This window comes from Agromyces agglutinans, from assembly GCF_009647605.1.
GTDB lineage: Bacteria > Actinomycetota > Actinomycetes > Actinomycetales > Microbacteriaceae > Agromyces > Agromyces agglutinans.
The window spans coordinates 506,038-562,742 of the sequence record NZ_WJIF01000002.1; the positions used below are offsets into that span (position 1 = coordinate 506,038).

A 56,705-nucleotide genomic window follows, 5' to 3' on the forward strand; every position below is an offset into this window, starting at 1 on the left:
GCGACTGGCGGGGCCACGCCCGGGGCGAGGGCCTCGGCGAGCCCGCGTACCGTGCGCTCGCCGAACGGGTGCGCCTCCTGGTCATCGACGGGCGCGTCCCGGTCGGCACCAGGCTGCCGGCCGAACGCGATCTCGCCGACCGCCTCGCCCTCAGCCGCACCACGGTCACCGCCGCCTACCGGCGCCTGCGCGAGCAGTCGCTGCTGACGAGCGTGCGCGGCTCGGGCTCGGTCGTGCGGCTGCCGGGCGCGCCCGCGCTGCTGCCCGCGCCCACGGGCGCCGACTCCATCGACTTCTCGAAAGCCGCGCCGCCCGCGTTGCCGTGGCTCGCCGACATCGCCCGCGAGGCCGTCGACGACCTCCCCGCGCACCTGGGTGATCCGGGCTTCGACCCCGTCGGCCTGCCGGTGCTGCGGCAGGCGATCGCCGACCGGTACTCCGCGCGCGGCCTGCCGACCTCGCCCGACCAGATCATGGTGACCATCGGCGCGCAGCACGCCATCGCCCTGCTCTCGCGGGCCCTCATCGGCCGGGGCGACCGTGCCGTGATCGAGGCGCCGACCTACCCGCACGCCTACGAGGCGCTGCGCGTCGCCGGCGCCCGGCTCGTGCCGGTGGCCGTGTCGCCGCACGACGCGGGCGAGTTCGGGGCATCCGACGAGGGCGCGGCGTTCGCCCAGGCCTTCCGTCACGCGAACCCGGTCTCGGCCTACCTCATGCCCGACTTCCAGAACCCGACCGGGCGCTCGATGAGCGAGGACACCCGCGAGCGCGTGCTCGACGCGGCCGCACGGCAGGGCACGGTCGTGATCGCCGACGAGACCATCGCCGAACTCGACATCGACCGCGCCTTCTCGCCGCTGCCGCTGGCGGCCTACGGCCCCGCCGTGCTCGTCGGCTCGACCGGCAAGTCGGTGTGGGGCGGCGTGCGGATCGGCTGGATCCGCGCCGATCGTCCGCTGCTGCGGCGACTCCTCGCGGTGCGGGCGCCGGGCGACCTCGGCACCCCGATCCTCGAGCAGCTGATCGTCGCGCGACTGCTCGCGCGCATGGATGACATCCTCGCGCTGCGCCGCGAGCAACTGCGCGCGGGTCGCGACCTCCTCGAGACCCTGCTCGCCGAGGCCTTCCCGGACTGGCATGTGCCGCACGTCGACGGCGGCATCGTCACGTGGGTCGGGCTCGGCGCCCCCGTGAGCTCGCAGCTCGCCCTCGCGGCGCGCACGCAGGGTCTCGTCGTGGCCGCCGGACCGCGGTTCGGCATCGACGGCGCGTTCGAGCGGTTCCTCCGGCTGCCCATCTGCCACTCGGCGGCCGAGACCGAGGCCGCCGTGCGAGCGCTGCGGCTCGCGTGGGAGTCGCTGCCAGGCATGCCCGTCGCCGAGGTGGGGCTGCTCAGCGAGGTCGTGTAGCGCAGGCCGGCTGAGGCGGGTTCCGGGCGGCGGATGCCAGGGATGGCTCGGTGATGCGGCGGCCCCGAGCCGGATGCCCGGGCCGCCGCATTCCCCCTGTTTCCCCTTGTTTCCCTTGCGCAGGCGGCGGTCGCGACGTCGCGGCCGGTCGCCTGGTCTCGATACGGCGCTGGCGCGCCTACTCGACCGCCGCGGTCAGCGGCGCTGGTGCGCCTACTCGACCGCCGCGGTCAGCCGGCGCAGTGCGAACCGGCGGAACCCGACGAGCAACAGGCCCGCGAGGAGCGCCAGTCCGGCGATCCCGAGGGCCGCGGTGTCGGTGCCGGTCGACGCGAGCGAACCCGAGGTGCCGGCGGCCAGCGTCGTCACCGAGCCGGAGGCGGTGATGGTCATCGATCCGCCGTCGCCGGGAGTGCCCGGGTCACCGGGGTCGCCCGGAGTGCCGGGGTCACCGGGGTCGCCGGGGTCGCCGGGGTCGCCCGGGTCACCGGGGTCACCCGGGTCGCCGGGGTCGCCCGGGTCGCCGGGGTCGCCCGGGTCGACGACCGTCACCGGTCCGTGGGTCTCGCTGTCCCCGATCACCGAGATCGCGTTGCCGCCGACCGTGATCGGCAGCGACAGGCCCGGGAGCAGCTGCGTGCCGCCCAGGATCGAGTCGGTGCCCTCGGTGGGCGTGCCGCCCGTGCCGCCGGTGCCCGGCGTCACCACGGTCTCCGCGCCCGACGACGTGGAGTCGCCGATGCCCGAGATCGCGTTGCCGCCGACGGTGATCGGCAGCGACAGGCCCGGGAGCAGCTGCGTGCCGCCCAGGATCGAGTCGGTGCCATCGGTGGTCGTGCCGCCCGTGCCGCCGGTGCCCGGCGTCACCACGGTCTCCGCGCCCGACGACGTGGAATCGCCGATGCCCGAGATCGCGTTGCCGCCGACGGTGACGGGAGCGCCGATCGCTCCGACGACCTGGGTGCCGCCGAGGATGGAGTCGGTGCCCGACGTCTCGGCGCCCGAGCCGGCCGTGCCGGAGCCCGAACCGCTCGTGCCCGGCGCGACCTCGGTCGAGGCATCCGCGGACTCGCTGTCGCCGATGACGCTGATCGCGTTGCCGCCGACGGTGACGGGAGCGCCGATCGCTCCGACGACCTGGGTGCCGCCGAGGATGGAGTCGGTGCCCGACGTCTCGGCGCCCGAGCCGGCCGTGCCGGAGCCCGAACCGCTCGTGCCCGGCGCGACCTCGGTCGAGGCATCCGCGGACTCGCTGTCGCCGATGACGCTGATCGCGTTGCCGCCGACGGTGACGGGAGCGCCGATCGCTCCGACGACCTGGGTGCCGCCGAGGATGGAGTCGGTGCCCGACGTCTCGGCGCCCGAGCCGGCCGTGCCGGAGCCCGAACCGCTCGTGCCCGGCGCGACCTCGGTCGAGGCATCCGCGGACTCGCTGTCGCCGATGACGCTGATCGCGTTGCCGCCGACGGTGACGGGGATCGAGATACCCGGGATCAGCTGCGTGCCGCCCAGGATCGAGTCGGTGCCCGAGGGCGACGCGCTGCTGTCGCCCTCCGAGGCCGATCCGCGCGCGACGTCACTGGTCGCGCCGTCGCTCGTCGAGTCGCCGATGACGCCGATCGCGTTGCCGCCGACGGTGACGGGGATCGAGATACCCGGGATCAGCTGCGTGCCGCCCAGGATCGAGTCGGTGCCCGAGGTCGACGCGCTGCTGTCGCCCTCCGAGGCCGATCCGCTCGCGACGTCACTGGTCGCGCCGTCGCTCGTCGAGTCGCCGATGACGCCGATCGCGTTGCCGCCGATCGTGATCGGCAGCGACACGTTCACGAGACCCTGCGTGCCGCCGAGCAGCGAGTCGTCGCCGCTCGTCTCGGGCGCCGAAGCGGCAGCGGGCGCCGGGGCGGGCGCCGGTGCCGGGGCGACCTCGGTCGAGGCATCCGCCGACGAGCTGTCGCCGACGACGCTGATCGCGTTGCCGCCGATCGTCACCGGGACGGACACGTCGATGAGCGCCTGGCTGCCGGAACCGATGCCGTCGTCACCCGACGTGACGGCGACCGGCGCGGGCTCCGCGGCCGGGGCGACCTCGGTCGAGGCATCCGACGACGACGAGTCGCCGACGAGCGAGATGCCGTTGCCCGAGATCGTGATGGGCAGGTCGATGGAGATCCCGGCTTGGGTCCCCGAGAGGATTCCGTCGTCGCCGCTCGTCTCCGAGGCGTTGGCGACGCCGGCACCGAGGAGCGTGAGCCCTCCGGTGACGAGGGTCGCGTAGAGCGCCCTCACGGCGAATTGCTTCGCGTTCATGATCAGTCCTCCTGACTGAGATGGGTTGACTCGCTCCCGCGCGGGGAGCATGACCGTGTCCGCCTGCGATCGGGCGCGCTGGAACGCGTCCGGGCAGCCGGGACGGCACCCGTCAGTCAGGGGTGGTGTCGGCCTCGAAGACCGGCGACGACGGCAGCGCGTCGTCGACCGAGTTGAGCGCGAGCGACGCGAGGGCGTCGAGCTGGAAGGCGGCGGATGCCGCGTCGGAGCCGCCGATGCCGCCGGCCGCACCGCCGGACGCCGCCGAGCCGCCGGCGCCCGGCGCGCTCGCCGGAGCAGCGGGGTTCGCCGGACCACCCGGCGCGTGGCCAGCAGGCGCGTCGACGGAGCCGAGGCCGGATGCGTCGGGCGCACTCGACGACGCACTGGAACCCGGCGGCGCCGCCGATGAGGCGGATCTGTCGTGCCCCGGCGGCGCGCCGGAGCCGGGAGCCACGGCCGGGAGCACCGCATCGCCCGATGCGGCGTCGCTCGGCACCGGGCCCGGTTCGCCGACGCCCGGGTCGCCGCCGGGGTCCGTGCCGTCATCGGTTCCCGGCAGCAGCGGAACGCCCGGGATGCCGGGCAGGACGCCGTCGTCGGGAAGCGAGCCGACCGTGCCGACGACCGAGCCGAGCGTGTCGTCGACGGCGCCGGTCACCGGCTTCAGGACACCTCCGAGTGCGCTGCCGCCGAACAGCCCGCCCACGATGGGCATGGCGCCGACGACCTGGTCGAGTGCGTCGACGACGGGGTCCGCGATCGCGCCGACCGTGCCGCCGCCGGCGGTTCCGGAGACCGCGTCGGCAATGCCGCCGACCGCGCCGACCACGACGGCGTCGACCGCGTCGACCGTTCCATCGAGAGCGCCGGTCGTCGTGTCGACGACCTCCGGCACGACCTCGACCACCTCGGCCACGGGTTCGGGCGCCACCTCGACGACCGGTTCGACCACGTGGTTCACGGGCGCGACCACGGCGTCGACGACGCCCCCGAGCAGGTCGCCGACCGCCCCGGTGGTCGAGGAGACACCGCCGAGCAGCCCGCCCACGGCGCCCAGCAGGCCGCTGCCGCCGGATTCGGGCTCGTCGGCCGATGCCGACTGGGCGCCCGAGAAGAGGCTGATCGCGAGCCATCCGGCCGATACGGCCGTGCCCAGCAGGGCATACCGGATGAACGGTCGACGCGGCTGCGCGGTCGCCTCGGTCATCGGATCACCCCCGCCCTTCTTTGCACCATAATCGAACACGTTGCGCAGGGGGACCCCCGTTCGGGGGGTAAATTCGCGCCGAATGCCATTCGCCTTTCAGCTTCCCGTGACCTTTTCGACACTCGCCTGCTGAGAGACTTGAGCCCATGTCCCTGCTTGCCAAGCTCAGCATGAAGAACCGCGCCCTCATCGCGCTCGTCACGATCGTGGTCGCGATCTTCGGGGGCATCTCGCTCACGAGCCTCAAGCAGGAACTGGCTCCCTCGATCGAGTTCCCGCAGTTGATGATCGTCACCAGCTACCCGGGGGCATCGCCCGACATCGTCAACGCGGATGTCTCGACCCCCATCGAAACCTCCATCCAAGGCATCACCGGGCTCGAGTCGACGTCGACGACGAGCTCCACCGGTCTCTCGCGCGTGACCGCGAGCTTCACCTACGGCACCGACCTCGCGTTCGCCGAGCAGAAGCTGCTGTCGTCGGTCAATCGCGTCCAGGGCCAGTTGCCCGACGACGTCGAGCCGCAGGTCGTGGCGTTCAGCCTCGACGACTTCCCGGTGATCTCGATCGCCGTCACCGGTGCCGACGACCTGACGACCCTCTCCGACGAGATCAGCCGCACCACGCTCGGCGAGATCGAGGACATCGACGGCGTGCGCGAGGCCTCCCTCGTCGGCGACGTGGGCCAGCGCGTCACGATCACGCCCGACCCCGCGAAGCTCGCGTCGTTCAGCCTGAGCCAGCAGGCGATCCGCGACGCGCTGCAGCAGAACGGCGTGCTCGTGCCCGCCGGCACCGTCACCGAGGGCGACACCACCTTCGCCGTGCAGACCGGCGCGCGCCTCGGCAGCGTCGAGGACCTCGCCGCCCTGCCGCTCGTCGGCGCGACCCAGCCGCAGGCGCCGGGCGCCGAGGCGGGTGCGGATGCCGGCGCAGACGCGGGTACGGATGCCGGCGCAGACGCGGGTGCGGATGCCGGCGCAGGCGCGGGTGCGGATGCCGGCGCAGGCGCGGGTACGGATGCCGGCGCAGGCGCGGATGCCGCCGCTGGCGCGACCGCCCTGCCCGGCGCCGCGGCGCAGGCCGCCGCCGTTCCGGCAGCGGCGACCATCGCCGACGTGGCATCCGTCGAGCTCACCGAGAACCCGGTGACCAGCATCTCGCGCGTCGACGGCGAGCCCGCGCTGACGATCTCGGTCACCAAGCTGCCCGCCGCGAACACGGTCGAGGTCTCGAACGCGGTCATCGCCCTGCTGCCCGACCTCGAGTCCTCGCTCGACACCACCAACCCCGGGGCATCCTTCACCGTCGTCTTCGACCAGGCGCCCTACATCGAGCAGTCGATCGAGGCGCTCGCGACCGAGGGCCTGCTCGGCCTCGTGTTCGCGGTGATCATCATCCTGATCTTCCTGCTCTCGGTGCGGGCGACGCTCGTCACCGCGATCTCGATCCCGACCTCGGTGCTGATCACGTTCATCGGCCTGCAGGTCGCCGACTACACGCTCAACATCCTGACGCTCGGCGCGCTCACGATCGCGATCGGCCGCGTGGTCGACGACTCGATCGTCGTCATCGAGAACATCAAGCGCCACCTCGTCGTCGGCGTCGACAAGGCCTCGACCATCGTGCACGCGGTGCGCGAGGTGGCCGGCGCGATCACGGCGTCGACCATCACGACGGTCGCGGTGTTCCTGCCGATCGCGCTCGTCGAGGGCGTCACCGGCGAGCTCTTCCGGCCGTTCTCGCTGACGGTCACGATCGCGCTGCTCGCGTCGCTGCTGGTCGCGCTCACGATCGTGCCGGTGCTCGCGTACTGGTTCCTCAAGCCCGCGAAGCCGCACAAGCACGACGAGCAGGCGGCCGCCGCGGCGTTCGTCGACGAGGAGGCCCCCGCGACCGGCGCCGACGAGCTCGAGCACCCGTCGCGCCTCCAGCGCGGCTACCTGCCGATCATCGAGTGGACGCTGAAGCACGGCGTCGTCACGCTCGTCGTCGCGGTGCTGATCCTCGGCGGCACGCTCGCGCTCACGCCGTTCATGAAGACGAACTTCCTCGGCTCCTCGGGCCAGAACACCTTCCAGGTCACGCAGGAGCTGCCGGTCGGCACGAGCCTCGACGCCCTCGACGAGGCGTCGACCTCGGTCGAGCAGGTGCTGCTCGACACCGAGGGCATCGAGACGGTGCAGACCTCGATCGGCTCGGGCGGCGGCCTCGCGTCGATCCTCGGCGGCGCGAGCGCGACGGTGACGTACTCGGTCACCACCGACGAGGGCGCCGACCAGGACGCGCTGCAGGCGGAGGTCCGCGACGAGCTCGACGGCATCGACGACGCCGGCGAGATCACGCTCGCCGCCTCGAGCGGGTTCGGCGCGTCCAGCGACATCGAGGTCGACATCACGGCCTCGAACGCCGAAGATCTGCAGACGGCGACCGACGCCGTCGTCGACGAGCTCGACGGCATCGACTCGCTCGCCCAGGTCTCCTCGAACCTCGACGAGGGCCGCCCCTACGTCGCGGTCGAGGTGAACCGCACGGATGCCGCGGCCGCCGGCTACTCGGAGGTCGCGCTCGGCGCCGTCGTGTCGGCCGCGATGCAGCCGCAGACCGCCGGTTCGATCGTGATCGACGAGCAGACGCTGACGATCTACCTCGCGACCGCCAACCCGCCGACCACGGTCGAGGAACTCCAGGCGCTCGAGATCCCGACCGCGACGGGCCTCGTGCGCCTCGACACGCTCGCAACGGTCGAGGAGGTCGACGGGCCCGCGACGGTCACGACCGTACAGGGCCTGCGCAGCTCGACCGTCGCGGCGACGCCGTCGGGCGACGACCTGGGCACGGCGAGTGCGGCCGTGCAGGTCGCCGTCGACGAGGTCGACCTGCCCGCCGGCACCTCGGCGTCGATCGGCGGCGTCACGGCCGACCAGTCGGAGTCGTTCGGCCAGCTCGGCCTCGCGCTGCTGGCCGCGATCCTCATCGTCTACATCGTGATGGTCGCCACGTTCCGCTCGCTGCTGCAGCCGCTGCTGCTGCTCGTCTCGGTGCCGTTCGCCGCGACCGGCGCCATCGCGCTGCAGGTCGCGACCGGCATCCCGCTGGGCGTCGCGTCGCTGGTCGGCGTGCTGATGCTGGTCGGCATCGTGGTGACGAACGCGATCGTGCTCGTCGACCTCGTGAACCAATACCGCGATCGGGGCATGACCGTGCGCGAGGCGCTGCTGCACGGCGCATCCCGCCGTCTGCGGCCGATCCTGATGACCGCGCTCGCGACGATCTTCGCGCTGCTGCCGATGGCGCTGGGCATCACCGGCCACTCGGGCTTCATCTCGCAGCCGCTCGCGCTCGTCGTCATCGGCGGCCTGCTGTCGTCGACGCTGCTCACGCTCGTCGTGCTGCCGGTGCTGTACGACCTCGTCGAGGGCGGCCGCGAGCGGCGCAAGGCGAAGAAGGCCGAGCAGGCGGCCGGGGCCGAGCCGGGTGAGCCCGTCGCGGTGGCGCAGCCGGTCGGGGCTGCCGCCGTGCCGGCGGCCGGAGCTGCGGCGGCGGCGCCGGCCGAGGACGCGGCGACGCCGGCTGAACCGGCGGCGACCCCCGACGAGCAGGCTCCGGCGGCGGATGCTGCCGCGGCGCCGGCCGAGCCGGCCCCGTCGGCTGATGCTGCGGCGACGCCGCGTGACGCCGACAGCACGGATGCCGCGTCGACGGATCCGGAGGACCGTCCATGACGATCGCACCCGACGGGAGATTCGACCTCGGCCTGACGGGCCTCGGCGGCGGCTCGAGCGCCGCCGGCGGCCAGGCCGGCGGCTGCTGCGGCGGGGGAGGCGCCTGCTCGTGCGGTGGCGGCCATGCCGCCGGCGGCGCGCGGGCTCGTGTGCTCGCGCAGCTGCCCGATCGCGTCGTCGCCGAGTACGACGTGACCGGGCTGACCTGCCAGAACTGCGTGGATCACGTGACCGACGCGTTCGTCGCGCTCGACGGGGTCCAGACCGTCGACGTGTGGCTCGTCGACGGCGGCGTCTCCACGGTCAGGGTCGCGAGCGACGAGCTCCTCGACGGCGCGGCCGTCGCAGCCGCGGCCGAGGCGGCCGGTTACACCGTCGAAGCGGGCTGACCGGGCGGTCGACCGACGATCGGGCGGTCGACCAACGATCGGGCCGAGGTCGGTCGGGATCGGTCGTCGGTCAGGGGGCGATCGTGGGCCGGCGCCCACTCCCTGCCCGAGCTTCGCGGCTCGACGTGGATACCCCACTGGGGTATAGTACAGACGAAGACGCGAACGAAGGGACTGCGCCATGACCACCACACCCGCCGATGCCCGACTGCTGCCGATGGCCGAGGAGGCGAGCGAGGCATCCTGCTCGTGCTGCGCGATCCCGCCCGCCGCGTCGGAGTCCCCCGCCGAGGCATCCGACGCGATCATCGCCGAATTCGCCGTCGCGGGCATGACGTGCGGCAACTGCGTCGCGCATGTCACGGCCGACGTCTCCGCGCTCGAAGGCGTGCGGTCGGTCGAGGTCGACCTCGTCACCGGCGGGGTCTCGACCGTGCGTGTCGCGAGCGAAGCGCCCCTCGACGTCGATGCCGTCGCGGCGGCGGTCGCCGAGGCCGGATACCGGGTGGTCGAAGGATGACCGGGCGCCGTCGGGCGCGGCACCTGCCGCTCGCCGGCGTGCTCGGCATCGCGGGGCTCCTCGCCCTGGCCGGCTGCGCGACCGCCGCGGGCGACGCGACCGGTTCGGGTGACGGGCACGGCGCGCACGGCGGTGCGAGCGAGCCCGCTGATGCGAGCGACGCGAGCGTCGAGGCATCCGATGCCGACGTGATGTTCGCGCAGATGATGATCCCGCATCACGAGCAGGCGCTCGAGATGAGCGCGATCGTGCTCGCGAAGCCCGGACTCGACGCCGAGGTCGCGAACCTCGCCGGGCAGATCGAGGCGGCCCAGGGGCCCGAGATCGCCCAGCTCGAGGGCTGGCTCGAAGAGTGGGGCGCGCCGCGCGAGATGCCGGAGGGCCATGGGCACGAGATGGACGGCATGCTCAGCGCCGAGGATCTCGCCGCGCTCGAGGCGGCCGACTCGGCCGCGGCTTCCACGCGGTTCCTCGAGCAGATGATCGCGCATCACGAGGGTGCAGTCGCGATGGCCGAGGAGCAGCTCGAGTCGGGCACGCACCAGGGCGCGCTCGAGCTCGCACGGTCGATCGTCGATTCCCAGACGGACGAGATCGAACGCATGCGAGGCCTGCTCGAGGGCTGAGGCCCAGGTGGCGCGTGCCGTCCGCGCGCGCCACCTCTCGTTCACGGAGAGTTCACCCGCCTGCCCCGGGGTCGCCACCGCGGCCCCGCTGGCGCGTTCATAGGGTCGAACCATGCCCACCGTCACCGCACCTGTCGCGCAGCGCGTGCGCACCGAGCTCCGGCAGCGCATCGAGAGCGGCGAGTGGGCGCCGGGCATGTCGTTGCCGAGCGAGGCCGCGCTGTGCCGTGAATTCGGCACGTCGCGCGGGCCGGTACGCCGTGCGCTGTCGGCGCTGCGGGCCGAGGGCTTCGTCGTCGGCGGGCGAGGCCGCGCGCCCGTCGTGGGCAAGGTCGTGCCCGCGCAGTCGCTCTCGACGTTCCGCTCGTTCACGGAGTGGGCGCGCGAAGAGGGCAAGACGCCCGGCACGCGCACGCTCGTGCTCGAGCGGCGCCACGCGACCTCGATGATCGCGGGCCTGCTCGAACTCGACGAGGGCGCCGTGGTCGTCGACCTCGTGCGCGTGCGGATGCTCGACGAGGTCCCGATCATGATCGAGCGGGCGTCGTTCGTGCCCGACGTCGGCCGCTACCTCTTCGGGTTCGACCCCGACTCCGGCTCGGTCTCGGCCGAGCTCGCCCGGCACGGATCCCCGCTCGTGAGCGCGCGGCACACGATCGACGCCGTCGCGGCGAACCGGCTCGACGCAGAGGCGCTCGGCATCGCGGCCGGCGCACCGCTGCTTCGCGAACGACGACTGTCGAAGGATGCCTCGGGCCGGGCCGTCGAGCACGCCGAGGCCCGGTACCGCTCGGAGTTCGCGACGTTCCGCGTCGACAACCGCGCCGTCGACGGCAGCCCCATCGAGGTGCGCTCGGGCGTCTGAGTCCGTGCGCACTGTTGTCGTGGTCGGCCCTACCCGCGCGATTCAGGAAGAACGCGAGGACACGCCGGGTCCGGCATCGGCCGACCCGGCGTGTCGGGCGAAGATTCCTGAATCGCGAAGCGGGGGCTGGGCCGGTACCGCGACGGGCGGGCTCGGCGGGGCAACCGCGAAGGGCGGGCTCGTCAGCGGGTGCGGGCGAGTACCGCGCGGGCGGATGACTCGGGCCGCAGGTCGAGCCGGCGCAGCAGCTGCGCGTTGAGCGCCACGATGACGGTCGACAGGCTCATCAGGATCGCGCCGATCGACATCGGCAGCACGAACCCGATCGGCGCGAGCACGCCGGCCGCGAGCGGCACCGACAGCAGGTTGTATCCGGCCGCCCACCACAGGTTCTGCGTCATCTTGCGGTAGGTCGCGCGCGAGAGCTCGATCACCGAGAGCACCGACCGCGGGTCGCTCGACGCGAGCACGACCCCGGCCGACGCGATGGCGACGTCGGTGCCCGCGCCGATCGCGATGCCGACATCGGCCTGCGCGAGCGCGGGGGCGTCGTTCACGCCGTCGCCGACCATCGCCACGGTCCGGCCCTCGCCCTGGAGCTCGCGCACCTTTGCCGACTTGTCCTCGGGTCGCACACCCGCGTACACGCGATCGATGCCGAGCTCGCCGGCGACCGAGCGCGCGACCGGCTCGGCGTCGCCCGTGATCATGACGACCTCGATGCCGAGCGCGTGCAGCGCGTCGACGGCCTCGCGGCTCTCGGGCCGGATCTCGTCGGCGAGCGCGAGCGCACCCGCGAGGTCGCCGTCGATGACGACGTGCAGCACGGTCGAGCCGGCTTCGGCCCACCGGGCGGATGCCTCGAGCCCGGCGAGTCCCTCGCGTTCGATCAGTGCGGGGCCGCCGACCTGCACGGTGCGGCCGCCGACCTCTGCGCGCACGCCGATCGCGGCGGATGCCTCGAAGCCGGATGCGGCGGGCACCGCGAGTTCGCGACGTGCCGCCTCGGCGACGATCGCCTTCGCGAGCGGATGCTCCGAGTCGGCCTCGGCCGCGGCGGCCAGGGCGAGCACCTCGTCGAGGTCGTGCCCGGCGGCCGCCGAGGCATCCGTCACCGCCGGCTCGCCCTTGGTGAGCGTGCCGGTCTTGTCGAAGAGCGCCGCGCCGACCGTGCGCATCGTCTCGAGCGCGAGGCGGTCGGTCACCAGCACGCCGCCGCGCGCGGCGCGCTCGGTCGCGATCTGCACGACGAGCGGGATCGCGAGGCCGAGCGCGTGGGGGCACGCGATCACGAGCACGGTGATGGTGCGGACCACGGCGTCGTCGGGATCGCCGAGCAGCGTCCACGCGATGGCCGTGAGCGCGGCCGCGCCGAGCGCGAACCAGAACAGCCAGCCGGCCGCGCGGTCGGCGAGGCGCTGGGCGCGCGACGTGGATGCCTGCGCCTGGGCGACCAGGCGGCGGATGCCCGCGAGCGCGGTGTCGTCGCCGACCGCGTCGACCCGGACCCGGATCGCGGTGTCGGTCGCGACCGTGCCCGCGACCACGCGGTCGCCGGGACCGCGGCGCACCGGCCTGGATTCGCCGGTGATCATCGACTCGTCGACGTCGGCGGTGCCCTCGACGACCTCGCCGTCGGCGGGCACTCGGCCTCCGGGGCGCACGATCACGAGGTCGCCGACGACGAGCGCGTCGGGGGCGACCCGTTCGATCGCGCCGTCGTGGCCGACCCGTTCGGCCTCGTCGGGCAGCAGGGCGGCCAGCGCGTCGAGCGCGCTCGAGGCCTGCATGACCGACTTCATCTCGATCCAGTGGCCGAGCAGCATGATCACGATGAGCAGCGCCAGCTCCCACCAGAAGTCGAGGTGATGGTCGAGCAGGCCGAGGCTCGCGCCGAGGCTGGCGACGTACGCGACCGTGATGGCGAGGCCGATGAGCAGCATCATGCCGGGCGTGCGGGCCTTCAGTTCCGACCAGGCGCCGGTGAGGAACGGTCGGCCGCCCCACACGAACATGACCGTGCCGAGCACGGGCGAGATCCACGGGATCACGGCGTTCTCGGGCAGCGTATAGCCCAGGATCGACGCGAACATCGGGCTGAAGGCGACCGTCGGGATCGCGATGACGAGCATGATCCAGAACAGGCGGCGGTATTGCGCGACATGGTCGCCGTGGCCGGCGTGGCCGGCGTGGCCGGCGTGGCCGGCGGAGTCGTGGCCCGCGTGCTGGTCATGCCCGACGTGCTGCTCGTGGTCGGCATGCGCCGCGTGCTCGTCGTGGCCGGCATGGTCGTGAGCGGCATGCTCCGCGTGCTCGTGCTCCGCGTGATCGTGCCCGGCGTGCGCGTCGTGGTGCGCCGCGTGTCCGGTGTGCGCGTCGTGGCCCGTGTGATTCGTCATCTGGTCCCTCCGTGGCTGAGCTTATACCCCCTAGGGGTATTACGAAAGGGTCAACCGCGACCTCGTCGGCGGCATTCCCGACCCGAGCGGCTACGCCGGGAGTGAACACCGCTGCAGCGGCATCCCGCGCGCTGGTTGCATGGCGGCATGGACCTGCTCATCCTCGGTGGTACGCAATGGCTCGGACGGACCCTCGCCGCGGAGGCGGTCGCACGCGGACACCGCGTGACCTGCCTCGCCCGCGGCGAAGCCGGCGAACCGGCGCCGGGAACCGAACTCGTCGTGGCCGACCGATCCTTGCCGGGCGCGTACGATGCCGTGGCCGACCGAGACTGGGACGCCGTCATCGACGTCACCCGTGAGCCCGTCTTCGCGCGCGAGGCCGCGGCGGCCCTCGCGTCGCGCGCCGGACGTGCCGTGTTCGTCTCGACGGGGAACGTGTACGCCAGACACGACGTGGCGGGCGCCGACGAGGACGCCGACCTGCGCGAGCCGCTCGACGCCGACCGGTCGACCCCCGAGACCTACGGCGAGGCGAAGGTCGCGTGCGAGGCCGCGTACCGCGCCGCCTTCGGCGATCGCCTGCTCATGGTGCGGTCGGGGCTCATCGGCGGGCCCGGCGACCACTCGGGCCGCACCGGGGCCTACGTCGCGCGCGCCGCGCGCGATCCGCAGGCGCCCATGCTCGTGCCCGCCATCGCCGACGCCGCGGCGCAGGTGATCGACGTCCGCGACCTCGCGGCGTTCATCCTCGACGGCGCCGAGCACGGCCTCGCCGGAACCTTCAACGCGGTCGGCGACCGCTCGACCTTCGGGGCGTTCCTCGAGGCATCCCGGTCGGTCGGCGGTCACGAGGGCGAGGTCGTCGCGGTTCCGGGTGACTGGCTCGAGTCGCACGGCGTCAACGAGTGGTCGGGTCCCGAGTCACTCGCGCTCTGGATCATCGATCCGACCTGGTCGGCGTTCCAGGACCGCAGCAACGCGCGGGCGGTCGCCGCGGGCCTGCGCCTGCGACCGCTCGAGCAGACCCTCGCCGACCTCCTCGCTTGGGAGCGCGAGCAGGGGCTCGAGCGTGAGCGCGGCACTGGCCTGTCGGCCGCTCGCGAGGCTGAGCTGATCGCCGAGTGGCGGCGGGGCGTCGTCATGGCGGAACACGCGACCATGGTCTAACGTTGCAACAAATGGATTGGGAATACCCGGTCGGCGTTGGGCTCTCGGCATTGCCGAGGGCCCTTCGCTTCGTCATGGGTAGATCTTGAGTCCGTACCCTTCGATTCGCCCTTGTCGGGAGCGGACGATCTTCTGCTGCAAGACGTCCCAGGCGTGATTCGACTGTTCCGGGCGAAGGACGTGCAAGCCGATCGGGCGTGCGACCATGTCCGCGACCTGGAGACCGGTGCTGTTCGTCAGCTTGCTGGCGCAACGGAACTCGAGCGTCTCGGGCATGCCCACCATCGTTGTCGTCTCCATCACTCGAGCGAACTGGCGCTCGAGGTCCGCGTCCTCTGTCCTTCCTCGGCTTTCGAAGACCACGTGCGTCTTCCGACCGCGTTGCCCGCGTTGCTGCAGTTGCAGGAATACGCGCTCGAGTCCGAACTCGAGGGCGACTTCGTAGGGGCTGATGTCCAGGCCTCTCCGGTTCCGAAATCGGGCCTTGTCGATGACACAGGCGACGATGCCGAATCGCGAGGTGGTGATGAGTCGATCGAGTCGCTCCAGGAACGGCTTGCGCACGCTTGCGTCCAACAGGATGTCGAACGGCGGCGCAGATTTCCGGATTTCGCGCTCATGGAGGACCACGATGTCGTGACCGAAGAAATCGAACTTGAGCCTGAGGGCCTGCGGGACGACTTCGTCGACGTAGGAAGCGATCGGGAAGATGCAGAACGCCAGGACGAAGACGGGGTACTGCGGGTCGAGATTGACGAGGTTGTGGTCGCCGCTCTCGTCGACGTAGACGATGTAGTCGCTCGAGGCAGGCACGGATGCGAGCATAACGGCGGCGCACGACACCGGAGGACTTGGTGCGGCTGGCCGCGGGTGCCGCCGAGCGTCCGGGATCGCAGACGGCCGACTGACCGGCGGCCGAGCCGGCGAGGCGTCCGCGTCGCTAGCGTGAGGGCATGGCGCTCTCGCACGATCCGAACTGGCCGCGGGCGGGCGGCTGGCCCCCGCCCGAGTCCCTCGGCGCGGGGGAACGCGCCGCGCTCGCGATCGTCGGCGTGCCGACCTGGCGCACCTCGCTCTCGCCGACGGGCGCGCACGCGACGCCCGCCGCGATCCGCGAGGCGCTCGCACGCTACAGCGCCACGCTCGTGCCCGATCGACGGCGCGGCGCGGCCGGCGGCGACGCAGCGACCGCGGGCGCAGCGACCGTCGGCGGCGCGGATGACCCGGGTGCCGGGGCATCCGTCGACCTCGGCGACCGGCTCGCGATCGTCGACGCCGGCGACGTCGCCGATCCCGACGGTACCGACGGCGAAGCCCGCACGCGCGACCGGGTCGCGCGCCTCCGCGAGGGCGCCGACACGGTGCTCGCGCTCGGCGGCGACAACTCGGCGACGTTCGCCACTGCGCTCGGCGCCTTCGGCGACGACCTCCCGCGCGCCGGCCTCGTGACCATCGATGCGCACTACGACCTGCGCGACGGCGTGTCGAACGGGTCGCCCGTGCGGCGCCTCGTCGAGGCGGGCCTCGATCCCGCGCGCATCGTGCAGATCGGCATCGCCGACTTCGCGAACTCCGCCTTCTATGCGAGCCGCGCGGCCGACCTCGGCATCACCGTCATCCATCGAGACGAACTGCACGGCCGCGCGCCGGCCGACGTCATGGCCGAGGCCCTCGCCGTCGCGGGTTCCGCAGGCGGACCCGTGCACCTGGACGTCGACGTGGACGCGTGCGACCGGGCCGTCGTTCCGGCCTGCCCCGCCTCGGTGCCCGGCGGACTCGCCGCGTGGGAACTGCGCGCGCTGGTGCGAGCGGCGGCGCGCGATGCACGGGTCGGATCGGCCGACCTCGTCGAGATCGACGCCACCGCCGACACCGACGACGGACGCACCGTGCGGCTGGCCGCGCTGTGCGTGCTGGAGTTCGCCGCGGGGGTCGCGCTGCGCTGACGCCGGTGGAAGGCTGGGCGGATGAAGACGCTCTACCTCGTGCGGCACGCCAAGTCCGACTGGGACGATCCGGCGCTCGACGACCACGAGCGGCCGCTGAACGAACGCGGGCGGCGGGATGCCCCGGCCATGGGCCGGAGGCTCGCCGAGCGCGGCGCGGCTCCCGCGCTGATCGTGACCAGCACGGCCATTCGCGCGCGCACCACGGCCGACGCGCTCGCGGCCGAGCTCGGCATCCCCGACGACCGGTTCCTCGTCGAACCCCGGCTCTACGCGGCGTCGGGGCGATCCATCCTCGCGATCGCCGCCGACCTGCCGCGCAGCGTCGATAGCGCGATGCTCGTCGGGCACAACCCGGGCATGAGCGATGCCCTCGTCGAGCTCATCGGCGGTTCCGGCGACGGCGGAGAAGCGGGCGATGCCGGTGACCTGCCGACGTGCGCCGTCGCCGAGTGCACGGTCGACGTCGACGACTGGTCGGAGCTCATCGAGGGATCGGGCCGGCTCGTGCGGCTCGACACCCCGCGCCGGGGGGAGTGAGCGGGCCGCCCATGTGGATCGGCTGGATCGAGTTCGACCTGCTGCTCGGCGACGTGCACTCGCTGAAGCAGAAGCGCGCCGTGCTGCGCCCGGTCGTCGCCGAACTGCGTCACGCGACCGAGGCGAGCGTCGCCGAGGTCGGCGACCACGACCTGCACCGGCGCGCCGCGATCGGCCTGGCGGTGGTCGGGTCGTCGCCCGGCTGGGTGACCGACGTGCTCGACCGGGCCGAACGCCTCGTCGCCGAACGGCCCGAGCTCACGCTGCTGTCGGCCGGCCGCCGGCTGCGCCGCGGCGACGACGAGTGAGCCGCAGCCACGGCGAGTGAGTACGCTCGCCGCTCACGCGACGGGCGTGCCGTCCTTCCACACCCGGCGCACGATCGGCACGCCCGGCCGGTAGGCGAGGTGCACGTGGGTCGGCGCGTCGAGCTCGACGAGGTCGGCTCGCGCGCCCGCACGGATGACGCCCACGTCGTCGCGGCGCAGCGCCCTCGCCCCGCCGGCCGTCGCCGACCACACGGCCTCGGCGGGAGTCATCCGCATGTCGCGAACCGCGACCGCGATGCAGAACGGCATCGAACTCGTGAAGCTCGACCCCGGATTGCAGTCGCTCGCCAGCGCGACGGTCGCGCCCGCGTCGATCAGCCGGCGCGCGTCGGGGTAGGGCTGACGCGTCGAGAACTCGACGCCCGGCAGCAGCGTGGCGACCGTGTCGGATGCCGCGAGCGCCGCGACCTCCGCATCGTCGAGGTAGGTGCAGTGGTCGACGGATGCCGCGCCGAGCGCGATCGCCAGACGCACGCCGTCGCCCGGGCCGAGCTGGTTGCCGTGCACGCGGACGCCGAGGCCCGCTGCCGCGCCGGCCTGGAGCACGCGGCGCGACTGCTCGGCGGTGAAGGCCCCGCGCTCGCAGAACGCGTCGATCCAGCGCGCGTGCGGTGCGCACGCCGCGAGCATCTCGCCGATCACGAGGTCGACGTACGCGTCCGCGGCGCGCGGGTCGGCGGCATCCGCGTACTCGGCCGGCACGACGTGCGCCCCGAGGAAGGTGACCTCGTCGGTGACCTCGCGGGCGAGCCGCACGAGCCGCTCCTCGTCGGCGACCGAGAGGCCGTAGCCCGACTTGACCTCGAAGGTCGTCGTGCCCTGCGCGTGCAGCTCGGCGACGAATCCCGCGAGTCGCGCGCGCAGCTCGTCGTCGGATGCCGCCCGCGTCGCGGCCACGGTCGATCGGATGCCGCCGGCCTCGTACGGCCGGCCCGCCATGCGTGCGGCGAACTCGCCGGCCCGGTCGCCGCCGAACACGAGGTGGGTGTGGCTGTCGACGAAGCCGGGGATGACCGCGCGGCCGCCGAGGTCGACGGTGTCGGACTCGTGGTCGAGGGTCGCGAGACGCTCCTGCGTCGCTCCTCGACCGGCGGCACCGACCCAGACGATGCGACCGTCCTCGACGAGCACGGCCGCGTCACGCACGATGCCGAGCGGTCCGCCGTCGCGATCGGGTGATGGGTCGTTCGTCACGAGCTCGCCGATGTTCGTGAACAGCGTGGCTCGGGGCATCCGTCAGTCCTCCTGCATCGGCACGCGCAGGCCGCGCTCACGCGCGACTTCGACCGCCCGCTCGTAGCCGGCGTCGACATGGCGCATGACGCCGGTGCCGGGGTCGTTCACCAGGACGCGCGCGATCTTCTCGGCGGCCAGATCGGTGCCGTCGGCCGCGACCACCTGGCCGGCGTGGATGGAACGCCCGATGCCGACGCCGCCGCCGTGGTGGATCGACACCCAGGTCGCACCCGAGGCCGTGTTCAGCAACGCGTTCAGGAGCGGCCAGTCGGCGATCGCGTCGGAGCCGTCGGCCATCGACTCCGTCTCGCGGTAGGGGCTCGCGACCGATCCCGCGTCGAGGTGGTCGCGGCCGATCACGATGGGGGCGCTCAGCTCGCCCGACGCGACCATCTCGTTGAACCGCAGCCCCGCGAGGTGGCGCTCCTGGTAGCCGAGCCAGCAGATGCGGGCGGGAAGGCCCTCGAAGTGCACCTTCTCGCCGGCCTGGGTGATCCACCGCTTCAGGTGCGCGTCGTGGGGGAACAGCTCGACGATCGCCCGGTCGGTCGCGGCGATGTCGGCCGGGTCGCCCGAGAGGGCGGCCCAGCGGAACGGTCCCTTGCCCTCGGCGAACAGCGGCCGGATGTACGCCGGCACGAACCCCGGGAAGTCGAACGCGTGCTCGTAGCCGCCGAGCTTCGCCTCGGCGCGGATCGAGTTGCCGTAGTCGAACACCTCGGCGCCGCGCGCCTGGAAGCCGACCATCGCCTCGACGTGCTTGGCCATCGACGCACGCGCGAGGCGCGTGAACTCCTCGGGGTCGAGCGCCGCGAGGTCGGCCCACTCGCCGACCGCGACCCCCTCGGGCAGGTACGCGAGCGGGTCGTGCGCGCTCGTCTGGTCGGTCACGATGTCGATGGGGGTTCCGTGCTCGAGCAGGTCGGTGAAGACCGTCGCGGCGTTGCCGACGACGCCGACGCTGCGCGCCTCGCCCGCCTCCTTGGCCGCCAGCACGCGATCGAGCGCGGCGTCGAGCGAGGGCGCGACCTCGTCGAGGTAGCCGTGCTCCACCCGTCGGCGCAGCCGCGACTCGTCGACGTCGACGATGAGCACCGCGCCCCCATGCATCGTGACCGCGAGCGGCTGCGCGCCGCCCATGCCACCGCACCCGGCGGTCAGGGTGAGGGTTCCGGCGAGTGAATCGCCGCCGAGCCTGCGCGCGACGGCGCCGAACGTCTCGTACGTGCCCTGCAGGATGCCCTGGGTACCGATGTAGATCCACGACCCCGCGGTCATCTGCCCGTACATGGTCAGTCCGAGTGCCTCGAGCCGGCGGAACTCCGGCCAGGTCGCCCAATCGCCGACGAGGTTCGAGTTGGCGATGAGCACACGCGGGGCCCACTCGTGCGTGCGGAAGACGCCGACCGGCTTGCCCGACTGCACGAGCAGCGTCTCGTCGGCCTCGAGGCCCTCGAGCGTGCGCACGATCGCGTCGAACGCCTCCCAGTTGCGCGCGGCGCGGCCGGTGCCGCCGTACACGACGAGATCGTCGGGCCGCTCGGCGACCTCGGGATCGAGGTTGTTCATCAGCATGCGCAGCGGCGCCTCGGTCTGCCAGCTCTTCGCGGTGAGCTGCGTGCCGCGGGCGGCCCGGACGGTGCGGGGCGTGTGGGGCTCGGTCATGTTCCGATGCTCGCCGAGCGGGTCGCCACCGGCAACGGATGCCTCGGCCGAGCCGTCTGGGATTCCGGACGCGGCGGGCCGGCTCAGCCGACCTGGATGCCGCGAGCCGCGAGGAACGGCAGCGCGTCGACGGCGACGCCGCCGAGGCGCACCTCGAAGTGGAGGTGGCAACCGGTCGACGCGCCGGTCGAGCCGACCATGCCGATGAGCTGGCCGGCCGTCACCGACTGGCCCGGCGAGACGAGGATGCCGCCGGCTGCGAGGTGGGCGTACCCGGTCGAGACGCCGGCGCCGTGCTCGAGCAGGATCCAGTTGCCGTAGCCGCCGCTCGCGCGGGCCTCGACGACGATGCCCGCGGTCGCGGCGAAGACCGGCGTGCCGCACTGCGCGGCGACATCGGTGCCGCGGTGGAACTCGTTGACGCCCGGCAGCGGCTTGTCGGGCCGCGGGCCGAAGCCGTCGGTGATGCGCCCGCCGACCGGTGCCGACCAGCCCTGCTCGCTGAGCTGGCCCGAGTCGGACGGCAACGAGTCGATGAGGGCGACGCTGGTCGCGGCGACCTTTGTCTGCAGGCCCTGCATCTCGGCGCGGGCCTGGGTGATCGCGGCCTCGGCGGCGCGGACCTCCTGCTCGAGGTCCTCGACCGGGACCGCGTCGACCTCCTCCCACGCGAGGTCGGCCCGCTCCTCGGCGTCGTCGGCCTTCGCGGCGAGCTTCGCGGTGAGGTCGAGGAGGCGTGCGGCGTCGCCGTTCATCGACGACATGCGCGCCATCGTGCCGAGGCCGGCGAGGAGGTCCTTGCCGGAGCCGACCGCCGCCCCGAGCGACGCACCGGCCGCATCGGCACCGCGCCCGGCGTTGAAGGAGATCTGTGCGGCCTCGTCGGCCTTCTCGCGCGCCGCCTCAGCGGCCTCGTCGAGCTGCTCCGCGATGCCGCGGGCGATCTCGCGCTGCGCCTTCGCCGCCGCGAGCTCGGTCTCGGCGGTGCGCAGGCCGGCCGTGGCCCGATCGACCGCGGTGCGCGCCGCGAGCAGGCCGGTGACCTCGCTCGACGTGCTGCTGACCATGCGGAGCACGGGTCCCTCGCCGACGAGGAGTCGCACGGGCGGCGCGGTGGTGGCCGGCGGGGTGGGTGCGGGCGGGGTCGTGGCCGGCGGCGTCGTGGGCTCCGGCGTAGGAGTCGGAGTGGGCGTGGGCTCCGGCGTAGGAGTCGGAGTGGGCTCCGGCGTGGGTGTCGGAGTCGGCGTAGGAGTGGGGGTCCCCTCTCCGCCGGTTTCGCCACCCGCTTCTCCGCCACCGGTCTCACCGCCACCGGTCTCACCGCCGCCGGTTTCGCCACCGGTCTCGCCGGTGTCGCCGGCCGGCTCGGTTGCCGGAGTCGTCGCCGTCGTGGTGGAGGCAGGCTCCTCCGCCTGCGCCGGCGCGACGCCGCCGAGGGCGAGTGCGATGACGGACCATCCGCTCACGACTGCGAGCATCACCCGCCGAGCGTGACGTGCTCGGTTCGGGTCGGTGCGTTCGCGCGATGCTCGGTTCGACGTCATGGATCTTCCGTCCGGGTCGGCCCAGAAGCCGACGACCCCAAGTCTGTCACCGGCCAAGTGGAGGCACAACACCCGATCGGGCAGTTCCGCGCCCCGTTCGGGGCACATCGAGGCGCGCTCGACGGGAGCCGAGCAGCCCTCACCTGCGCCTCACCCGAGCGCGGCACCGCCCGCCTCGGCCGCCTCGCGTACGCGCCCCGATGCCACGAGCCCGACCACGGCCTCGATCTCGGGCGAGAGGAAGCGGTCGGGTCCGGGGCCGCCCGTGGCATCCGTCACCATGGCGACGACCCGCCCGGTCGCGGGCGCCGGCTGCAGCGGCGCGCGCAGCGCGAGCCCGCGCGCGGCGGTCATCACCTCGATCGCGAGCACGCGCGCGAGCCCGTCGATCGCGCGCCGCAGCTTGCGCGCGGCGGCCCAGCCCATCGAGACGTGGTCCTCCTGCATCGCCGACGACGGGATGGAATCGACCGAGGCGGGCGCCGCGAGGCGCTTGAGCTCCGACACGATGCCGGCAGCCGTGTACTGGGCGATCATGAGGCCCGAGTCGACGCCGACCTCGTGCGCGAGGAACGGCGGCAGGCCCTGGTTGCGCGCCGGGTCGAGGAACCGGTCGGTGCGCCGCTCGCTCATCGACGCGACATCCGCCACCGCGATCGCGAGGAAGTCGAGCACGTACGCGACCGGCGCGCCGTGGAAGTTGCCGTTGGACTCGACGCGTCCGTCGACGGTGAGCACCGGGTTGTCGATCGCGCTCGCGAGCTCGGCGTCGGCGACGGATGCGGCGTGGTCGAGCGTGTCGCGCGCGGCACCGTGCACCTGGGGTGCGCAGCGCAGCGAGTACGCGTCCTGCACGCGCGTGCACTCGGGACCGCGGTGGCTCGCGACGACGGGGGAGTCCGCGAGCAGCGCCCGCAGATTCGCGGCGGACACCGCCTGCCCGCGGTGCGGGCGCAGGGCGTGCAGGTCGGCGGCGAAGACGGCGTCGGTGCCCATGAGTCCCTCGACGCTCATCGCCGCGGCGACGTCGGCGGTCGCGAGCAGCCCGCGCAGGTCGTGGATCGCGAGCGCCAGCATGCCGAGCATGCCGTCGGTGCCGTTGATGAGGGCGAGGCCCTCCTTCTCGGCGAGGCGCAGCGGCCGGATGCCGGCGGCGGCGAGGGCTTCGGCGGCGGGCCAGACCGGCGACGGCTGGGCCGTGCCGACGGGCACCACGCGCACCTCGCCCTCGCCCATCGCGACGAGCGCGCAGTGCGCGAGCGGCGCCAGGTCGCCCGAACAGCCGAGCGAGCCGTACTCGCGCACGACCGGCGTGATGCCCGCGTTCAGGATCGCGGCGTACGTCTCGCAGGTCTCGCGGCGCACGCCCGTGCGCCCGGTCATGAGCGTCGAGAGGCGCAGCAGCATGAGCGCGCGCACGACCTCGGCCTCGACCTCGGAGCCCGAGCCGGCCGCGTGCGAGCGGATGAGACTCGCCTGCAACTGGGCCCGGCGGTCCTCGGCGATGAACGTCGTCGCGAGCGCGCCGAACCCGGTCGAGATGCCGTAGTGCGGCTCGGGATCGTCGGCGAGCGCCTCGATCACGTCGCGGCTGGCGGCCACGCGGTCGAGCGCGGCGGCATCGAGCGAGACGGATGCCCCGTGCCTCGCGACCGCGACGACCTCGTCGATGGTGAGCGGGCCCGAGCCGAGGACGACGTGGGAGACGGGTGCGGTGGTGACGGGCGCGGTGGTGCTCATGCCTCCGATTCCACCCCGCCGCCGCGTGTGCGGGAACGCGTGTGCGGCGGCATCCGTCCGGTATCCCAGACCGGGCGTAGGCTGGCGGCCGTGGCGGTGAACTCGAAGGTGCCCGCGGCCGACCAGACGCTCGCGATCCTCAGCCACCTCGCCGCGCAGCGCGGCCCGGTGCCCGCGGCCACGATCGCCTCGGCGCTCGGGCTCCCCCGGTCGACCGTGTACCACCTGCTCGCCGTCATGCAGGAGCGCGGCTTCGTCGTGCACCTGCCCGAGGAGCGTCGCTACGGCCTCGGCATCGCCGCGTTCGAGCTCTCGAGCGGGTTCAGCCGCCAGCAGCCGCTCGCACGTCTCGGCCGCCCGCTCGTCGCGGCGCTCGTCGACCGGGTCGGCGAGAGCGGACACCTCGCCGTGCTGCACGGCCGCGACGTGCTGTACCTCGTCGAGGAGCGCGCGCCGCGGCGCCCGTCGCTCGTCACCGATGTCGGCGTGCGGCTGCCCGCCCACCTCACGGCGACGGGCCGGGCGATGCTCGCCGCGTTGCCGCCGGCGCAGCTGCGTGCGCTGTATCCGGATGCCGCGGCGTTCGCCGATCGGCCCGGCGCGGAGGCCGGCCCGGCGTGGACCTACGGACGGCTCAAGCGCGTGCTCCAGCAGGTACGGGCCGACGGCTGGGCCGGCGAGGACGGCGAGGTCACGCCCGGACTCGCCTCGGTCGGCGCCGCCGTGCTCGACCACGTCGGCTGGCCGGCCGCGGGGATCGCCGTGACGTACCCCGAGGCCTCGGCCGAGGCATCCGCACCCCGTGATCGCGGTGCGCTCGCCGCGGCCGTGCAGGAGGCCGCGGCGACGCTCTCGCGCCGAATCGGCGCGCACCGCTGACGGCGCGCGCCGATGACACGGTCGCTCACGCCGCCCCCGTCACGTGTCACCCCCGGGTCGAAGGGCGGGTCATCAACGCGCCGATCAGCTCGGCCATCCGGCGGCGACCGAGGATCCGGCCCACCGCTTCGGAGAGTCGGTTGGAGCCGCCCGCGATGACGCTCGGCGGGGGGTTCCGGCGCTCGAGCGCGCCGAGCGCGGTGGCGACGACGGCCTCGGCCGACACCCGGCGGGAGCCGCCGTCGGCGCGGGAGCCCGCGACGTCGAAGAACTCGGTGTCGGTCGCGCCCGGCGACAGTGCGAGCACGCGCAGGCCCGTGTCGCGGGCCTCGTACCAGAGCGCTTCGGTGAGGCTGAGCACGAAGGCCTTGCCGGCACCGTAGACCGCCATGGTCGGATTGCCCTGGTACGCGGCCATGCTCGCCACGTTGAGGAGGAACCCGTCTCCCCGCTGACGGAGCCGGGGCAGGAACGCGTGGCTGATCTCGACCACGGCGGACACGTCCACCGCGACCTCGGCCAGCACGCTCGGCAGATCGAGCTCGTGGAACCGTCCGAGGTTGGCGAACCCGGCGCTGTTCACCACGCTGGTCACCTGCACCCCGCGGAGGTCGAGTTCGCGTTCGAGCGCGCGGCCGACGCCTGGGCGCGCCAGATCCATCGGCAGGGAGACAACCGTGGTGTCGTGGTCGCGCTCGAGCTGTGCAGCCAGCTGCTCCAGCCGGTCGGCGCGGCGCGCGACCAGCACGAGGTCGCTGCCGCGGGCCGCGAGCTGCCGGGCGAACTCCGCGCCCAGCCCAGCACTCGCTCCGGTGATCAACACGGTCTGCCGGGAGTAGTCCAATGGCTGCTTCGATGCCTTCATGCGGACATCGTATGACTGACTGGCACTGAGTGCCATACCGGCACGCGGCGGCGCTCGCCGATAGGATGCCGGCATGACATCGGCATCGGGGCTCTGGGCGCGCACCCGGCAGCGGGCGTACGCGGAGATCACCGCCGTGGCGATGGAGCTGTTCCTGGCCGACGGCTTCGAGCAGACCACGATCGACGAGATCGCCGCCGCGGCGGGCATCTCCCGCAGGTCCTTCTTCCGTTACTTCGGGACGAAGGAAGACGTCGTGCTCGGTCACCTCATCGCCGAAGGGCAGGCCCTCCGTGCCGCGCTGGAACGCCGGCCCGATGGCGAGGACGTGTGGACGGCGCTTCGCGCCGCGATCTTCTCGCTCGAGGAGGCAGACGGCGATGAGGAGCGCATGCTGGCGGTCTCCCGGATGCTGTATCGGACGCCGTCCCTGCGCGCGCGGAGCATCGAGAAGCACCTCCGCTGGTACGACGATCTCGTGCCCGAGGTGCAGCGGCGGCTCGGCGGTGGCGGCGACGACCTGCTGCGCGCACGGGCCATCGTCGGCTGCGCCATCACCTGCCTCGACGTCGCCGGTGAGGCGTGGACCGACGGCGCCGCCTCCCGGCCCCTGGCGCACTACTTCGACGCGGCTCTCGACGCGGTCAGGCCGGCCGCCGCCGGCTGAGCAACGCGGCGCTGATCGCCCAGCTTCCGTTCACCCGCCGCGGCTAGCGTGGCGCTGCCGCCGCGCACCGACATCGCCCCCGACCGAGAGCCGAGACGAGCCCCTTGCCGACGACTTCCGCCCTGACGACCTCCGCCGTGTCCACCGCCCACGCCGCGACCGCCGACGCGCACGGGTTCACCGGGCTCACCGGCTTCGCCGCCGACGTGCTGAACGCCCTCGGCGACGTCGGCGTCGGCGTGCTGGTGTTCCTCGAGGTGCTGCTGCCGCCCATCCCGAGCGAGGTGATCCTGCCGTTCGCGGGCTACCTCAGCCAGGCCGGCGACCTGAGCCTCGGCTGGCTGATCCTCTGGTCGACCGTGGCATCCGTCGTCGGAGCGCTCGTGCTCTACGGGCTCGGCGCCGCCGTCGGACTCGACCGTGCGATCCGGTGGATCGCGTGGACCCGCCTCGTCAGCCGCACCGATCTCGAGCGCGGCGCCGCCTGGTTCCACCGACACGGGCGTTGGTCGGTGCTCGTCGGGCGCATGATCCCCGGTGTGCGCAGCCTGATCTCGCTGCCGGCGGGCGCCGACCGGATGCCGCCGCTCGCGTTCTGCCTCTTCACGGCCATCGGCTCGGGCGCGTGGAACACGCTGCTCATCGGCGTCGGTGCGGCGCTCGGCACCCAGCACGCGCTCCTCGAGGAGTACCTGCAGTACCTCGACTGGGTCGTCTACAGCGCGATCGCGATCGCACTCGCGGTGCTCGTGTTCCGGCGCATCCGCGAGGCGCGGCGGTTCGGTCGCGACGGCACCGCCGACGCTGCCGAGTAGCGCCCGGCACCCCGCTCTTCGGCGCTCAGCGCTTCGGCGCGAGCCACCGCCGCAGGAGCCGCGTCACGAACGGCAGCACCCAGTACGCCATCACGGGGGTGAGCACGAGGGTCGTCACGAGCACGCGCGCCCAGATCGGCAGCGCCTCCCACCCGGGCACCGGCGCGAGCAGGTACGTGAAGACGAGGTTGACGGGGAAGAAGCCCAGCCAGATGGTCGCCGCCTGCTTCCACCGCGGCGGCGCGGGCGGCACGTCGGCGGATGCCCCCGGCGTGGCATCCGTCGCGGGGATCGAGCCCGTGGGCGGCTCGTCGAACCAGCCCTCGATGCCGGTGCGCCGCCGGCTGCGCTCCGAGCGCACGAAGCCCTCGCCCATCGAGAGCCACCAGGCGCGTTCGCTCGATCGCTCCCACGCGTCGAGCGTCGCCTCGTCGACGAAGCGGTACAGCATGTGCCAGACCGTCGAGCCGTCGCCCTGGCGGATCCAGCCCGACCCGAGGAACCCGGGGTACTTGGTGGCCAGGTTCACGCCGGTCTGCACCCAGACCGTCGCCTCGGAGATGCGCGCGGGGTCGACCTCGCGGCGGATGGACACGGTGATGGGCTGTGCGACGGCGGTCATGGGTGGTGAGCCTTCTCGGATGCCCGCGGGGGTGGTGCGGGAAACGGATGAGGGAGAGGAGCCCTCGGTGTTCCGTGAGCTCCTCCGGCCGTCCAGTGTAGGCGGCCGATGTTGCGTGCGGGTTTCGCGCGGCGGGCGGGATCGCGGCGGCCCGGGCTCGCGCGGCGGCCCGGGCTCGCGCGGCGCGTCGGACGAGCGCCATAGGGTGGCGACGTGACGGACTACGAAGTACTCGAGATCGGCGCCCTCGACGAGTGGCGATCGCACCACGGCGGCTTCCGCCCCGACAGCTCACGCGACGGGCGCCGGGTCGTCGACCACGACCTCACGATGCAGTACATCGGCATGACGTCGAACGCGCTGGAGCCCGGCGAGGAAGCCGGCTACTGGCACCGGCACGCGCGCATTGAGGAGCTCTACGTGTTCCTGGGCGGCGAGGGCCAGCTGGCGCTCGACGACGAGGTGCTCGACGTGCGGGCGGGCACGGTCGTGCGCGTCGGCCAGGGTGTCTGGCGCACGTGGCGGTGCACGCCCGGCAGCGCCGGCGAGCTGCGGTGGCTGTGCATCCGCGCGGGAGGCACCGAGCTTCCGCACTTCCCCGACGACTCCGAGCGCGGGCCCGACCGGCCGATGCCGTGGTGAGCGCGCGCTGACGCACGGGCGGGCCGGCGCCCTGACGCGTGGCGCCTTCGAGCGCCGTGCGTCGCCGCGTCAGGTCTCGAGCAGCGCGACCGGGTCCGACGTGGGCTGCGGCGAGCCTCCCGCCGGCTCGACCGTGATGCCGACGGCGACGCCCGGGGCGAACTCGCCCTCGAGCAGGCGCCACGTCTCGTCGCCGCGCACGTCGAACGTGCCCGCCGACACGATGCCGGCGTCGTCGATGTACCAGAGCTCGTAGGTCTGGTCGTCGCCGACGTCCGGCAGGCCCTCGGCGATGATCGCACTGCGCCCCTGGTCGGCCGACGACACGAGGGTCACCTCGCCGCCGCCCGAGACGGTCGCCGTCGTCTGCTGCGCATCGGATGCCTCGGCGAGCGCCGCCATCTCGCGCTGCGCGCCCCAGCCGTTCGGCCCCGACCAGTTCAGGCCGACGATCGCGCCGGCCGCGATCAGCGCCACCGCGGCGGCCGACGCCAGGATGAGTGCGAGGCCGCGGCGACCGGTACGGCCGCGACCGCGGCGCGCGGCGAGTTCGTCGTGGGCTGCGGCGGGAGCGGCGGTCTCGGGCGCCGGCGTCTCCGCTTCGGGCGCCGGCTCCTCGCGCGCCGGCACCTGGGTAGTGCCCCCGGCCTCGGCCGAGGCATCCGGTTCTGCGCGCTCCTGCTCGACGTCGTCGAGCCGCGCGAACAGGTCGGCCTTCAGCCGCGCAGGCGGCGCGACCGGGGGCACGGCCTCGCCGAGCCCCGACGCCGCGGCGCGGAACGCGTCGACCTCGGCGCGCAACTCGGGGGAGCCGCGCAGTGCGTGCTCGAAGCGCTCCCGGTCGGCCTCGTCGAGCGCGCCGAGGGCGTAGGCCGGCGCGAGCTCGCGCAGGTCGTCGGGGACGCGTCCGGCCGTTCCATCGGCTCCGGTCATGTCGTCACCCCCAGCACTTCGCGCAATCGGATCATCCCATCCCGCAACCGGGTCTTCACCGTGCCGAGCGGCACGTGCAATCGGTCGGCGATCTCGGACTGGGTGCAGCCGTCGTAGTACGCGAGCGCGAGCGCCTCGCGCTGCACGTCGCTCAGCGACGCGAGCGCGGTGGTCACGCGTTCGTGCTCGATGCGCACCTCGACGGTCTCGGCCACCTCGTCGACCGGCACGGCGAGGTCGCGCACGCCGGCGCGAAGGTCGCGGTCGCGCGACGCCTGTGCGGCGCGCACGCGATCGACGGCGCGGCGGTGGGCGAGCGTGAGCATCCAGGCGACGGCGTCGCCCTTCGCGCGGTCGAATCGTGCGGCGGTCTGCCAGATCTCGAGGTACACCTCCTGCGTCACCTCCTCCGCCTGTGCGGCGTCGACGAGGAGCCGGCGCACGAGCCCGAAGACGCGCGGAGCGGTCTCGTCGTACAGCAGGCCGAACGCGGCGCGGTCGCCCGTCGCGGTCGCCACGAGCAGGTCGCCGAGCGGCGGCGCGGTGCCCTCCGCCGCGCGTTCGCCTGGTTCCCCCACGCGGCCCAGCTTGTCAGACCGGGTGCGGGCCGACCGCCCCTGGCGAGCCGGTCGAGCGTGTGGTAGCAGGGCATGGGTCATCCGAACGTGAACGAGTAGGCATCGACGCCCGAGGGGACCTCGACGGTGAGCGAACCGGTCTGCGAGGCGTCCGTTCGCACGACCGGGTAGGAGCGCGGCACGCCGCTCACGTCGATGCGGCGCTCGCCGTCGCCGTCGCGCACGACGACCGTGCCCTCGCCCGCGAGCACCAGCCGCACCTCGGCGGCGGTGTACTCCAACCGGATGCCTCCGCCGTCGGCGGCCGGCGTGACCGACTGCGTGTCGAGCGACCAGGCGCCGTCGAGCGCGAACGAGTCGGCGGGCTGGTCGGCGGGCAGGGCGAACTGCGTCGTCGAGCGGCGGTACGGCTCGTCGCCCGCGAAGTTCACCTGCTTGGTGGTGCCGAGATACGTCTCGGGGGTCGTCGAACCTGCCTCAGGGGTGTCGTCGGCCACCTCCGTCGGCGCGGGCAGCGCGACCTGCGGGTCGGCGTCCTCGAGGAGCTCGCGGATCAGCCGCTCGGTGCGCTCGTAATGGCCCTCGCCGAACGAGACCTGCCGCACCGTGCCCTCGGCGTCGATCAGGTAGTGCGCCGGCCAGTAGCGGTTGCGGTAGTTCGTCCAGGTCGACAGGGAGTTGTCGAGCGCGACCGGATACTCGATGCCGAAGTCGGCGATGCCCGCCGCGACGTTGCGCGGCTCCTTCTCGAACGCGTACTCGGGCGAGTGGATGCCGACGACCGTGAGGCCCGCGTCGCGGTACGCCTCGTCCCACGCGACGACGTGCGGGATCGACCGCTGGCAGTTGATGCACGAGTACGCCCAGAAGTCGACGAGCACGACCCGGCCGCGGAGGTCGTCGAGGTCGACCGCCGCGCCGCCGTCGGTGTTGAACCACTGCTGGATGCCCCGGATCGAGGGGGCGGTGCCGCATGACTCGAGCTCGGCGGCGCCGTTCGTGCAGTTCGAGAGCTCGCGGTTCTCGTCGGTCACGAGGCCGCCGAGGTCGAGCGCCTCGGTGATCTCGTCGGACTGCGCGATCTGGCGCTGCAGGTCGGCCGTGTAGTCGGGAACGAGCCGCTGCAGCGCCTGCGGGAGGTTGAATGCGAGGCCCACCGCGAGCGCGATCATGACCGCTCCGCCGGCGATGCGGATGCCCCGCTGGTGGCGGCGGAACGCCGCGAGCCGCTCGGCCATGCCCCGGCCGGCGAGCGCGAAGAACAGCAGCGGCGCGGCGGCGCCGACGGCGAAGGAGAGCGTCAGCACGACCGTCTCGACGCCGATGCGGCCGGTCGAGCCGGCCACCGTGATCGCCGCGAGCACCGGGCCGGCGCACGGCACGTAAACCGCGCCGAGCGCGAGGCCCAGGCCGAAGCCGCCGCGGTCGGTGCCGACCGCCTTGCGCGGGATCCAGGCGAAGGGCTTCTCGAGCAGCTCCTCGAAGCGCGGCACGATGAGCCCGACGCCGATGAGCAGCAGCACGACGAGCCCGGCCCAGCGCAGCACGTCCTGCGGGAGGCCGAGGAGCCCGAGCAGGAGCGAGCCGACGAGCGTGACCAGGCTGAAGCTCACGACGAGCCCCGCGATCACGAGGTACGGGCGCCAGCGGCTGGGCGGCCGAGGGGCGTCGGTGCCGGCGCCTGCACCGATGCCGGATGCGCCGGTTGCGCCGGTTGCGCCGTTGCGGGCGCTCTGCGCGCCGCCGGAGAACAGGATGACGGGCAGCACCGGCAGGATGCACGGCGAGATGCCGGTGATCAGGCCGCCGGCCAGTCCGATGAGTGCGAGTGCGAGCACGGGAGACCTCGTTTCGGGGAGTCATCCGTGATTCGGAGCGGACGCGGGAATCGATTGGATCCGGATCGGCGGGAACCGATCGGATCGGATCGGCGTGAACCGATTCCGAATCCGTCCAATCCGATCGGCCGAGGCCTCCGAATCCCTCGTGACGGCCCGCTCGGGGTCGCCGGAAACCAAGGAGGAGATCCATGCGATCGATCCGCAGCACCCGTTCCGCCATCGCCGTGTTCTCGATCACCGCGATCGCAGCACTCGGCCTCGCCGGCTGCAGCATGGGCGGCACCACCTCGGCCGAGTCCGAGGAACCCGCCATGTCGGAGGAGGCCACGCCGACCGAGGAGGCCATGGAGATGGACCCGGCCGCCGACCTCGTCGGCCCCGGCTGTGCCGCCTACGCCGAAGAGGTGCCCGACGGGCCCGGCTCGGTCGTCGGCATGTCGCAGGACCCCGTCGCCGTCGCCGCCTCGAACAATCCGCTGCTGACCACGCTCGTCGCGGCGGTCTCGGGCCAGCTCAACCCCGAGGTCGACCTCGTCGACACGCTCAACGGCGACGAGTTCACGGTGTTCGCACCGGTCGACGCCGCGTTCGCGAAGATCGACCCGGCCACGATCGAGTCGCTGAAGACCGACTCGGCCACGCTCTCCTCGATCCTCACTTACCACGTGGTGCCCGGTCAGCTCTCGCCCGACGAGGTCGTCGGCACGCAGACCACGGTGCAGGGCGGCACGGTCGAGGTCACGGGCGCGGGCGACGAGCTGATGGTCAACGACGCTGCGGTCATCTGCGGCGGCGTGCACACGGCCAACGCGACCGTGTACCTCGTCGACACGGTGCTCATGCCGGCGATGTAGGCGACCCGTCCGCGGCGGCGCCTGTGAGTGCTGCCGCGGACGAATCGGGCCGCGCGCCCGTCGTCCATCTCCCGCGGCGACCGCCGCGCAACGCAAGGAGGCAATCATGCGAAACTCCCCGAACCGAATCGTCGCCACGGTCTTCGGCGCCGTGTACCTGCTCGTCGGCCTGCTCGGGTTCCTCGTCACCGGCGGAGTCGGCTTCATCGCCACCGAAGGCGGCCTGCTGCTCGGCGTCTTCCAGGTGAATCCGCTCCACAACATCGCGCACCTGCTGATCGGTGCGGCCCTGCTGATCGCCGGGCTCATGAGCGCCGCAGCGGCGAAGCTCGTGAACACCGTCGTCGGCGCGGCGTACCTGCTGCTGGGCATCGTCGGGTTCTTCCTCGCCGGGACCGCGGCGAACATCCTCGCGCTGAACACCGCGGACCACTTCCTGCACCTCGCGAGCGCGCTCGTGCTCCTCGGCGTCGGCGTCGGCCTCGGCGTCGAGCGCGGCGCTCGCTCCACGCGCACGGCGACGGCCTAGGGAGCCGGCCGTGTCGGCACTGGCGGGATTCACGCGGAGCTGGCCGATGTTCGCCGCCCTCGGCGCCGGCCTCGTGCTCCTCGCGATCGGCGCCGGTGCCGCGGATGCCGCGGCGAGGGGGATCGCCGCGGCGGTCGTCCTGGCCGGGTGCGGCGCAGCCGCGCTCGGCTGGGGCGTCGCCGCGCTGCGGACGGGCCGCGCGGCGGCTCCGGTTCCGACGCTGGTGGCGTCGGCCGGAGCGATCGCGGCGTCGGGGGCGCTCGTCGCCTCCGGCGCCGCGACCGACCTCGGCGTCGCGGTGCTCCCGCTCCTGGCGGCCGACGCGTTCGTGATCGTCGTCGCCGTCGGCGCGGCATCCGAGATCCGTCGTCGTCATCGCGGGGCGGCGATCCATCGGCGGCGCCACAGCGGCGGTACGGATGCCCCAGCCGTCGCACCCTCGGCCGTCGCGCCAGCCACCGCCGCGCGGTCGACCGGCGCATCGGTGGTCGGCATGGTCGTCGGCGCCGCGCTCGTCGCGGCGCTCGCGACCCCCGCGCTCGCGGCGACCGACGCGGGCGAACTCGCGGTGCCGCACGGCGAGTCGCACGGTGGCGGGCACGGGCACTGACGACCGGCCCGTTCAGGCGGCGGCGTCGAGCCTCGCGCGCTGCTCGGCGGTGAGTTCGAGCGCGACGCCCTCGAGCGCTGCGTCGAGCTGGTCGGGGCGGCTGCCCCCCAGGATCGGCAGGATCGGGGTCCCGCCGCCGACGAGCCACGCGAGCACGACCCGGCCGCGCGTCGCGCCGACCTCGCCCGCGACCGCGTCGAGCGCCGCCAAGCGGGCGGTCGAGCCGGGGTGGTCGTGTGCCTCGGGGATCGGCTTGGCCGGGTTGTCGTACGCGCCCGACAGCAACGGCGTGTAGGCCCAGAGCTCCATTCCCGTCTCCACGGCGAAGTCGACCTGTTCGTCGCTCATCATGCCGAACCGGTGATTCTGCCCCTCGGGAAGCACGCCGGGCCGAGGCGCCAGGTAGCTGCGGCTGAGCTGCAGGGCGCTGAACGGAGTGCCCCCGATCGCGACGGCGTGAGCACGCGCGCGCTCCATGCGCCAGGCCGGGTGATTGGACGCCCCGAGTCGCGAGGACATCCCGTCGGCGACGAGGGCCGAGAAGGTCTCGGCGGTCTCCTCGATCGGCACCGACCGGTCCTCCATGTGCGCCCACAGCAGGTCGACCCGGTCGATGCCGAGCCGGTCGAGGCTGCCGGCGACCGCCTCGCGGATCGCGCGATCGGACAGGCCCTCGCGCGATGCCGGCCAGGCGCCCGACCCGATGGGCTCGGCGCCCACCTTGGTCGAGATCAGCACGCGGTCGCGCACGCCGGGCCGGGCGGCCAGCCAGCGGCCGAGCACCCGCTCGCTAGCCCCGCCCCGGCCCGACTCGCTCGCCCAGAAGCTGTAGCAGTCGGCCGTGTCGATCCAGGTGCCGCCCGCCTCGACGAATCGATCGAGGAGGGCGAACGCGGTGTCTTCGTCGACCTCGGTGCCGAATTTCATCGCACCGAGGACCAGGGGAATCGTCGTCATGCGACCAGCCTGCAAGCTGGAGTGCGCTCCAGCTCAAGCTCTCGTCGAAATCGGCCAGAATGGCCGCATGGACGAGTACACGCCGGCCCAGGTCGCCGAGGCGACGGGGTTCAGCCTCGACACCCTGCGGTACTACGAGAAGGAGGGCCTCATCGGCCCGGTCGAACGCACGGTCGGCGGGCGGCGACGGTACCGGAGCTCGGATCTCGCCTGGCTCGACCTCATCAAGTGCCTGCGCGACACGGGCATGCCGATCGCCGACCTCAAGCGCTACAGCCGCCTCTCGGAGGACGACTCGACGCTCGCCGAGCGGTTCGCGCTGCTCGAGGCGCACGACCGCGTCGTGCAGGCCGAGATCGACCGGCTCCGCGAGCGGCAGCACCGGCTCCACGAGAAGATGGCCTGGTACCGCGAACAGCTGGGTGGCTGAGCGTCAGAGCGAGCCGTCGACCGCCGACGAGGGCTTCAGCGCCGCGGCCGCCAGGATGTCGGCGTTGCGCTGCTCGCGATTCTTCCGGATCAGCCGGTCGTCGCGCAGCGGCAGCTGGAGGTCCTCCTCGGCGTCGATGCCGGCCCGCAGTTGGCGGACGCGCTCGACCTCGGTATCGAGGACCGCTCCGAACAGGATCGCGAGGTTCGAGAGGCCGACCCACAACAGGAACGCGACGGCGCCGCCGAGCACCCCGTAGTTCTGCTCATAGGCGTCGAAGCCCAGCACGTACCAGCCGAAGAGCGCGGTGAGGATCGCCCACGTGATGATGGCGGCGGCCGCCCCGACGCTGAGCCAGCGGAAGTTGCGCCGGCGCACGTTGGGCGTCGCCCAGTACAGCAGGGCGACCGTCGCCGCCATGAGCGCGACCAGGACCGGGATCTTCGCGAGGTCCCACCAGAAGACGACACCCTCGTCGAGGCCGAGGGTGCGGGCGACGCTGTCGGCGGCCGGGCCGCTGAGCAGGAGGAGCACCGTGATCGCGGCGACGAGCACGAGCACTGCGGCCGCGACCGCGATCATGATCGGGCGCGACTCCCAGAACGGGCGACCCTCCTCGACGTCGAGGATGCGGTTCATGCCGCGACCCAGCACCCCGAGGTATCCCGATATCGACCACAGCGCGCCGCCGATGCCGATGAAGATGGCGACCCACTGGTGGGAGGCGCCGAGCAGCTGCTCGACCGGTTCGGCGAGCGCGGCCGCCATGGCTTCGCCATCGAGGTCGGCGAGCACCTGCAGCAGGTTGCGCGTGACGTCCTCGGCCGTGCCGAAGGCCCCGAGGAGCGAGAGGGCCGCGAGCGCTGCCGGGAACACGGTGAGCGTCGCGTAGTAGGTGAGCGCTGCGGCGATGTCGTACGACTGGTTGATGCGGAACTCGTGCCAGGTGCGCACGAGGATGAGGCGCCACTCGTGCCCCGACACGTGGATCGGCGAGTCCGTGTGGCCGTTCGCGGGCCCGTTCACGGCGGTGCCCGTCGGTTGCGGTCCGGCGCTCACGAGAGGCTCCGCGTGAAGCCGACGCGGTGCTCGCCCGGTCCGTCGTAGTCGCGCCACGCGAGCACGCCGTCGATCTCGGTGTCGCCCGTGACCTCGAAGCCCATCGCGCGGTGGAACGCCTGCGACCGCCGGTTCGCCGGCCCGGTGATCGCATCGACGCGGACGCACCCGGCCGCGCGCGCCTCGGCGAAGAACGCCTCGTAGAGCATGCGCGCGAGGCCCCCGCCACGCAGGTCGGGGCGCACGCCGACGAAGTGGATGTACGCGGCCCGCGGATCGGACTGCGACCGGAACCCGATCAGGAAGGCGGCGAGGCCCCGGTCGTCCTCGGCGATGAACGACGTGTCGGCGAGGTGCTGGAAGAACAGCCTCGGCAGTACGAGCGGCAGGGTGCTCGTCGCCGGATGCCCCCACCACTCGCGGATCACGCCGGTGACGCGCGCGTGGTCGGCCGACGTCGGGCGGCGTAGCGCGAGGCCCGGCGGCAGCGATCCGGCGGGGAGCGCGCCGACGCGCAGGGGGTCGGCGGGCTGAGGGTCGTGCGGCGGGTCGGCGGGCTGGTTCACGGGCCGATGATCCCAGTTCGGATGCCTCGTGTCGAGGCGGTTGCGCGCCGCCGCGACCGGGACTCAGCCGAGGTGGGTGTGCAGGAACGCCGCCACGCGCGCCCGCATGGCCTCGTCGAGGATGCCGATGGAGTGATGGCTGCCCGGCACCACGGCCAGTTCCACCGGTACGCTCACCGCCTCGAGCGCCTCGGCGTAGCCGAGGGACTGCACGAGCGGGATGACCTCCTGCTCGGCGTGGCCGATGAAGACGGGCGGGTCGGAGGCGTCGAGATGGGTCGTCGCCGAGGCATCCGTCGCCGGTGCGCACGCGTCGTCGGCGACCTGCTCGATCTCGCAGCCGAGGTAGGCCGCCGTGATGCCCTGCAGCCATGCCGACAAGCCCGACAGCGCGTCGAGGGCGATCGGCCCCGAGAGCTCGGCGACCGCGGCGACGCGGGCGCCCGTGTCAGTCGCGCCGTCGCCGATGGCCCCGATGAGGGCGGCGAGGTTGCCGCCGGCCGAGCCACCGAACACGCCGATGCGCGACGGGTCGACGCCGAAGCGGTCGGCCTCCTCGCGCAGCCACTCGACGGCGAGCGACACGTCGTCGGCCTGCGCGGGGAACGTCGCGTCGGGCACGAGCCGGTAGTTGACGGATGCCGCGACGAAGCCCTCGCTCGCGAGCCACAGGCAGACGTTGCGCCAGTCGGCGTTCGCCTTGTCGCCGCGCGCCCAGCTGCCGCCGTGCACCGACACGACCGCCGGGAGCGTCGAGACGGTCGGCGGAACGGCCGGGCTGCACACGTCGAGCGTGAGCAGCGTGCCGTCTTCGCGGGCGCCGTACTCGAGGTCGGCCTCGACCCGGATGCCGGCGGGCGCGGTGAACGTGCGGATGCCGATCACCTCGCTGCCGGCGACCTCGCTGGCGGCCTTCGCCGCGCCGGGATCGATCTCCTGCAGCGGCAGGTGGAACCCCGAGAGCGCGCCCGTGATGGCGAGGGCGGCGATGGCGCCGGCGGCGATCAGGCCGCGGCGACGTTGCCCGGCCCCGTGACCGCCGGAGTGACGGGATCGGGTCACGGGTGCTCCGGGTTTTCGTGGGTGAGGTGATGCTACCTCAGGTTCGCCGTGCCGCCTCACCCGAGCGTGCCCGGCGGTTTCCCAGCCGCTTCCGGTAGACTCATCGGGTCGGTTCTGGACACCGCGGAGTGCCGCGGATGGGTTTGTGAGTCCTGAGGGCCGGTTTCGAGGCGCATCGCCTCGGATAGTCACCGTATGTGAACGGCCCCGGTCGAAGACTGCCCGGGTTCTCAGTCGCGCTGCGCTCGCAGCCGCGCCTGCCATGTACTCGAGTACAACCCAGGAAAGTCAGCATGCCGAAGAACAAGAAGCCCGCGGGCGGACGACCCGCCCGCAACTTCGACCCGTCGTACGCCCGCAGCTCGCGGACGGCCGGCTCCAAGCCCGGCTCACGCAGCGCCGGCCACCGCGGCCACCGCCCCGAAGAGGCCGGCGCCGGCGAGCGCAAGGCCCGCTGGTCGCGCGACGAGCGCGTCGCCGAGGGCCGCACCCCGCACCGCGGCGACCGCGAAGACCGCGAGACGCGCGACCGCGGCTCGTACGGCGACCGCGCGCCCCGTGGCGAGCGTCCGTCTTACGGCGATCGCGCTCCGCGCGGCGACCGTCCGTCGTACGGCGATCGCCCCGCGCGTTCGTTCGACCGTGATGACCGTGCGCCCCGTGGCGACCGGCCCTCGTACGGCGACCGCCCCGCGCGTTCGTTCGACCGTGACCGAGCTCCCCGCTCGTTCGACCGCGACGACCGCGCCCCCCGTCGTGACGACCGCGCACCCCGTTCGTTCGATCGTGACCGGGCGCCCCGCTCGTTCGATCGTGATGACCGCGCCCCTCGTCGTGACGACCGCGGCGACCGCCCCGCGCGTTCGTTCGATCGCGACCGTGCGCCGCGTTCGTTCGATCGCGACGACCGCGCACCTCGCCGTGACGACCGCCCCGCGCGCTCGTTCGACCGTGATCGCGCGCCCCGTTCGTTCGACCGTGACGACCGCGCACCCCGCCGTGACGACCGCGGCGACCGCGCTCCCCGTTCGTTCGATCGTGACCGCGCGCCCCGCAGCTTCGACCGCGACCGCGCGCCGCGCCGGTTCGACCGCGACGACCGTGCGCCCGAGCGCCGCTCGTCGGACTTCTACCCGTCGAAGGACGAGCGACCCAAGTTCTCGGCGCAGGACGACGTCGTGCTCGAGCGCCTCGAGGCCGAGGCCATCCAGGCCGACGCGGTCGACGGCGTCAGCTTCGCCGACCTGGGCCTCGGCACCAACGTCGTTCGCGCCCTGAAGGAACTCGGTGCGGAGTCGCCGTTCCCGATCCAGGCCGCGACGATCCCCGTCGTGCTCGAGGGTCGCGACGTGCTCGGCCGCGGCAAGACCGGATCGGGCAAGACCATCGCCTTCGGCGCCCCGACCGTCGAGCGTCTCATGACGCTGTGGGCGGAGTCGGGCCGCGCCGGCGGCAAGCGCCAGATGGGCCGCAAGCCCCGTGCGCTCATCCTCGCCCCGACGCGTGAGCTCGCCCTCCAGATCGACCGCACGGTGCAGCCGATCGCGCAGAGCGTCGGCCTCTTCACCACCCAGATCTACGGCGGCGTCCCGCAGGGCCGCCAGGTCGGCGCGCTGCAGCGCGGCGTCGACATCGTGATCGGCACGCCCGGCCGCATCGAGGACCTCATCGAGCAGGGCCGCCTCGACCTCAGCGAGATCGCGATCACCGTGCTCGACGAGGCCGATCACATGTGCGACCTCGGGTTCCTCGAGCCCGTGCAGCGGATCCTCCGCCGCACCGCAGAGGGCGGCCAGAAGCTCCTGTTCTCGGCGACGCTCGACCAGGGCGTCGCGTCGCTGGTCGACGAGTTCCTCGTCGAGCCGGCCGTGCACGAGGTCGCCGGCGAAGACCAGGCGTCGTCGACGATCGAGCACCGGGTGTTCGTCATCGAGAACCGCGACAAGCGCGACATCGTCGCCCAGCTCGCGAGCCGCGACGGCAAGACCCTCGTGTTCAGCCGCACCCGCGCGTTCGCCGAGGACCTCACCGAGCACCTCGAGGACTACGGCATCCGCGCCGTCGCCCTGCACGGCGACCTCAACCAGTCGCGCCGCACGCGCAACCTGCAGCAGCTCACGAGCGGCCGGGTCGACGTGCTGGTGGCGACGGATGTCGCAGCGCGAGGCATCCACGTCGACGACATCGATCTCGTCATCCAGGCCGACGCGCCCGACGAGTACAAGACCTACCTGCACCGCTCGGGCCGTACCGGCCGCGCGGGCAAGGCGGGTCGCGTCGTCACGCTCATCCCGCGCAACCGGCAGCGTCGCATGAACGAGCTGCTCGACCGCGCCGAGATCGAGGTCGACTTCGAGGACGTGCGACTCGGCGACGAGCTGCTCACCGACCTCGGCCCGGTCGAGCTCGCCGTGGTGGAGTCCGAGGCCGAAGCCATCGAGGTTGCGACGGTCGAGACCGTCGAGACCGAGGTGGAGATCGTCGAGATCGAAACCGTCGAGGTCGCGGACGACGAGACCGAGGCCGTCGAGGTCGCGGCCGACGAGGCATCCGATGCGTATGTCACCGACGCACCGCGCACCGACGATGAGGACGCCTCGCAGCCCGTCGGCTGACGCATCCGATCCGTTCGAACCGGCCCGTCTCCCTTTCGGAGGCGGGCCGGTTCGTCGTTCAGCCCGCGCGCGATCCCAGGTCGCGCAGGCCCTCCGCGAGGATGCCGGCGAGCGTCAGCGCGTACCGCCCCTCGGGGTCGAGGTCGGGGTCGAACACGGTGACCTGGGCGCCGACGGCTCCTGGCGCGAGCTCGCGCAGGAGGCCGGTGAGCTGCCCGGCGTCGAGACCGCCGGGGCTCGGGCTGTCGACCGCCGGCATGACCGACGCGTCGAGCACGTCGACGTCGAGGTGCAGCCAGTAGCCGTCGGCGCCGGCGAGCGCCGTGCGCACGCGGGCCGCCGCGTCGGCCATTCCCGACCGCATCGCCTCGCTCGCCGGGATGGTCTCGGCCAGGAGCGGGCGCACCTCGTCGAGGTGCTCGTCATCGTCGCGGCATCCGAGGTGCACCGTGCGCGCGGCGTCGAAATAGGGACCCCGGCCGTCGAGGTCGGCGAGCGCGGGCCAGTGGCGGCCGATCGCGATCGCGAGGTCTTCACCGGCGGCGGTGCCGCATGCGTCGCTGTTGCCCGGGTGGCGGAAGTCCGTGTGCCCGTCGATGTGGACGAGGCCGATCCGGCCGCGGCCGGCCGCGGCGAGGGCATGCCCGGCGCCGATCAGGAGGCTGCAGTCGCCGCCGACGACCAGCGGCGACTCGCCGCGACCGAGCACCGCGCGCAGGCGGTCGGAGAGCCGGCGCGCGTGGTCGAGCATGGGCTGCTCGTTGCGGGCGCGGCCGGGCGCGCGCCGGCCGTCGTCATCGAGGTACCGGCCCGGCAGCACGACCCCGGCGTCGCGGGCGCCGCGCTCGAGGAAGCGGTCGAAGAGGCCCGCCTCGCGCAGCGCCTCGGGCGCCTTCGCGGTGCCGGGCACGGCGCCGCGAGCGGGTGGGCGCAGGCCGAGGTTCGTCGGAGCCGAGATCAGCGCGATCATTCAGCTCACCCGCGCAGCGCGAGCGCGAAGGGCAGCACGTCGGTGGCGCCGGCGGCGCGGAGCTCGCGGGCCGCGACGGTCAGGGTCCAGCGGCTGTCGGCGAGGTCGTCGACGAGCAGCACCGGGCCGGCCGGGACGTCGAGCCCGTCGGCGCTCAGCCGGTTCCAGAGCCCGGCGAGGCGGAAGGCGCTGTTGCCACCCGGCCCGCCGGAGGGCCCGCCGTCGCGCGTGCCGAGTTCGCCGAGGTACGGCAGGCGGCCGACCTCGGCGAGGCCGCGGGCGAGCGAGTCGACGAGCAGCGGCCGCGACCGCGACGGCATCGCGACGACCGCGACCGGCCGTTCGGCCCAGCCCCACTCGGCGAGCACGCGCACGCATGCCGCGATCACCTGCGGCGGCACCGGCTGATCGGGGGCCCCGGCCGCGAACAGCTCGCGCAGCGTGCCGCCCCAGCCGAGGTCGGTCAGCCGGGCGAGCGCGCGCCCCTCGGCGGCACGCTCCTCGGGTGCGATGCGGCCCTTCACCGGCACGCCGAGGCGGTCGGCGCCGGTCGGCCACTGCGCGCGCGGTTCGATGGGCACGCCGACCCGGTCGAGCGCGCCGCGGGCGGCGGCCGCCGCGTCGTCGGCGAGGCCCGTCGGATACCAGGCCCCGGCGCAGGAGTCGCAGCGACCGCAGGGCGCCGCGGTGTCGTCGTCGAGCGAGCGCTGCAGGAACTCCATGCGGCATCCGCGCGTCTGCTCGTACTCGATCATGTGCTGCTGCTCGGCGACGCGTTCGGCCGCGATGCGGCGATAGCGCTCGGCGTCGTAGGTCCACGGTTCGCCGGTGGTCACCCAACCTCCCTGCACGCGGCGCACCGCACCGTCGACGTCGAGCACCTTCAGCAGCAGCTCGAGCGGGGTGCGGCGGATGTCGACCATCGCCTCGAGGGCGGGGGTCGAGGTCGGCCGCTCGCGCTCGAGCGCGCCGAGCACGCGCTCGGCGCGGTCTTGATCGGGCATCGACGCCGTCGCGAAGTAGTGCCAGATGTCGGGATCCTCGGCGCCCGGCAGCAGCAGTACGTCGGCACTGTCGGTCGCGCGGCCCGCGCGGCCCACCTGCTGGTAGTACGCGACGGGCGACGAGGGCGCACCGAGGTGCAGCACGAACCCGAGGTCGGGCTTGTCGAATCCCATGCCGAGCGCGCTCGTCGCGACGAGCGCCTTGACCTCGTTGCGCTTGAGCATCGCCTCGGACTCGGCGCGCTCGTCGGGATCGGTCTGCCCCGTGTAGGCCCGCACGTCGCGCCCGCGCTCGCGCAGGACCCGCGCGGTGTCGACGGCCGCAGCGACGGTCAGGGCGTAGATGATGCCGGACCCGGGCAGATCGTCGAGGTGGCTGATGAGCCAGGCGAGCCGGCTCGTCGAGTCGGGCAGCCGCAGCACCCCGAGCCGCAGCGATGCACGGGCGAGCGGGCCGCGGATCGTCAGCACGCCGGCGCCCGAGGCATCCGCACCGAGGGCGTCGGCACCGCCGAGCTGCTCGGCGACATCGGCGACGACGCGACTGTTCGCCGTCGCGGTGGTCGCGAGCACGGGGACCCCGGCCGGCAGTGCGGCGATGAGGTCGCGGAGGCGGCGGTAGTCGGGCCGGAAGTCGTGGCCCCAGTCGCTGATGCAGTGCGCCTCGTCGACGACGAGGAGCCCGAGCCGGCGCACCAGCGCGGGCAGCTGCTGCTCGCGGAAGGCCGGGTTGTTGAGCCGCTCGGGCGAGACGAGCAGCACATCGACCTCGTCGGCGTCGAGCCGCTGCAGCACCTCGCCCCACTCGTGCGCGTTGGTCGAGTTGATCGAGACAGCACGCACGCCGGCCCGTTCGGCGGCGGCGACCTGGTCGCGCATGAGTGCGAGCAGCGGCGAGACCAGCACGGTCGGTCCGGCGCCCGCCTTCCGCAGGAGCAGCGTCGCCACGAAGTACACGGCCGACTTGCCCCAGCCCGTGCGCTGCACGACGAGCGCGCGCCGGCGCCCCTCGACGAGCGCCTCGATCGCCTCGTACTGACCGTCGTGGAACTCCGCGTCGTCACGGCCGACGAGGTCTCGAAGCGCTTGGAGGGCGGCGGCGCGAGTCATGGTCGAGGCGGTTCGGTCAGCGGCGGCGGGATCCGTCATCGGTCCAGCATCGCGGATGCCCCTGACAGCGGCATGCGCATCGCGACGGGCGAGCGCCGACGCGCAACAACCGTGTCTCGGAAGCATCACGACGCCTTGCGGATGCCCGGCCACGCAACGTATCGTCGAGGGAACCGAAATAGTGACCGAATGGTCGGTCATGAAGTCGACCCACTCAGCGACGAGAACCCGAACAGGGCTCAAAGGAGAGACCATCATGCATCGTGCAGCGCGCCGACTGCTCGTACCCGCCGCGGTCGCGGCATCCATCGCCCTCGCCCTGGCCGGTTGCACGACCTCGAACTTCGGCGGCGAGGAGGGCGGCGGTGACGGGGCGACCGAAGACGGGCCCATCAAGATCGGAGCCGTGCTCGACATCACCGGCGTCGGCGCGAACCTCGGCGTCCCCGAGCAGAACACCCTGAACATGCTCGCCGAGCAGGTCAACGCCGACGGCGGGATCAACGGCCGCGAGGTCGAGCTCATCATCAAGGACAACCAGTCCACCGAGGACGGCGCAGCTCGCGCCACGACGCAGCTCATCGAGAACGACGACGTCGACCTCATCATCGGCGCCTCGCGCACCGGCCCGAGCCTCGCCATGCGTCCGCTCGTCGAGGCCGCCCAGGTCCCGACCATCTCGGTCGCCGCGAACGCCGCGATCGTCGACGGCTCCGAGTGGGTCTTCAAGACCGCGCAGAACGACCTCGTCGTGCTCGAGCGCATCCTCGACGACGCGGAGGCCAAGGGCTACACCAAGATCGCCCTCGCCCGCGACGCCACCGGATTCGGCGAGGGCATCGCCGACATCATCACCGAGCTCGGCGAGGAGCGCGGCATCACGCTCACCGCGACCGAGGCGTTCGAGCCCAGCGCCACCGACTTCACCGCGCAGATGACGAACCTCCGTTCGGCCGACGCCGACGCGGTCATCATCTGGGGCATCACGCCCTCGGCCGGCCTCGCGCAGGCCGCCTTCGTGCAGATCGGCGTGAACAAGCCCGTCTACCAGTCGCACGGTGTCGCGAACGACGCGTTCTTCGAGGCCGCCGGGCCCGCCGCCGAGGGCGTCATCGCGCCGATGGGGCGCCTCCTCGTCGCCGACCAGCTTCCCGCCGACGACCCGCAGAAGGAGGTCATCGACCAGTTCATCGCCGACTACACCGAGGAGTTCGGGAGCTCGCCGTCGAGCTTCGCGGGCCACGCATACGACGCGTTCAAGATCGGCGTCGCCGCGATCGAGGAGGCCGGAACCGACCCCGAGGCCCTGCGCGACGCCATCGAGGCGACGAGCGACTTCGTCGGCATCTCGGGCGTGTTCACGATGACCCCCGACAACCACTCCGGGCTCACCGCCGATGCGCTCATCATGGCGATCGCCGAGGGCGGCCGTTGGACCCTCAACGAGGAATGAGCGTCACCCGTTGATCGACTTCCTCCAGCTGACGGCGGCAGGGCTGTCGCAGGGCTCCGTGTACGCCCTGCTCGCCGTCGGCCTCATCGCCACCTACACGGTGCGCCACGTCGTGAACATCGCCCAGGGCGACTACGCGACGCTGGCCGGCCTCGGCAGCATCTCGCTCGTCACGGCCGGGCTGCCGCTGCCCGTCGCGATCCTCATCGCGCTCGTCTCGGTGACGCTCGCGTCGGTGCTCATCGAACGCCTCGTGATCTCCCGCGTGAAGAACCTGACCACCCTGGTCTCGATCATCCTCACGCTCGGCGTCTCGACGCTGCTGCAGGCGATCATGCTGCTCATCTGGGGTGCGGAGGGCCGGCGACTGCCGGCCTTCCCGGGCAGCGACCTGAACCTCGGCGGCGTCAGCATCCGCTCGCAGGAGCTCTGGATGCTCGGCGCCCTCGTGGTGGTCGGCGGCGGCGTGCTGCTCTTCTACGAGAAGACCCGGTGGGGCAAGGCGCTCCGCGCGAGCGCCGAGCAGCCGGTGGCCGCGCGCATCGTGGGCATCTCGCCGGCCGTGGCATCCGTCATCGCGTTCGCGATCGCCGGCTTCGTGGGCGCGGCGGCCGGCGTGGTCTCCTCGCCGATCTACCTCTCGATCTGGTCGGGCGGGCTGCTGCTCGGCCTCAAGGGGTTCGTCGCGGCCGTGCTCGGCGGGCTCGTCTCGTTCCGGGCGGCCATCGTCGGCGCCCTGCTGCTCGGCATCATCGAGTCGTACGTCGCCGGCTACGTGGCATCCGGTTGGAAGGACGCGGTCGCGTTCTTCATCCTCATCATCGTGCTCATCATCCGCCCGGCCGGTCTCGTGCTGCGCCCGAACGCCGTGAGGGTCTGAGATGTCCTACCTGAACAAGGCCGCGACGAGGTCGAAATCGGGCTTCTGGCCGAACAACCGCGGCACGATCATCGGGGTCGCCGTGCTCGCGGTGATCATCCTGATCGTGCCGTTCACCGCGAACTCGTCGATGATGAACATCGCGGTCTTCTCGCTGATCTTCGCGCTGCCCGCGATCGGGCTCTCGCTGCTCATGGGCCTCGCCGGCCAGGTCTCGCTCGGACAGGCGGCGTTCTTCGCGATCGGCGCCTACACGCACGCGATCCTGCTGCAGAAGTTCGAGATGCCGGGCCCGGTGGCCGCGGTGGGCGGCGTCGTCGCGGCGATGCTCGCGGCGCTGCTCGTCGGCCTGCCGATGCTGCGCCTGCGCGGTCACTACCTCGCGCTCGCGACGCTCGGCCTCGGCTTCATCGTCATGATCGCGGTGCGCGAGTGGGAGTTCACCGGTCGCACGACGGGCATCTACGGCTACGGCCGGCCCGAGGTCTTCGGCATCCCGATCGACAACAACGGCCTCTTCTTCTGGTTCGTGGCGCCGTTCGTGCTCATCGGCCTCGTGCTGGCGCTGAACCTGACGCGTTCGCGCGCCGGCCGGGCGCTCTCGGCCGTGAACGATTCGGAGCTGGCGGCCGAGTCGCTCGGCGTGAACACGTACGCGCTGCGCGTGAAGGTGTTCACGCTGTCGGCCGGGTTCGCGGGGCTCGGCGGCGTGTTCTACGCGTACCAGGTGCAGATCGTCTCGCCCCAGGTCGCCGAGTTCCACGTCTCGGTCGAGATCCTGCTGATGGTCGTCATCGGCGGACTCGGCTCGGTGTGGGGCGCGATCGCCGGCGCATTCATCGTGGAACTCCTCTCCGAGGGCCTGCGAGACCTGATCCCGGCGATCATCCCCGGCGCGACGGGCGAGGTGCAGCTCATCGGCTACGGCCTCGTGCTCATCCTCGTCATCCTGCTGCTGCCGGGCGGGCTCTACCAGGTCGTGCTCACGGCGCGCGCGGCGATCGTGCGCGCGTGGCGTCGTCGATCCGAATCGGCGGATGCCTCGGCGGCTGCGCCGCCCGACGGCACCGCCGACACCGGGGCGGGCGAGGTGCCCACCCGTGCGTTCGGCGGCCTGCCCGGCGAAGCACGGGGCGACGGTGGGTTGGGTTCCGACGCGCTGGGCGGAGGCGTCGGTGGCGGCGTCGAGGGTGCCGTGCCGGCCCTGCCGGCCGTCGCCACGCCGGTCGCGGCCGGGGAACCGATCCTCGAGGTGCGCGGACTCACCAAGCGCTACGGCGGCGTCGTCGCCGTCGACGACGTGAGCTTCGCGGTGCCCGCCGGTCGCATCATGGGCCTCATCGGCCCGAACGGCGCGGGCAAGACGACGTGCTTCAACATGATCACGGGTGCGATCGCCCCGACCACCGGGACCGTGACGTTCCTCGGCGAGGAGATCCAGGGCCGCAAGCCCCACGTCGGCGCCGAACGGGGCCTCACCCGCACCTTCCAGAACCTGCAGGTGTTCTCATCGACGGATGTCGTCGGCAACGTCTACATGGGCCGGTACCGCAAGGGGCGCGCCGGCATCCTCCGCGGCATGCTCGGCCTGCAGGGTCGCGAGCAGTACCGCCACGAGGCGATCGCGCGCGACATCCTCGACTCGATGCGACTCGGCGAGTTCGCCGAGCTCGCGGCGGGCGACCTGCCGTTCGGGCGCCAGCGCATGATGGAGGTGTGCCGGGCGCTCGCCGCCGAACCCGCGCTGCTGCTGCTCGACGAGCCGATGGCCGGGCTCTCGGGCCAGGAGCGCGAGATGCTCGCGGCGCTGCTTCGCCGACTGCGCGACGCCGGCCTGACCATCGTGCTCGTCGAGCACGACGTCGCGCAGGTCATGGCGCTCGCCGACTCGGTCGCGGTGCTCGACGACGGCGTGCTCATCGCGCACGGCGACCCCGAGACGGTCCGCAACGACCCGGCGGTCATCGTCGCCTACCTCGGCACCGATGCCGAAGAGGCCGAGGCCGAGCTGAAGGAACTGGAGGAGCAGGCATGATGCTCGCGGTACGAGGGCTCGACGCCGGTTACGGCAAGCTCGCCATCCTCCACGACGTGAGCCTCGACGTCGCCGCGGGCGAGATCGTCACCGTGGTCGGGTCGAACGGCGCCGGCAAGACGACGCTGCTTCGCGCGCTCAACGGGATCATCCGGCCTACCGCGGGCACGGTCACGCTCGACGGCATCGACATCGCGGGGCGCGCGACCGAGAAGATGGCGGCCCTCGGGCTCATGCACGTGCCCGAGAACCGGCTCTGCTTCCCGTCGCTCTCGGTGCGCGACAACCTCAACCTCGGCGCGTGGAGCCGCGGCGGCAAGGGCGACCTCGCCGCCGTGCTCGAACTGTTCCCGCGGCTCGAGCCGCGCCTCGGCCAGGCCGCGGGCACGCTCTCGGGCGGCGAGCAGCAGATGGTCGCGATCGGCCGGGGGCTCATGGCCTCGCCGAAGGCGATCATCCTCGACGAGCCGTCGATCGGGCTGGCGCCGAAGGTCGTCGCCGAGATCATGCGCGTGCTCACCGAGCTGCGCTCGCGCGGACTCGCCGTGCTCCTCGTCGAGCAGAACGTGCGCGCCTCGTTCGGCATCGCCGACCGTGCGGTCGTCATGCAGCGCGGCCGGGTCGTGCTCGAGGGAACGCCGGCCGAGCTCGTCGAGCTGCCCGAGGTGCGCAACGCCTACCTCGGCGGGGCGGCCGCGTAGGGGCCGGCCGGTCGCGGAGCGGCAGGAGGAGCCGCGCGTGTGCGGCGGGCCGGAGCGGCGTCCTTGACGTCGTCGCTCCGGCCCTCCACGCTGGGGGCATGGCTGAACCGAAGAGGACCGCGGCACGCGGCGCATCGTTCTGGATCTGCTACGTCGTCGTCCTCATCGGGGCGGGGGTCGGCCTCGCGCACACGAGCGGCGCGATCGTCGACCAGGGCCTCGGCGATGCCGACGCCCTCTTCGCCGCGGCCCGTAGCATCGCGATCTTCGTGCTCGCACTCGTGGCACCGATGTTCCGTTCCGACGACGCGCTGCTCGCGGTCGCGGTGGTGCTGACCATCGTGCTCGGCATCGACGCCTTCATCGGCGCGATGCACGGCAATGTCTGGATCTCGGCGTCGTCGGTGGTGCTGTGCCTCGGCACGCTCGTCGCCGCCACGTTCGTCGCGCGCAGCGATCGGATTCGCGACCGCGCCTGAGGCAGGCGAGTGGCGGGGCCCGGGCCGCCATGCCATAATTACTTTCCGAACGCTCGGTCAGTAAAACGCTCCGTCGGTGAACCTGACCGGTTCGAACCCACGACAACGCAGTCAGGAGCCCACATGCCCGAGGCCTTCCTCGTCGGCGGCGTGCGCACGCCCGTCGGCCGCTACGGCGGCGCGCTCGCCGGGGTCCGCCCCGACGACCTCGCCGCCCTCGTCGTCGGCGAGCTCGTGCGGCGCACCGAACTCGACCGGGCGGGCGAGCTCGGCGCGATCGACGAGGTGATCCTCGGCGCCGCCAACCAGGCCGGTGAGGACAACCGCAATGTCGGGCGGATGTCGGTGCTCCTCGCGGGCCTGCCCGACGAGGTCCCGGGCATCACGGTGAACCGGCTCTGCGCCTCGGGCCTGTCGGCGATCACGATGGCCGCGCAGGCCATCCGCGCGGGCGACGCCGACCTGATCATCGCGGGCGGCGTCGAGTCGATGACGCGCGCGCCGTGGGTGCAGGCCAAGCCCGAGAAGGCCTGGGCGAAGCCGGGCGCCGCCTACGACACCTCGATCGGCTGGCGCTTCCCGAACCCGAAGCTGCTCGCGCGCGACAAGGCCACCTACGCCATGCCCGAGACGGCCGAGGAGGTCGCCCGCGTCGACGGCATCACGCGCGACGAGGCCGACGCCTTCGCGCTGCGATCGCAGCAGCGCGCGGCCGCCGCCATCGCGGGCGGGCGGTTCGAGGCCGAGATCGTGGGGGTGCCGACCCACCGCGGCGAGGTGCTCGTCGACGAGGGTCCGCGCCCCGAGACCACGCTCGAGGCGCTCGCCGCGCTGCGTCCGGTCGTGCCCGGCGGCTCGGTCGTGACGGCCGGCAACTCGAGCTCGCTCAACGACGGCGCCTCGGCGATCCTCGTCGCGAGCGGCGCCGCCGTCGAGCGTTACGGCCTCGCCCCGCGTGCGCGGGTCGTGGTCGGCACGAGCGCCGGCCTCGCCCCCGAGATCATGGGCCTCGGCCCGGTGCCGGCGACCGAGAAGGCGCTCGAGCGATCGGGCCTCGCCGTCGACGACCTCGGCTCGATCGAGCTGAACGAGGCGTTCGCGACCCAGTCGCTCGCGTCGATGCGCCGGCTCGGCCTCGATGAGGCGCGCGTCAATGCCGATGGCGGAGCCATCGCGCTCGGGCATCCGCTCGGGTCATCCGGTTCGCGACTCGTCGTCACCCTGCTGGGCCGCATGGAGCGCGAGGACTCGCGATACGGCCTCGCGACGATGTGCGTCGGCGTCGGCCAGGGTGCCGCGCTGATCGTGGAGCGCGTGTGATGGGCCCCGATACGTTCGCCGACGCTCGCTCCTCGACCGGCGATGGAAGTCCGCTGCGCGTCGAGCGCCTCGACGACCGCGTGGTCGCGACGCTCGACCGCCCCGAACGGCGCAACGCGATCGACCAGGCCACCGTCGACGCGCTGCACGCGCTGTGCGCCGAGCTCGAGGCCGAGCCGCGCATCCTCATCCTCACGGGCGCCGGCGGCGTGTTCGCATCCGGCGCCGACATCGCCGAGCTGCGAGACCGTCGCGCCGACGACGCGCGCCGCGGCATCAACGCGAACGCGTTCATCCGCGTCGCCGAACTGCCCATGCCCGTGATCGCCGCGCTCGACGGGTACGCGCTCGGCGGCGGGGCCGAACTCGCGTACGCGGCCGACATCCGCATCGCGACGCCCGCGCTCAAGATCGGCAACCCCGAGACGGGGCTCGGCATCATCGCCGCGGCCGGCGCCAGCTGGAGGCTGAAGGAGATCGTGGGCGACGCGAGGGCCGCCGAGCTGCTGCTCACCGGCCGCACGGTCGAGGCCGACGAAGCGCTCGCGATCGGGCTCGTCTCGTCGCTGCACGCGGAATCCGAGCTGCTGGCGGCCGCACACGCCGTCGCCGACCGCATCGCACGCAACGATCGCGCGGCCACCATGGCGACCAAGCGGGTCATGCGCCTGCCGCGGGCCGCGCACCCCGACGCCGACCTCGCCGAACAGGCCGAACTCTTCGAGAGCCCCGAGAAGATGCGGCGGATGACGGAGTTCCTCGAGCGGAGGCGGACGTGAGCGACATGGGTGAGATCGGTACGCGTCCTCCTTCGTCGGGCGCTCCTCGATCGACGGCTTCGTCCGGCGCTCCTCGATCGACGCGAGCCGGGGCGCCGGCCGACGTGGGCGTGCTCGGCGGCGGTCGCATGGGCGCGGGCATCGCGCACGCGTTCCTGCTCGCGGGGTCGCGCGTGACGGTCGTCGAGCGCGATGCGGATGCCGCGGCCGCGGCCCGCGCGCGCGTCCTCGAGTCCGTCGAGGCCTCCGTCGCCCGTGGCACCGCCGACCACGACGCGGCCGCCTACGCGAGCCGCTTCGCGACGAGCACCGACCTCGGCGACTTCGCGCGCTGCGGCCTCGTCGTCGAGGCCGTGCCCGAGGACCTCGAGCTGAAGATCGCGGCGCTCACGCGAGTCGAGGCCGTGCTCGGCGCCGACGCGGCCCTCGCCTCGAACACGTCATCGATCTCGATCGACGAGCTCGCGGCCCTGCTCGACCGGCCCTCGCGCTTCCTCGGCATGCACTTCTTCAACCCCGTGCCGGCCTCGCAGCTCGTCGAGATCGTGCGCGGCGCCGCCACCGACGCCGCCCTGGTCGCCGACGCGCGCGAGTGGGTGCGGGCGATCGGCAAGACCCCGATCGTCGTCGCGGACGCGCCGGGCTTCGCCTCGTCGCGCCTCGGCGTCGCGCTCGGGCTCGAGGCGATCCGCATGCTCGAGGACGGCGTCGCGAGCGCCGAGGACATCGACGCCGCCATGACGCTCGGATACAAGCATCCGGTGGGCCCGCTGCGGCTCACCGACCTCGTCGGACTCGACGTGCGGCTCGGCATCGCCGAGTACCTCTCGTCGACGCTCGGCGAGCGATTCGCGCCGCCCGCGCTGCTGCGCCGCATGGTCGCCGAGGGCGACCTCGGCCGCAAGACCGGCCGCGGCTTCTACACCTGGGATGCCCCGTGAGCGTGCGCCCGACCCCCGACCCCAGCATCTGCGCCACTTCGGCGGCGTCCGCGCCAGTCATGGTGGCGCGCAGGCCCGCGAAGTGGCGCAGCGGCCACGTGCGAACAAGGAGAGACACCCGATGACCGAGATCCTGCCCAGCTACGTCCGAGGCGAGTGGTGGACCCCCGAGACCTCGGCCGAGGCATCCGCCGCCGAGGTGCACGACGCGTCGACCGGTGAACTCGTGGCGCGCGTGTCGACCGAGGGCCTCGACCTGGGCGCCGCGCTGGAGTACGCGCGCACGGTCGGCCAGGGCTCACTCGGCGAGCTCACCTTCCACCAGCGGGCCGTGCTGCTGAAGCAGATGGCCCTCGCGCTCACCGAGCGCAAGGACGAGCTCTACGCCGTCTCGAGCCGCACCGGTGCGACGAAGCAGGACTCGTGGGTCGACGTCGACGGCGGCATCGGCGTGCTCTTCACGTACTCGGGCAAGGGTCGGCGCGAACTGCCGAACGCCAAGGTGTACGTCGACGGCGCGGTCGAGAACCTCTCGAAGGACGGCTCATTCCTCGGCCGGCATATCTACACGCGCCTGCCGGGCGTCGCCGTGCAGATCAACGCCTTCAACTTCCCGGTCTGGGGCTCGCTCGAGAAGTTCGCACCCGCGTTCCTCGCCGGCGTGCCGACGCTCGTGAAGCCCGCGACCCCGACCGGATACCTCACCGAGGCGTATGTGCGCATCCTCGTCGAATCGGGCCTGCTCCCCGACGGGTCGCTGCAGATCGTCTCGGGCAGCGTGCCCGACCTGTTCGACCACCTGCGCCTCGGCGACCTCGTGGCCTTCACCGGCTCGGCCTCCACCGCCGAGCGTCTGCGCGCCCACCCCGCCGTGCAGACCGGCGGCGTGCGGTTCACGGTCGAGACCGACTCCATCAACGCCAGCGTCCTCGGCACCGATGCGGTCGCCGGCACCCCCGAGTTCGACGCGTACGTCAAGCAGCTCGTCGTCGAGATGACCTCGAAGGCGGGGCAGAAGTGCACTGCGATCCGACGGGCGATCGTGCCCGAGGCATCCGTCGACGCCGTCATCGACGCGGTGCGCGCGCGCATCGCCGAGCGCGTCGTCGTCGGCGACCCGCGCGCCGAAGGCGTGACGATGGGGCCACTCGCCTCGCTCACCCAGCGCGACGAGGTGCTCCGCCAGGTCGGCAAGCTCGAGCAGGCGGGCGGCGAGCTCGTGATCGGCTCGACGGATGCCCCGGCCGTGATGCGCACCGACGGCACCACCGGCGTGGCATCCGACGGCGCGTTCGTCTCGCCGATGCTGCTGCGATTCGCGGATGCCTCGAGCCCCGCCCTGCACGAGGTGGAGGCCTTCGGGCCCGTCGCATCCGTCGTCGGGTATACGTCGCTCGCCGAGGCGGCCGCGCTGGTCGCCCGAGGCGGCGGTTCGCTCGTGACGAGCGTCGCGACGCACGACCCCGAGGTCGCCGTCGCGCTCGCGTCGGGCATCGCCGCGTACAACGGGCGCGTGCTGTTCCTCGACCGCGACGACGCGCGCAGCTCGACGGGCCACGGCTCGCCGCTGCCGAACCTCGTCCACGGCGGCCCCGGCCGCGCGGGTGGCGGCGAGGAGCTCGGCGGCATCCGCGCCGTGCTGCACCACATGCAGCGGACGGCCGTGCAGGGCTCGCCCGAGATGCTGACCGCCCTCACCGGCGTCTGGCACGCGGGCGCGGCGGCCCGGCCCGAGGGCGAGCACCCGTTCCGCAAGTCGCTCGCCGAACTCCGCATCGGCGACCAGGTCGTGAGCGGCTCGCGCACCGTGAGCCTCGAGGACATCGAGGCCTTCGCCGAGTTCACCGGCGACACCTTCTACGCCCACATGGACGAGGAAGCCGCCGCCGCGAACCCGTTCTTCCCGGGCCGCGTGGCGCACGGGTACCTCCTCGTGTCGTGGGCGGCGGGCCTCTTCGTGGATGCCGCACCCGGCCCCGTGCTCGCGAATTACGGCCTCGAGAACCTGCGCTTCATCACGCCCGTCTCGCCCGGCGACTCGGTGCGCGTCGAACTGACCGCCAAGCAGATCTCGCCTCGCGAAACCGACGAGTACGGCGAGGTGCGCTGGGACGCGGTCTTGAAGAACCAGCGCGACGAGCTCGTCGCGACCTACGACGTGCTGACGCTGGTCGCGAAGACGCGGGAGGCGCAGCCGGCTTAGGCGAGGCGCGGCGGCTGCTTAGGGCCACAGCCGGTGCCGCCGTGCGGGCCGCCGGGGAATACGGCATCCGCCCGATGCCCGGCCGGCACCTCAGCGACGAGTCTGGGATGACCAAGCCGGATCGGAGTCGCCATGTTCATCTCGGAGTACGCCTTCCCCCACCTCGTCGCCGACCACGACGCCCGACTGGAGCGGGAACTCGAGCACCGCCGGGTCGCCGCCGAACGCCGCGAGGAGCGCGCGGTCGCCGAGGTGCCCGAGGGCTCGCACGCTCGCCGGAGCCGTCGCGCGAGCCACCGGGCCGCGTCGATGCATCGGGCGCGACCCGCTTGAGTCGAGCCTGCCGCGTGTCGGCGGGCGCTGGCAGAATCGGGCCATGAGTGCGCAGATCGGCACGCCCGGCGGTACGCCGGAACGGCCGGCCATCTTCTTCTCGGGGCCCGAAGAGTTCCGGGCCTGGCTCGAGGCGAACCACGACACGGCGACCGAGCTGTGGATGGGGCTGTACAAGCGGCACGTCGCCGATCGCCCCATCACGTGGGAGCAGGCGGTGCCCGAGGCGCTCTGCTTCGGCTGGATCGACTCGGTCGCCCAGCGCATCGACGACGACGCGGTGCGCCAACGCTGGTCTCCGCGCAAGCCCTCGAGCATCTGGTCGGCCGTCAACATCGCGCACATCGAGCGGCTCACGGCCGAGGGGCGGATGCATCCGGCCGGCATCGCCGCCTTCGAACGGCGGCGGGCCGACCGCACGGGCGTCTACTCGCACGAGAGCCCGGCGAAGGAGTGGACCGACGAGCAGGCGGCGCGCCTGGCCGCGAACCCGGCTGCCGCGGCGTTCTGGGCGGCCGCGACGCCGTCGTATCGACGGCAGGTCGCGCACTGGGTGCTCACCGCGAAGCAGGAGGCGACCCGCGAACGCCGGTTCCAGCAGGTCATCGACCAGAGCGCGGCCGGCGAGCTGGTCTCGTTCCAGCGCTACGGCGAGACGCCGAAGTGGGCGGTCAAGGCGGCCGAGGCGGCCGCCGCGGCCCGAGATGCCGAAACGCGCGACTCCCAGGGCCGCCGGGCCCCTGCGGCCGACCCCGAAGCCTGACCGCCTGCTTCGCTCCTCAGCCGAGCAGCTGTTCGACGCGGTTCGAGGTCGGCATGCGCAGGCCGTCGAGCGCGATCGCGATGACGTCGTCGGCGAGGCGGTCGGCGTCCTCCTCGCCGCCAGGGCGGTACCACTCGACGATCGAGTTGATCATCCCGAACAGCAGCCGCTCGACGATGCGCACGTCGATGTCCGAGCGCAGGGTGCCCTCGGCCTGCGCCTCGGCGACGAGGGCGGTCACGCGCTTGTCGAACGCGCGCCGGCGCCCGAGCGCGCGACGCTCGACCTCGGTGTTGCCCCGCACGCGCAGGAGCAGCGTGACCGACGGGAGCTGGTCGACGAGCACGTGCACGGCGCCGCGGAGCACGCGATCGAGCCGGTCGGCGGCGCGGGAGCCTGCGGCGTCCGTCTCGTCGACGACGCGCTCGAGCGCGCTCAGGGCGGTGTCGAGCGCGCGATCGAGGATCTCGTCCTTCGACGCGAAGTGGTGGTAGATCGCCGACTTCGAGAGGCCGAGCCGCTCGGCGAGCACGCCCATCGACGTCGCGTCGTAGCCGTACTCGTTGAAGGCCGCGATCGCGACGTCGAGGATCCCCTGCTGGTCGTAGCCGGGGCGCCCCCTGCGGAGGGATCCGTTCTCAGACATCGCCCTCATCCTCGCATCTCGCCCGTCCGGAGGGCCGTTGCGCCACTTCCGGAGTCTCCGCGCCACCTGAACCGGCGCGACGAGTGCCGAAGTGGCGCGGAGCGCAGAGGCCGCGGCGCGGCTCAGCGCAGGTCGTACACACGCCGGTACTTGCCCTCGCTGCGCGGCAGCGCGCCGGGCTCCTCGAGCTGCACCTCGACGCTCGTGCCGATGTGCACCTTGATCTTCTGGGCGAGCACGACGGCGGCCGCTTCGCAGGTCTCCCGTGAGAGGTCGGGGTGGCGTTCGATGCGCACCTTCATGGCGTCCATACGGCCGGCCTTCGTCAGCTCGAGGATGAAGTGCGGCGTCAGCGTCTCGATGCCGAGCACGAGTTCCTCGATCTGCGTCGGGAAGAGGTTCACCCCGCGCAGGATGATCATGTCGTCGTTGCGGCCGGTGATCTTCTCCATGCGGCGCATGCCGGGGCGTGCCGTGCCCGGCAGAAGGCGGGTGAGGTCGCGCGTGCGGTAGCGGATGACCGGGAACGCCTCCTTGGTGAGCGACGTGAAGACGAGCTCGCCCATCTCGCCGTCGGGCAGCGGGGTGCCGGTGTCGCCGTCGATGATCTCGGGCAGGAAGTGGTCCTCCCAGAGGTGCGGGCCGTCCTTCGTCTCGACGCACTCGTTGCCGACGCCCGGGCCCATCACCTCGCTGAGTCCGTAGATGTCGAGCGCGTCGATGCCGAGGCGCTGCTCGAGCTCGTGGCGCATCTCGTTCGTCCACGGCTCGGCGCCGAGCACGCCGACCTTCAGCGATGTCGAGCGTGGGTCGATGCCCTGCTCGACCATGCAGTCGGCGATCGTCAGCAGGTAGCTCGGCGTGCACAGGATCGCGTCGGGCTCGAAGTCGCGGATGAGCTGCACCTGGCGCGCGGTCTGCCCGCCCGACATCGGGATCAC

General features: G+C 73.0%; 51 protein-coding genes (2 of these 51 only partly in view). 30 read left to right on the top strand and 21 right to left on the bottom strand.

Annotated features, from left to right (window positions below; all coding sequences use genetic code 11):
- Window positions 1-1,412, top strand: the 3' portion of a protein-coding gene (gene yczR / locus GE115_RS05570) for a MocR-like transcription factor YczR (protein ID WP_153683759.1). Its footprint begins 46 nt before the window's first position; the window shows 1,412 of its 1,458 coding nt (coding positions 47-1,458); its start codon lies beyond the left edge, outside the window; it ends in the stop codon at window positions 1,410-1,412.
- 213 nt (window positions 1,413-1,625) lie between these two features.
- Here yczR and GE115_RS05575 read toward each other — a convergent pair whose 3' ends face one another.
- A complete protein-coding gene (locus tag GE115_RS05575; RefSeq protein ID WP_153683760.1) occupies window positions 1,626-3,719 on the bottom strand; it encodes a beta strand repeat-containing protein in 2,094 nt (697 codons plus the stop codon).
- 112 nt (window positions 3,720-3,831) lie between these two features.
- Complete coding sequence (locus GE115_RS05580; RefSeq protein WP_153683761.1) at window positions 3,832-4,929, bottom strand: hypothetical protein; 1,098 nt, start codon at window positions 4,927-4,929, stop codon at window positions 3,832-3,834.
- Window positions 4,930-5,075: 146 nt separating this feature from the next.
- Between GE115_RS05580 and GE115_RS05585 the strand changes: the two genes are divergently transcribed.
- The 5 genes from GE115_RS05585 (at window position 5,076) to GE115_RS05605 (ending at window position 11,054) form a co-directional block, all read left to right on the top strand.
- Window positions 5,076-8,654 carry an efflux RND transporter permease subunit gene (locus tag GE115_RS05585; RefSeq protein WP_153683762.1) on the top strand — a complete coding sequence of 1,193 codons (3,579 nt, stop codon included), beginning with the start codon at window positions 5,076-5,078 and terminating at the stop codon, window positions 8,652-8,654.
- The gene (locus tag GE115_RS18500) at window positions 8,651-9,043 is read left to right on the top strand and encodes a heavy-metal-associated domain-containing protein (protein WP_216648761.1); all 393 of its coding nucleotides are present in this window, start codon (window positions 8,651-8,653) and stop codon (window positions 9,041-9,043) included. Before GE115_RS05585 ends, GE115_RS18500 begins: the two co-directional genes overlap by 4 nt.
- Before the next feature lie 181 nt (window positions 9,044-9,224).
- Window positions 9,225-9,563: a heavy-metal-associated domain-containing protein gene (locus GE115_RS05595; protein WP_153683763.1), complete on the top strand. Its 339-nt coding sequence runs from the start codon at window positions 9,225-9,227 to the stop codon at window positions 9,561-9,563.
- On the top strand, window positions 9,560-10,189 hold the full coding sequence (locus GE115_RS05600) for a DUF305 domain-containing protein (protein ID WP_153683764.1): 630 nt from the start codon (window positions 9,560-9,562) through the stop codon (window positions 10,187-10,189). Before GE115_RS05595 ends, GE115_RS05600 begins: the two co-directional genes overlap by 4 nt.
- 112 nt (window positions 10,190-10,301) lie before the next feature.
- A complete protein-coding gene (locus GE115_RS05605; RefSeq protein WP_153683765.1) occupies window positions 10,302-11,054 on the top strand; it encodes a GntR family transcriptional regulator in 753 nt (250 codons plus the stop codon).
- Window positions 11,055-11,236: 182 nt separating this feature from the next.
- On the opposite strand, the gene GE115_RS05610 is transcribed toward GE115_RS05605, so the two are convergent.
- Entirely contained in the window at window positions 11,237-13,453 is a 2,217-nt protein-coding gene (locus GE115_RS05610; protein ID WP_153683766.1) for a copper-translocating P-type ATPase, read from the bottom strand.
- Window positions 13,454-13,600: 147 nt separating this feature from the next.
- On the opposite strand from GE115_RS05610, the gene GE115_RS05615 reads away from it, so the two are divergent.
- Complete coding sequence (locus GE115_RS05615; protein WP_153683767.1) at window positions 13,601-14,623, top strand: NAD-dependent epimerase/dehydratase family protein; 1,023 nt, start codon at window positions 13,601-13,603, stop codon at window positions 14,621-14,623.
- 72 nt (window positions 14,624-14,695) lie between these two features.
- Here the strand turns inward: GE115_RS05615 and GE115_RS05620 are convergent, their stop codons facing one another.
- Window positions 14,696-15,436 carry a DUF3800 domain-containing protein gene (locus GE115_RS05620; RefSeq protein ID WP_312854927.1) on the bottom strand — a complete coding sequence of 247 codons (741 nt, stop codon included), beginning with the start codon at window positions 15,434-15,436 and terminating at the stop codon, window positions 14,696-14,698.
- A 140-nt stretch (window positions 15,437-15,576) separates the two neighbouring features.
- On the opposite strand from GE115_RS05620, the gene GE115_RS05625 reads away from it, so the two are divergent.
- Genes GE115_RS05625 through GE115_RS05635 form a run of 3 tightly spaced genes read left to right on the top strand, consistent with a single transcriptional unit; the run spans window position 15,577 to window position 17,417 of the window.
- Entirely contained in the window at window positions 15,577-16,569 is a 993-nt protein-coding gene (locus tag GE115_RS05625) for an arginase family protein (protein WP_153683769.1), read from the top strand.
- A 21-nt stretch (window positions 16,570-16,590) separates the two neighbouring features.
- Window positions 16,591-17,109 (top strand): SixA phosphatase family protein, encoded by a 519-nt coding sequence (locus GE115_RS05630; protein ID WP_153683770.1) that lies wholly within the window; start codon window positions 16,591-16,593, stop codon window positions 17,107-17,109.
- Window positions 17,110-17,120: 11 nt separating this feature from the next.
- On the top strand, window positions 17,121-17,417 hold the full coding sequence (locus GE115_RS05635) for a DUF503 domain-containing protein (protein WP_153683943.1): 297 nt from the start codon (window positions 17,121-17,123) through the stop codon (window positions 17,415-17,417).
- Between the two features lie 33 nt (window positions 17,418-17,450).
- Here the strand turns inward: GE115_RS05635 and hutI are convergent, their stop codons facing one another.
- The 4 genes from hutI to hutH all read right to left on the bottom strand — a co-directional run bounded on the left by hutI (window position 17,451) and on the right by hutH (window position 23,623).
- Entirely contained in the window at window positions 17,451-18,671 is a 1,221-nt protein-coding gene (gene hutI / locus GE115_RS05640) for an imidazolonepropionase (protein WP_153683771.1), read from the bottom strand.
- A gap of 3 nt (window positions 18,672-18,674) precedes the next feature.
- The gene (hutU, locus tag GE115_RS05645) at window positions 18,675-20,339 is read right to left on the bottom strand and encodes a urocanate hydratase (protein WP_153683772.1); all 1,665 of its coding nucleotides are present in this window, start codon (window positions 20,337-20,339) and stop codon (window positions 18,675-18,677) included.
- An 83-nt stretch (window positions 20,340-20,422) separates the two neighbouring features.
- A complete protein-coding gene (locus GE115_RS05650; RefSeq protein ID WP_153683773.1) occupies window positions 20,423-21,406 on the bottom strand; it encodes a M23 family metallopeptidase in 984 nt (327 codons plus the stop codon).
- A gap of 627 nt (window positions 21,407-22,033) precedes the next feature.
- Window positions 22,034-23,623 (bottom strand): histidine ammonia-lyase, encoded by a 1,590-nt coding sequence (gene hutH, locus GE115_RS05655; protein ID WP_153683774.1) that lies wholly within the window; start codon window positions 23,621-23,623, stop codon window positions 22,034-22,036.
- A gap of 90 nt (window positions 23,624-23,713) precedes the next feature.
- On the opposite strand from hutH, the gene GE115_RS05660 reads away from it, so the two are divergent.
- Window positions 23,714-24,502 (top strand): IclR family transcriptional regulator, encoded by a 789-nt coding sequence (locus GE115_RS05660; protein ID WP_312854928.1) that lies wholly within the window; start codon window positions 23,714-23,716, stop codon window positions 24,500-24,502.
- Window positions 24,503-24,548: 46 nt separating this feature from the next.
- Here GE115_RS05660 and GE115_RS05665 read toward each other — a convergent pair whose 3' ends face one another.
- Window positions 24,549-25,367 (bottom strand): SDR family NAD(P)-dependent oxidoreductase, encoded by an 819-nt coding sequence (locus GE115_RS05665; protein ID WP_153683775.1) that lies wholly within the window; start codon window positions 25,365-25,367, stop codon window positions 24,549-24,551.
- A 73-nt stretch (window positions 25,368-25,440) separates the two neighbouring features.
- Between GE115_RS05665 and GE115_RS05670 the strand changes: the two genes are divergently transcribed.
- Both GE115_RS05670 and GE115_RS05675 read left to right on the top strand, forming a co-directional pair.
- Complete coding sequence (locus tag GE115_RS05670; RefSeq protein WP_153683776.1) at window positions 25,441-26,034, top strand: TetR/AcrR family transcriptional regulator; 594 nt, start codon at window positions 25,441-25,443, stop codon at window positions 26,032-26,034.
- A gap of 137 nt (window positions 26,035-26,171) precedes the next feature.
- Entirely contained in the window at window positions 26,172-26,849 is a 678-nt protein-coding gene (locus GE115_RS05675; protein WP_312854929.1) for a DedA family protein, read from the top strand.
- Window positions 26,850-26,874: 25 nt separating this feature from the next.
- Here the strand turns inward: GE115_RS05675 and GE115_RS05680 are convergent, their stop codons facing one another.
- Entirely contained in the window at window positions 26,875-27,471 is a 597-nt protein-coding gene (locus GE115_RS05680; RefSeq protein ID WP_153683777.1) for a putative antibiotic biosynthesis monooxygenase, read from the bottom strand.
- A gap of 213 nt (window positions 27,472-27,684) precedes the next feature.
- Between GE115_RS05680 and GE115_RS05685 the strand changes: the two genes are divergently transcribed.
- The gene (locus GE115_RS05685; RefSeq protein ID WP_312854930.1) at window positions 27,685-28,113 is read left to right on the top strand and encodes a cupin domain-containing protein; all 429 of its coding nucleotides are present in this window, start codon (window positions 27,685-27,687) and stop codon (window positions 28,111-28,113) included.
- Between the two features lie 69 nt (window positions 28,114-28,182).
- Here GE115_RS05685 and GE115_RS05690 read toward each other — a convergent pair whose 3' ends face one another.
- From GE115_RS05690 to GE115_RS05700, 3 genes are all read right to left on the bottom strand, one after another.
- Complete coding sequence (locus GE115_RS05690) at window positions 28,183-29,046, bottom strand: anti-sigma factor (protein ID WP_153683778.1); 864 nt, start codon at window positions 29,044-29,046, stop codon at window positions 28,183-28,185.
- Complete coding sequence (gene sigK / locus GE115_RS05695) at window positions 29,043-29,624, bottom strand: ECF RNA polymerase sigma factor SigK (RefSeq protein WP_312854931.1); 582 nt, start codon at window positions 29,622-29,624, stop codon at window positions 29,043-29,045. The genes GE115_RS05690 and sigK overlap by 4 nt, the downstream gene beginning before the upstream one ends.
- Before the next feature lie 77 nt (window positions 29,625-29,701).
- Window positions 29,702-31,462 carry a cytochrome c biogenesis protein DipZ gene (locus GE115_RS05700; RefSeq protein WP_312854932.1) on the bottom strand — a complete coding sequence of 587 codons (1,761 nt, stop codon included), beginning with the start codon at window positions 31,460-31,462 and terminating at the stop codon, window positions 29,702-29,704.
- Between the two features lie 191 nt (window positions 31,463-31,653).
- Here GE115_RS05700 and GE115_RS05705 point away from each other — a divergent pair, with 191 nt between their 5' ends.
- The 3 genes from GE115_RS05705 to GE115_RS05715 all read left to right on the top strand — a co-directional run bounded on the left by GE115_RS05705 (window position 31,654) and on the right by GE115_RS05715 (window position 33,458).
- Window positions 31,654-32,319, top strand: coding sequence for a fasciclin domain-containing protein (locus GE115_RS05705; RefSeq protein ID WP_153683780.1), 666 nt, complete (start codon window positions 31,654-31,656; stop codon window positions 32,317-32,319).
- Between the two features lie 106 nt (window positions 32,320-32,425).
- On the top strand, window positions 32,426-32,848 hold the full coding sequence (locus GE115_RS05710; RefSeq protein ID WP_153683781.1) for a DUF4383 domain-containing protein: 423 nt from the start codon (window positions 32,426-32,428) through the stop codon (window positions 32,846-32,848).
- 10 nt (window positions 32,849-32,858) lie between these two features.
- Window positions 32,859-33,458: a hypothetical protein gene (locus GE115_RS05715; protein ID WP_153683782.1), complete on the top strand. Its 600-nt coding sequence runs from the start codon at window positions 32,859-32,861 to the stop codon at window positions 33,456-33,458.
- Window positions 33,459-33,470: 12 nt separating this feature from the next.
- On the opposite strand, the gene GE115_RS05720 is transcribed toward GE115_RS05715, so the two are convergent.
- Complete coding sequence (locus GE115_RS05720) at window positions 33,471-34,415, bottom strand: aldo/keto reductase (protein WP_153683783.1); 945 nt, start codon at window positions 34,413-34,415, stop codon at window positions 33,471-33,473.
- A 67-nt stretch (window positions 34,416-34,482) separates the two neighbouring features.
- Here GE115_RS05720 and GE115_RS05725 point away from each other — a divergent pair, with 67 nt between their 5' ends.
- Window positions 34,483-34,845, top strand: a complete 363-nt coding sequence (locus tag GE115_RS05725) for a MerR family transcriptional regulator (protein WP_153683784.1) — start codon at window positions 34,483-34,485, stop codon at window positions 34,843-34,845.
- Between the two features lie 3 nt (window positions 34,846-34,848).
- On the opposite strand, the gene GE115_RS05730 is transcribed toward GE115_RS05725, so the two are convergent.
- The 3 genes from GE115_RS05730 to GE115_RS05740 all read right to left on the bottom strand — a co-directional run bounded on the left by GE115_RS05730 (window position 34,849) and on the right by GE115_RS05740 (window position 37,532).
- Window positions 34,849-35,904 (bottom strand): YihY/virulence factor BrkB family protein, encoded by a 1,056-nt coding sequence (locus tag GE115_RS05730; RefSeq protein ID WP_153683785.1) that lies wholly within the window; start codon window positions 35,902-35,904, stop codon window positions 34,849-34,851.
- Entirely contained in the window at window positions 35,901-36,470 is a 570-nt protein-coding gene (locus GE115_RS05735) for a GNAT family N-acetyltransferase (RefSeq protein WP_216648762.1), read from the bottom strand. The genes GE115_RS05730 and GE115_RS05735 overlap by 4 nt, the downstream gene beginning before the upstream one ends.
- Window positions 36,471-36,533: 63 nt before the next feature.
- On the bottom strand, window positions 36,534-37,532 hold the full coding sequence (locus GE115_RS05740; protein ID WP_172979718.1) for an alpha/beta hydrolase: 999 nt from the start codon (window positions 37,530-37,532) through the stop codon (window positions 36,534-36,536).
- Between the two features lie 293 nt (window positions 37,533-37,825).
- On the opposite strand from GE115_RS05740, the gene GE115_RS05745 reads away from it, so the two are divergent.
- The gene (locus GE115_RS05745; RefSeq protein ID WP_153683787.1) at window positions 37,826-40,147 is read left to right on the top strand and encodes a DEAD/DEAH box helicase; all 2,322 of its coding nucleotides are present in this window, start codon (window positions 37,826-37,828) and stop codon (window positions 40,145-40,147) included.
- Window positions 40,148-40,205: 58 nt separating this feature from the next.
- On the opposite strand, the gene GE115_RS05750 is transcribed toward GE115_RS05745, so the two are convergent.
- A complete protein-coding gene (locus GE115_RS05750) occupies window positions 40,206-41,117 on the bottom strand; it encodes an arginase family protein (RefSeq protein ID WP_153683788.1) in 912 nt (303 codons plus the stop codon).
- Between the two features lie 5 nt (window positions 41,118-41,122).
- On the bottom strand, window positions 41,123-43,270 hold the full coding sequence (locus tag GE115_RS05755) for a RecQ family ATP-dependent DNA helicase (protein ID WP_376765693.1): 2,148 nt from the start codon (window positions 43,268-43,270) through the stop codon (window positions 41,123-41,125).
- A gap of 217 nt (window positions 43,271-43,487) precedes the next feature.
- Between GE115_RS05755 and GE115_RS05760 the strand changes: the two genes are divergently transcribed.
- The 11 genes from GE115_RS05760 (at window position 43,488) to GE115_RS05810 (ending at window position 55,118) form a co-directional block, all read left to right on the top strand.
- Window positions 43,488-44,684: an ABC transporter substrate-binding protein gene (locus GE115_RS05760; protein ID WP_172979720.1), complete on the top strand. Its 1,197-nt coding sequence runs from the start codon at window positions 43,488-43,490 to the stop codon at window positions 44,682-44,684.
- Window positions 44,685-44,694: 10 nt separating this feature from the next.
- Complete coding sequence (locus GE115_RS05765) at window positions 44,695-45,564, top strand: branched-chain amino acid ABC transporter permease (protein ID WP_172979722.1); 870 nt, start codon at window positions 44,695-44,697, stop codon at window positions 45,562-45,564.
- Window position 45,565: 1 nt separating this feature from the next.
- Window positions 45,566-47,599, top strand: a complete 2,034-nt coding sequence (locus GE115_RS05770) for a branched-chain amino acid ABC transporter ATP-binding protein/permease (protein WP_153683792.1) — start codon at window positions 45,566-45,568, stop codon at window positions 47,597-47,599.
- Entirely contained in the window at window positions 47,596-48,300 is a 705-nt protein-coding gene (locus GE115_RS05775; protein ID WP_216648763.1) for an ABC transporter ATP-binding protein, read from the top strand. The genes GE115_RS05770 and GE115_RS05775 overlap by 4 nt, the downstream gene beginning before the upstream one ends.
- A 98-nt stretch (window positions 48,301-48,398) precedes the next feature.
- Window positions 48,399-48,779, top strand: coding sequence for a hypothetical protein (locus GE115_RS05780; RefSeq protein WP_153683793.1), 381 nt, complete (start codon window positions 48,399-48,401; stop codon window positions 48,777-48,779).
- Window positions 48,780-48,902: 123 nt separating this feature from the next.
- Window positions 48,903-50,099, top strand: a complete 1,197-nt coding sequence (locus GE115_RS05785) for an acetyl-CoA C-acyltransferase (protein ID WP_153683794.1) — start codon at window positions 48,903-48,905, stop codon at window positions 50,097-50,099.
- Window positions 50,099-50,878, top strand: a complete 780-nt coding sequence (locus tag GE115_RS05790; protein ID WP_153683795.1) for an enoyl-CoA hydratase/isomerase family protein — start codon at window positions 50,099-50,101, stop codon at window positions 50,876-50,878. Before GE115_RS05785 ends, GE115_RS05790 begins: the two co-directional genes overlap by 1 nt.
- A gap of 104 nt (window positions 50,879-50,982) precedes the next feature.
- Entirely contained in the window at window positions 50,983-51,819 is an 837-nt protein-coding gene (locus tag GE115_RS05795) for a 3-hydroxyacyl-CoA dehydrogenase family protein (protein ID WP_312854933.1), read from the top strand.
- Between the two features lie 121 nt (window positions 51,820-51,940).
- Complete coding sequence (paaZ, locus tag GE115_RS05800) at window positions 51,941-54,022, top strand: phenylacetic acid degradation bifunctional protein PaaZ (protein WP_153683796.1); 2,082 nt, start codon at window positions 51,941-51,943, stop codon at window positions 54,020-54,022.
- A gap of 132 nt (window positions 54,023-54,154) precedes the next feature.
- On the top strand, window positions 54,155-54,355 hold the full coding sequence (locus GE115_RS05805) for a hypothetical protein (RefSeq protein ID WP_153683797.1): 201 nt from the start codon (window positions 54,155-54,157) through the stop codon (window positions 54,353-54,355).
- A 43-nt stretch (window positions 54,356-54,398) separates the two neighbouring features.
- Complete coding sequence (locus GE115_RS05810) at window positions 54,399-55,118, top strand: YdeI/OmpD-associated family protein (RefSeq protein ID WP_153683798.1); 720 nt, start codon at window positions 54,399-54,401, stop codon at window positions 55,116-55,118.
- 16 nt (window positions 55,119-55,134) lie between these two features.
- On the opposite strand, the gene GE115_RS05815 is transcribed toward GE115_RS05810, so the two are convergent.
- Complete coding sequence (locus GE115_RS05815) at window positions 55,135-55,764, bottom strand: TetR/AcrR family transcriptional regulator (protein ID WP_153683799.1); 630 nt, start codon at window positions 55,762-55,764, stop codon at window positions 55,135-55,137.
- A 122-nt stretch (window positions 55,765-55,886) separates the two neighbouring features.
- On the bottom strand, window positions 55,887-56,705 hold the 3' portion of the coding sequence (gene paaK, locus GE115_RS05820; RefSeq protein ID WP_153683950.1) for a phenylacetate--CoA ligase PaaK. 435 nt of this gene lie beyond the right edge of the window; only the last 819 of its 1,254 coding nucleotides appear in the window; the start codon falls outside the window, past its right edge; the stop codon is at window positions 55,887-55,889.

What these genes read in the sequence shown, in the direction of transcription:
- paaZ (WP_153683796.1), top strand. Translation starts at nt 51,941, where the DNA reads ATGACCGAGATCCTGCCCAGCTACGTCCGAGGCGAGTGGTGGACCCCC.
- GE115_RS05635 (WP_153683943.1), top strand. Translation starts at nt 17,121, where the DNA reads ATGTGGATCGGCTGGATCGAGTTCGACCTGCTGCTCGGCGACGTGCAC.
- GE115_RS05755 (WP_376765693.1), bottom strand. Translation starts at nt 43,270, where the DNA reads ATGACGGATCCCGCCGCCGCTGACCGAACCGCCTCGACCATGACTCGC.
- GE115_RS05580 (WP_153683761.1), bottom strand. Translation starts at nt 4,929, where the DNA reads ATGACCGAGGCGACCGCGCAGCCGCGTCGACCGTTCATCCGGTATGCC.
- GE115_RS05760 (WP_172979720.1), top strand. Translation starts at nt 43,488, where the DNA reads ATGCATCGTGCAGCGCGCCGACTGCTCGTACCCGCCGCGGTCGCGGCA.
- GE115_RS05720 (WP_153683783.1), bottom strand. Translation starts at nt 34,415, where the DNA reads ATGACGACGATTCCCCTGGTCCTCGGTGCGATGAAATTCGGCACCGAG.
- GE115_RS05725 (WP_153683784.1), top strand. Translation starts at nt 34,483, where the DNA reads ATGGACGAGTACACGCCGGCCCAGGTCGCCGAGGCGACGGGGTTCAGC.
- GE115_RS05710 (WP_153683781.1), top strand. Translation starts at nt 32,426, where the DNA reads ATGCGAAACTCCCCGAACCGAATCGTCGCCACGGTCTTCGGCGCCGTG.
- GE115_RS05750 (WP_153683788.1), bottom strand. Translation starts at nt 41,117, where the DNA reads ATGATCGCGCTGATCTCGGCTCCGACGAACCTCGGCCTGCGCCCACCC.
- GE115_RS05615 (WP_153683767.1), top strand. Translation starts at nt 13,601, where the DNA reads ATGGACCTGCTCATCCTCGGTGGTACGCAATGGCTCGGACGGACCCTC.
- GE115_RS05770 (WP_153683792.1), top strand. Translation starts at nt 45,566, where the DNA reads ATGTCCTACCTGAACAAGGCCGCGACGAGGTCGAAATCGGGCTTCTGG.
- GE115_RS05815 (WP_153683799.1), bottom strand. Translation starts at nt 55,764, where the DNA reads ATGTCTGAGAACGGATCCCTCCGCAGGGGGCGCCCCGGCTACGACCAG.
- GE115_RS05650 (WP_153683773.1), bottom strand. Translation starts at nt 21,406, where the DNA reads ATGGTCAGCAGCACGTCGAGCGAGGTCACCGGCCTGCTCGCGGCGCGC.
- GE115_RS05790 (WP_153683795.1), top strand. Translation starts at nt 50,099, where the DNA reads ATGGGCCCCGATACGTTCGCCGACGCTCGCTCCTCGACCGGCGATGGA.
- GE115_RS05630 (WP_153683770.1), top strand. Translation starts at nt 16,591, where the DNA reads ATGAAGACGCTCTACCTCGTGCGGCACGCCAAGTCCGACTGGGACGAT.
- GE115_RS05810 (WP_153683798.1), top strand. Translation starts at nt 54,399, where the DNA reads ATGAGTGCGCAGATCGGCACGCCCGGCGGTACGCCGGAACGGCCGGCC.
- GE115_RS05670 (WP_153683776.1), top strand. Translation starts at nt 25,441, where the DNA reads ATGACATCGGCATCGGGGCTCTGGGCGCGCACCCGGCAGCGGGCGTAC.
- GE115_RS05605 (WP_153683765.1), top strand. Translation starts at nt 10,302, where the DNA reads ATGCCCACCGTCACCGCACCTGTCGCGCAGCGCGTGCGCACCGAGCTC.
- GE115_RS05785 (WP_153683794.1), top strand. Translation starts at nt 48,903, where the DNA reads ATGCCCGAGGCCTTCCTCGTCGGCGGCGTGCGCACGCCCGTCGGCCGC.
- GE115_RS05665 (WP_153683775.1), bottom strand. Translation starts at nt 25,367, where the DNA reads ATGAAGGCATCGAAGCAGCCATTGGACTACTCCCGGCAGACCGTGTTG.
- hutH (WP_153683774.1), bottom strand. Translation starts at nt 23,623, where the DNA reads ATGAGCACCACCGCGCCCGTCACCACCGCACCCGTCTCCCACGTCGTC.
- GE115_RS05745 (WP_153683787.1), top strand. Translation starts at nt 37,826, where the DNA reads ATGCCGAAGAACAAGAAGCCCGCGGGCGGACGACCCGCCCGCAACTTC.
- hutI (WP_153683771.1), bottom strand. Translation starts at nt 18,671, where the DNA reads ATGCCCCGAGCCACGCTGTTCACGAACATCGGCGAGCTCGTGACGAAC.
- GE115_RS05585 (WP_153683762.1), top strand. Translation starts at nt 5,076, where the DNA reads ATGTCCCTGCTTGCCAAGCTCAGCATGAAGAACCGCGCCCTCATCGCG.
- GE115_RS05625 (WP_153683769.1), top strand. Translation starts at nt 15,577, where the DNA reads ATGGCGCTCTCGCACGATCCGAACTGGCCGCGGGCGGGCGGCTGGCCC.
- GE115_RS05610 (WP_153683766.1), bottom strand. Translation starts at nt 13,453, where the DNA reads ATGACGAATCACACGGGCCACGACGCGCACACCGGACACGCGGCGCAC.
- GE115_RS05775 (WP_216648763.1), top strand. Translation starts at nt 47,596, where the DNA reads ATGATGCTCGCGGTACGAGGGCTCGACGCCGGTTACGGCAAGCTCGCC.
- GE115_RS05680 (WP_153683777.1), bottom strand. Translation starts at nt 27,471, where the DNA reads ATGACCGCCGTCGCACAGCCCATCACCGTGTCCATCCGCCGCGAGGTC.
- hutU (WP_153683772.1), bottom strand. Translation starts at nt 20,339, where the DNA reads ATGACCGAGCCCCACACGCCCCGCACCGTCCGGGCCGCCCGCGGCACG.
- GE115_RS18500 (WP_216648761.1), top strand. Translation starts at nt 8,651, where the DNA reads ATGACGATCGCACCCGACGGGAGATTCGACCTCGGCCTGACGGGCCTC.
- GE115_RS05780 (WP_153683793.1), top strand. Translation starts at nt 48,399, where the DNA reads ATGGCTGAACCGAAGAGGACCGCGGCACGCGGCGCATCGTTCTGGATC.
- GE115_RS05600 (WP_153683764.1), top strand. Translation starts at nt 9,560, where the DNA reads ATGACCGGGCGCCGTCGGGCGCGGCACCTGCCGCTCGCCGGCGTGCTC.
- GE115_RS05805 (WP_153683797.1), top strand. Translation starts at nt 54,155, where the DNA reads ATGTTCATCTCGGAGTACGCCTTCCCCCACCTCGTCGCCGACCACGAC.
- GE115_RS05705 (WP_153683780.1), top strand. Translation starts at nt 31,654, where the DNA reads ATGCGATCGATCCGCAGCACCCGTTCCGCCATCGCCGTGTTCTCGATC.
- GE115_RS05575 (WP_153683760.1), bottom strand. Translation starts at nt 3,719, where the DNA reads ATGAACGCGAAGCAATTCGCCGTGAGGGCGCTCTACGCGACCCTCGTC.
- GE115_RS05690 (WP_153683778.1), bottom strand. Translation starts at nt 29,046, where the DNA reads ATGACCGGAGCCGATGGAACGGCCGGACGCGTCCCCGACGACCTGCGC.
- GE115_RS05595 (WP_153683763.1), top strand. Translation starts at nt 9,225, where the DNA reads ATGACCACCACACCCGCCGATGCCCGACTGCTGCCGATGGCCGAGGAG.